We start from the raw sequence: 57,671 nt of genomic DNA, 5'->3' as shown, positions 1-57,671 counted from the left end.
ACGACTTGATTAATTTCTTTTACCCGTTCGATATCATCAGTAATATTATTACCAATTTTTATTTTTAAAATATCAAAGCCATTATCAATCGCCAGCAAAGAATCGCTGATCATTTTATCGATATTATCAACGCTAATTGTGATATCTGTACGCAGCGTATTAGAACCACCACCGAGTAACTTATACAAGGGCGCCTTATACATTTTGCCCCAAAGATCATATACCGCTATTTCTAAAGCCGCTTTTGCACTGGAATTATTAACCATGCTAGTTTGAATTACATGAATGATCTCATTTAAGTTATCTATTTCCATACCGCAAAGCTTAGGTTTAAAAACTAAGTCAATGGCGGCAATGATTGATCCATGAGTATCACCCGTTATTACCGGTGTTGCAGGAGCAGAACCATAACCAATTTGCCCTGAATCCGTTTCTATTATCACTACTAAATCTTCAATATTTTCAACTGTTCTCATTGATGTTTTAAACGGCGTGATCAAAGGAACAATAAGTTTTGCAAAGCGGATGTTAGTAATTTTCATGTTTTTTCCTCAACAGGCAAAAAGAACCTTTAGCGTATTGTTTAATTTCTAATTCGCTTAATATTGTAAATTCTATCAAGGTAACTTGTAGATTTAGAAAGTTGTAACGGCAATAAAGGCGTAACGGAAACACCATTTAATGTGCCACGATAATATTGGTTATTTGCATCAAAGTATGCCAAACCTTTCACGTCATGAATCACATAAGGTTTACCCTGCTCATACCCTAGAAACATAACTACATGACCAGGAATGTATATTAAATCACCAACTTCCAATTGACTAAGCGCCGCTAGTTTTTCTGCATTGGATGATGATTTGTCAAAGTCTTTATTAAACCCATAACGACCTTTGCCCTGCTGTCCTGAATTTCTTGGCATTAGTATGCCAAAGGTTTTATATATCTCTCCAACAAAGCCTGTACAATCACGCGCATTATAATCATGCCCCCAACCATAGCGCTCTCCTAAAAACTTAAAAGCTTGTTTGATTATATTCTCTTTAGTAAAAGCTAAATAGCCAATATTCACATCCTGACTTCTAGCAATAAGTGCTAAAGAAAAAGTTAACTGACCTTGTTTATTTCGAATGGGAAGTTTAACCACATGTGATGCGAAAGGGTTTTGGCCATATAATTGCCCCTTTAAATCCGCATGAGACATCAAAGGTAACTTGACCCCCATATCTAATTGCACTTCAGATATGTCATTGTTATTAGGTACATAATTAGTAAAAACTTTATCGCCAGTAACCACAATAAATTGCTTTTGTTGAACAAATTCAGAGATTTCTTGTTTAGAACCAACAGCAATAGCGTGCTTTGGTACCCAAGCCAGATAATTGTAATTTCTTACTAATAACCATTGCTTATCTGCACTTTCGTGAATTATCGCAACCGCTTCGCCAGGAAATACGCCGGTTTCTTGAAAACGATCGAGATCTGTATCCATACCACTGTTAAACACACGATCCGTTGTTGGGAATGTTCTTAAAGAACTACGCTTTACGACAAGCCCCCATTGAGTAGTGTAATTTTCTTTAACGTTAGCTTTGTTTAAATTAGCTAAATACACATCAAAATGATTCTGCTGTAATTGTGTTCCATCACGGTAATATCGTTTACTACTTGGTACAGCGCTGATTTGATCAATTAAACTTAGCACTAGTTGTTTAGGTAGATTGTCATCCATTGATAACGGATCTATAACTAAAGAGGAGTTATTGAAGAGTTGTCGATTAAATTGACTGATGGCTTCTTCATTCATTATCACTTTGCTATGACCAGTGCGGCCTTGCCAATATGAAGGATGTAAATGTGCTTCAGTTATACCAACAACATCTGAAACTTGCGCAGTATTAGAAACATGATTTACCTCAGCGTGCTTTACAGTATTAACACTGCTACACGCTGATATATGTATTACAGCAATAAAAATAAATGCTAAGTTAAATAAGCGATTACTCATCATTAATCCTAATTAAATCCTAATTCGTTTGGGTTATATCGAGATTGGCAAAACGCCCTTTGCTACTCTTTGTCCGGTAATTATTTGCGCTAAGCTGTGATAAACAGCCCCCGTTTCTTCTTTAGAGCCAACCATTTGATAAGTTTTACCATCGAAGCTCGCTAACACCCAATCAGCTACTTGCTGAAACTTAGCTAAGTTATATGGCGCTTGAAGTGAGATAAAGACACTATTGAGCCTTTTTTCTTTGGCATACTTTAAAACAGTAAGTGTTAAATCTGCATTATTCATGTCACGGCTTACATGCCCTGCAACTATGTCTACGGCTTGACCTAATTCTACGGCGGTTTCTTGGTTATCACTTGCTACAATAATCAAATCACTATTATCAATTTCTTTGAAAGTGGTTGATAAATTTATCTCTTCTAAGCTTGATGTTGTTATTAACCAAGATTCATTCCCTAATTGCGCTGAAATATTATTAAGGGCGCTCGACATTGCATTAGCTTGCGCTTGCTTTGGAAAAACTAAATGAATTTTTTGCGCAGTCTGTAGTTGTTTAGGTATCTCTTGATTAGGCTTAATTTCTACAATAGATTCTTGCGCCAATAATTGTTCTTGTAGTCGATGTTCTTTAGTGGCTAGGGTTGCACTAGCATGTGCTTCTTTAGTTTCAAGATCATCTTTAGAAAGGTTTATACTTGTTTCTTTTAAAGCAATAATACGTTCAGCTGAAGCCGATACTTGTTCTAACGATAATTCGCCCGAAATAACTTTATCAACCAATAGATCAAGTAATGCTTTAAATTTAGGAATATCTGAAGGCTGTCTAATACTCATTGGCATCATGGCAATATCAGCTCCTGCATTAAAGGTATGAACCACAGCTTCCTCTTGTGTAAAGAAATCCGAAATGCCTGCCATGTTTAATGCATCGGTGATCACAACCCCCTTAAACCCCATGCGTTTTCTTAACAAGTCAGTTAAAATCTCTTTCGACAAGGTCGCTGGTTTAATCATACTTTCACCATGACGATTCATTAACAAAGAATCATCAAGCGCTGGATATTGAATATGTGCGGTCATTATCATTTTGACATCGCTATGATCAATTGCATATTGAAAAGGTAATAAATCAACCGCATCAACCACCTCAAAGGAGTGATTCACTTGAGGTAAGCCAGTATGACTATCAACATTAGTGTCGCCATGACCGGGGAAGTGTTTGAGCGTTCCTATAACCCCCTTAGATTGAAGTCCTTCAAGCATAGCGCTACCGAGTTTTGCTACTACTTCTGGGTTTTCGCCAAATGAACGAACGTTGATAACAGGGTTATTTGGATTAATATTTACATCAACATCTGGTGAATGATTCACATTAATGCCTAATGCTGAAAGTTCTGCGCCAAGCACCTCTCCCACCACAGTTGCATAGTGAATACCATGATTTTCATAGGTAGCACCAACAGCCATATTACCGCTAAAAGAGGTAGCAATAGCCCGAGGTAATCTAACAACGCGTCCGCCTTCTTGATCAACAGAAATTAACAAGGGCTTGCCATTTTTAGCAGATAATGCAGCTTGCTGTAGATCTTCAGTTAATTTAAGTGTTTGTTTTATATCAGTGAAATTTTCAGCAAATAAAATAATTGAGCCTAACGAAGTATCACTAATCAAGTTTTTTAAGTCATCATGTAAAGCAGTAACTGGCGTAATACATTTTTTTTCATCTTTAAAATCTACAAGTTCACTTGTATCTGCACAATAATAACGAATATCTAGCATGATTTTTTGCGCTATTTTTTCTGCAATATCATTTCTTTCTAATTGCCCTTTGAACCAGATAATTAGTATTACCAATAGACCTAACATTACGGCTAAAATGATCTTGCCATTAAAACGATTTAACATATTTCCTCGCGAATATTGTAGATTTTATAAAGCTATTTTATGAGTTAAAGCAACATTAATTAATTGGCTATACGAGTGAAATTTAAATCATCGTAATCAAAGCTTGCGTCTGTATCATCGTTAAGAGGTTCCATCAGCAATCCAATAACCTTGTTATTTTCATCGGTAGTAAATCGTGCAATTGCATCACCTTCTAGACTTCTATCGTCATACCAAACAATAAAGTCATGAGCTTCTCGCTCTATCATTTCTCCAATTAATTTCTTTGATTTCAATGATTGAAAGTGTAATTGCTTATTTTTGATAGAGACTTTGATTTGACCAAACCAAGGATCTTGATAAATACCAACATAGGATGCTAATGGTAAAAGTACACTTGCTCTTGCTGGCTTCTTGTTGCGCTCTAGTTGAGATGCGGCATTAGCAGCATTTAATCTCGCAATTTTCTTTTGCTGTCTATCAAGTTGAATAGCTAACCAATCTTTTTGTTCAACATCCATAAACATTTGCAAAATACTACTCATAATAGTGCCACGCGCGTAATACGAGTTTTGATTAATTAATACGATCACTCCTAAATCTAGTTCAGGGATCAAAGTGATGTAAGCGAGGTTTCCTGATAGGGTTCCGGTATGAGATACACGTTTATAGCCATGCATATCAGCCAAGCCCCAACCTAACCCATAAGATTTAAAGTTGGTATTGTCATATTTTTTTTCATTTTTAGAAACAGATAATATGGTATGCGGCTTCCACATGGTACGGCTTTGCTCTTCACTGAAAAGCTCAAAACCTTCCGCAGTAGTACCTCGATTTAATTGCACATCTACCCAAGTCAGTAAGTCTTGAACACTGCATTTAATACCACCAGCAGCAGCCATAACACTATCTTTATGGTAAGTTTGATTACGTTTAATGATCTCAATTTTTTCGTTTATCAAGCCATGAGGTTGAGCAATATTATGCATGTCTTTTTGAGGAACAGGGCCTGCAAAACAACGTTTCATACCTAAAGGCGACATAATGTTTTTTTCAACAAACTCTTCCCACGACATGCCGGTGATTTTAGCGACAATTTCACCAGCAACGATGTAAAGCAAATTGTCATAGGCATATTCGCTTCTAAAGCCAGATGCAGGTTTTAAAAACTTTAAATTATTGATAATTTCATCACGACTAAATCCAGCGGGTTCCGGCCACAACATTAAGTCGCCAGCAAATCTAGCTAAACCACTTCGATGCGTGAGTAAATCAGCGATAGTAAACTCTTTTGTTACCCATTCATCATAAAGAGCAAAATTGGGGAGTATATCAACAACTTTACTATCCCAACTGAGTTTGTTTTGATCAATTAGTATGGCTAAAGCTGCACTGTTAAAGGCTTTTGTCGTTGAAGCAATTTTAAATAATGTATGTTGGTTAACAAGATCACTCTTGTTAATATCTTGCACCCCATAACCTTTACTTAATAAGACTTCTCCATCTTTAATCACTCCAACGGCAGCACCTGGTACTTTAAAAGTCGAAAGTGTTTGTTGTATCAAAGTATCAATTTTTTCTTCATTAAATTGGTTTACTTGTGCATATACCGACTGCGAAAAAGACAGTAATGTCGTCGATATTAACAAAGGAATAATTTTCATAATCTAGTACCTGTAAAGTTACTTATTCTGATAAAACGCTCAATAAAAGTAATCAACACTTACAAAAAAGCAATGCCATAAAGTGTATAAAGAATTAATGTTAACGCCCCACCAAATAACGCGTAAGGTAGTTGCGTTTTAACATGCTCTAACAGTTCGCATCCTGATGCGATAGCTGAGACCGCTGTTGTATCTGAGATTGGTGAACAATGATCACCAAATACACCACCGCCAAGAATAGCGGCAATAATAAACGAAGGTGGTAAACCTAACTCTTGTATTAAAGGCACACCAATTGGGATTAATATTGCAAATGTTCCCCAAGACGTGCCGGTTGAAAAGGCAATAAAAGCGCCGGCTAAAAATAACATTGGTGCAATTAAGAAAATAGGTAAAGAGTCTCCAACTATTTGAGCAACGTAAACCCCTGTGCCTAATATTTTTAAACTTGCGCCTAATGTTAACGATAAAAGCACAATAGTCACTAATGGGAGTAATTCACCCATACCATTAAAACCAATTTTAACCAGTTGATGATGCGTAAATCTTTTTGAAGAAAGCATCATTATATAAGCAACTAAACACGCGGATACGGTTGCGTATAACACAGATTTAGATCCACTGCCCGCAGATAGCGTCCCGTCACCGGTCCAAAACATAAAACCAACCATACCAACTACCATGGTAATTAAAGGCACGAACATAAACCTTGCCTTGGTAGGTTCGAATTCATGCTTTTGTTCTATCTCTTTAACGGCTGAAGATTGCGAGCGAGCCAATGGGCCATGTAAATTACCGGTGAAAGCGGTATACCACACCATCATCAATGCAATAATCGGGTAAAAATTTAATAATATAGTGCCCCACATTACCTCTGCGGCACTTTGTTCAAATTCATAGTTACTTAATAAGCCTAAAACGAAAGCTCCCCAACCATTTAATAAAACTAAAATACAAATAGGCGCCGCGCTGCTATCTATAATATACGCGAGTGTTGCTCGGCTCATTTTATAACGATCGAACAAGCCTCTTGAAACAATACCTGCCGTTAACACTGACAAATTACTTTCTATAAAAATAGCCATACCTGTAAAGTTAGCCATAAATGCAACTTGGCGTTTATTTTTTCCTAACCCTTTTGAAATAACGTATTCAACCATAGCGGTAACGCCGCCAGAGTGGCGCATATAAGCTAATACGGCACCAATGATCAAACTAAACATAAGGATCCGGGTATTACCTGGCGAGCCGAAAATATCAACAATGCGTTCAAAAGTGCCGATAGCACCATGAAAAATCATTCCTCCGCCAAATTCAGATAATAAAAGCTCTGAGGTAAAAATAGCCAATAGCAATGCTAAAATAACTTCTTTTTTCCATAACACAATGACTACAGCAACAATTGGAGGTAATAACGAGTACCATTCCATATTTAACCCTCAAGACAAATTTTTTAACCTAGGACATACTTACAAATATTAATAGATTATTCAACAATTAAAAATAAATAGTAATTTTTTATTACAAACTTAGCGCTTTGCGAACTATGCGTACTTTATTTAGGCAAATGTTTCCTGATAAGCGAAAACACCTTGACTCCCACCTGTATGGATAAAAAGTATATTGCTATCTTGCATAAACTTATTTTGCCGGCATAAATCAATTAACCCAGCCATGCCTTTCCCTGTATACACAGGATCTAATATAAGCCCTTCGTTTTGCGCACAAAGATTTACCGCCTCGATCATTTCTTTATTAGGAATTCCATAACCTTTGCCGTAATAATCACCATTTGCAAATACGCGCTTTTTAGCTAAGTTTTTATCCAATCCAAGTAAAGTTAATGTTTTTTCTAATAATTCAGTGACCAATGTAACTTGCTCTGATGCTGAACGACTAACACAAATTCCTAAAACAGGAATATCAATATCAGCTAAGATTAATCCTGCGAGTAAACCTGCTTGTGTGCCAGCACTTCCGCTAGCAAGCACGATGTGATCAAGTGTGATTGATTGCGTTTGTATCTGAGTTATAATTTCGCCTGCACATTGCACATAACCTAAACTACCAATCTCATTAGAGCCACCTACCGGAATTAAGTAAGGCGTTTTACCTTGCTCGCTCAGTTCGCTCATTAACGCCTTGGTATAATCAATACTCTTAAGGTCATCAGGAACTGTATGAATATTGGCGCCTAATAAATGGTTTAATAATACATTGCCATTTTTATAATAATCAGTTTTTGGTGTGCCCTGCACATCTTCTAAAACTAACTCACAATTTAAACCAAACTTTGCTGCGGCCGCCGCCGTTTGTCTTGCGTGATTTGATTGTATACCACCAACAGTTACTAGCGTGTCTGCATTATTGGCTAATGCATCAGCAACCAAATACTCTAACTTTCTTGTTTTATTGCCACCTCCAGCTAAACCAGTACAATCATCCCTTTTAACATAGAGATTTCGATTAAGTAACGCTGACATTTGAGGCATGTACTCTAACGCAGTAGGAGCATGTGTTATGGTGACTCTAGAAATAGTGTTTAGTATTGTCATTAATTGTTAACCTTACCTATTAAAAGATAAATTATAAATACATGAGCATTGTTAATCATGTAATAAAAAAATACTATAAAATTCTAAATTTACGAAAAAATAGTAATAATATTGCTTTGCTGCAGGTTGCTATTTTGTTATGTTAAAAGAAAAATAGGAATAATTATGATTGATAGACGCGCCTTTGTTAAAGCAATGATAACTTCTGCTATTGCCACCAGCTTTTTACCTAATATAGTAAATGCTGAAGTAAATAGCAGTGTAAACCCAAACGCTATAATTAAACCAAAACGTTTAAAAGCAGGTGATACGATCGGCTTAATCGCTCCAAGTAGTAATACATGGGAAGATCAAGAAATCCATTTTGCTATCGATGTGTTAAAATCCTTTGGTTTTAAAGTAAAGCAAGGCAAATACATATTCCAACGTAATGGTTACCTTGCAGGAAATGATCAACAGCGAGCTTGGGATATTAATGACATGTTCCAAGATAAAAGTGTTGATGGCATTTTTTGTTTACGTGGCGGTTATGGTTCACCTCGAATACTCCCTTATTTAAATTATGACGTAATTGCTAAAAACCCTAAGGTGTTTATCGGTTATAGTGATATTACAGCCTTATTAAACGCTATTTATACCAAAACAGGTTTAGTCACCTTTCATGGCCCCATTGCTAAGCAAAACTTTAGTGAATATACCTTGCAAGGTTTTAAAGACGTTTTATTTACACCTAAAGCTAACCTAGATCTTGGTACACCACCTTTATTTGAACCCAAAGAAGGTCAAGCAGAACAAAAAAATAGGCTGACATTAGTCACCAAAGGCAAAGCAAAAGGCAGGCTAATAGGTGGTAATCTATCGTTAATGGTAAAACTTGTAGGTACACCTTTTGAACCCGATTATACCGGTAAAATTCTATTCCTCGAAGATGTTGAAGAAGCGCCCTATCGTGTCGATGGCATGCTAACGCATTTAAAAATAGCAGGCCGACTAGATAAACTTGCGGGTATTGCTTTTGGTAAATGTACAGACTGTACCGCACGTGGTGATTCACTCAGTATTGAAGAAGTCATTAAAGATAGATTGGGTGATTTAAATATTCCTGTTTTAAAAGGTGTAATGATTGGCCATATTAAAGATATGTCTACGATTCCTGTCGGTGCAATGGCAATGCTCGATGCTACCAATAAACGATTAGTATTAACCGAAACAGCGGTTAGTTAGGAGTCATTATTGTGCACACGTTACTTTTTGCTTTATCAAGTGCTTTAACCTTTCCTCAACAGCCAAATATCTATTTAGAAGTTGTTGGCGATAATAATTCATCACAAGATTGGGCTTTTTTTGCACCACATGAAACAGAGTTTGTTGCTAATAAATATGTAGCTGAACAAATCGTTAAAAAAGGGGGCGTTTTTGTCGTTTTAAGACAAGAAGGTAAACGCCTTGTTACATTTGATATTGACCATCAAAAAATCAAAATTGACCCCAATAGAATGTTTACTAAGATTGGTAGACTTGCTAGCCTCAAAAAATCAAATCCTAAACACCGTAAAAATGTATCGTTAATCAACAAAGCCGAAAAACGTGCAGAAGCGTTAAGCCAATTTGTGTTAGATGCATTAAGTGGTGAAAAACCACCGTCGACAATTGTCGCTATGCATAACAATAGCAATGGCTTTGAAGGCGATGGCAAAAATGGTATCGGTAACGTGTCTATTATTCGGTATCAGACCAAGTTAGCATCTGGTGCCCAGTATTTGATTGATACGGCTAGTGGCACTGATGATGAAGACGATTTGTATTTTGTGACAGATAAAACTGATTTTAATAGCATGAAACAAAACGGTTGGAATGCCGTATTGCAAAATCCGAACGTAGCAACGGATCCTAATGAAGATGATGGTTCTTTATCTGTCTATTCAGAAATGAAAGGTTATCGATATATTAATATTGAAGCTGAACGGGTTACTCATGGTTTTGGAGAAGATCATTTATCTAAACAAATTGAGATGGTCGATTATACCTTTTCATTATTAGAAAAGGAGCAATAAAACTCCCCTTGATAGTATTTATGCTGATTTTAGCTTAATTCAAATGCTAGAGCATTTATAATAGCCTTATAACCTAGGTTTCAATTTACCCACTGACCTAATCCTTAACAGATTAGGTCATAATTTACATAATAGTACATTCGCTTTATTTACCTAATATGTTTAATAACAAAAAGCGTCGCTTACAATTATGCTTATTATGCTGCTCTTGTAATAAAGCGATAACCTTTAGCTTTTACAAGTCAACAACACGTATTCCATTGTATTACCCCAAATACCTAAAAATTCGAAGAGATATTAAATTTTAAAAAATTCAATATCCTCATTCAATTTTACTGATAAGTTTTGTAAATGACTTGCTTGCTCAACATTCGCTTGTAAAGACTCAGTCGTTTCTTTAGACATATCATCTAACGCTCTAACAGAGTCTTTTATACCATCAATGGTTGATTGTTGCTTACTTGTTAAGTTAACTACTTCTAAAACATTTTCCATTGAGCTATTTGCTTGTTGCTGAATTTGATCTAATAACTCACTTGCTTGTCTAGTTAACACTAAACCTCGTTCAACTTTTGGCACCGTTGTTTCCATTGCACTAACAGATGCTTCAGTGTTGGTTTGCACTTGAGAAATCATAGTTTCAATTTCGCCAGTTGCATCACCCGTACGTTGCGCTAACTGCCTAACTTCATCCGCAACAACTGCAAAGCCTCGTCCTGCTTCACCTGCCCTCGCCGCTTCAATCGCCGCATTTAAGGCAAGTAAATTAGTTTGATCAGAAATAGAGCGAATGACATTTAAAATGGTACCAATTTCTTTTGCCGTGTCATCCAGTAGATTAACTTGTTGGACAGTATTGGCTACAGTAGTAGAGATATCTTCAATTTCATTCGCAACTTTTAATACAGACTCCCTTCCAGACATTGATAACTCAACGGTTTCTCTAGAATTATTTTCGGTTTGATGAACAAGATTTACTATTGATTTAACCCGATCACCCATTTGTTGTAATGACGTAACAACAAATGAAGTATGCTTTATTTGCTTTTCGGCTAAATCTAATGAACTAATTGACGATTGCGTTACTGTTTCAGCGCGGTCTAATAGCTCAGAAGATGAGTGAGTAATATTATTAACAATTTTTTTCAATATGCTCTGCATACTAACAATTGAGCCCATAATACTGTGTTCAAACTTGGTTAATATTGAACCAGTTAAATCTCCTTGGGCTATATTTGATATGAAAGATTGCGCTACTATAGGTTCTCCACCTACAGACTGTTCAATACGTTTTAAAATAAAATAGGCTAAACCACCACCAAGGACGAGTGCCGCTAAAGTTAAAATAATCATCCAATTTTGAAATCCACTCGCCACTTTTCGAGCTTCAGCGGTAGCAACTTTATTTAAACGTTCTTGATAATCAATAAATTCATTAATGGTATTTAACCAATCAACAAAGGCTGGACGGGCTTTTTTTAATAGTATGTCCATTGCCATAGTTTGATTATTCTGCTGAGTATATTTGATCACATCTTCTAACAGTCCAACAGCATTGGACTCTATCGTTTTAATACGATTATAAATTTCAACTTCTGTTTGATTCATTGACATATCAGCTGAAAATTCATGTTCAAGCGCTTGGGCTGATTGTTGATAAAAGTTATCAAGCTGATTAATTAAACTTAATATCTCGTTCAATTCATTTTGATTTTGAACAAGTACCACATCCCTTAAGGCAATAGCTCTATCGTGAACACTTCCCCTAAAATTAATGGCATAACGTTGTTTTTTAGAATTAACATCTGTTATCTGAGTCAAGGTATCATCTATGGTATTAACTCGAAAAATCCCCATTGAGGTTAATAACGACATCATTAACAATAACGATCCAAAACCAAATAACAATCGTGTGCTCATTTTCATCTATAAGGCTCTCATAACTTCTATTTATAAAAACATCATGTATATGATGTCGCGACTTTTTATATTACTCTATGGAACTTGTTAACTTTGAAAGTAAATAAGGGTTAATGTTAGTAGACCTTACAAACAAAAAATTTATTTCATTGATTTATTTATGATTAACTCTAAATTAAAAGCACTACCAACCTTGAATAAGGTAACAAAATTAAGGTGTTGCCGTTATTTGTTCTGTAATGAAGTTTAGATAAAAAATTACAGTGTAGTGCTTGCTATTATTTGCGAGTGCCTTGCAACAGCCTATCTTATTATCAAAACTCAGTAATTGCGTATTTTTTACAACCCAAGAATACTCTGTTCAAAATATTAGAGATTTAACAATAAATGCCTTGCATTCACTTTGTCGCGTGCGATTAATTGAACTTTAAAATCAAACACTTACATAAGGTGTTATTGCTTCAATTCAGGTACTTTTTTAAGATTCAAGTCAGTTAACGAGGCACGGATATTAGTCATAAACGTTTCACCAGGATCTGTTTTCACCGTTAAATAATTAGGGTTCACTTCTTTCCATAAGGGATGCTTTGAAAAGTTACGGTATTCATGATGACCAATGACATATTCTATCGGATACGCTTTACTCAATTGCTTAATCAATTCGATATTAGCTGTTAATTGCTCAGCCGTTAAAGGTAAATTGCTACCATTACCAACATTTTCTATTCCGATTGCACTATGATTTAAGCCAATAACATGACGAGCAAAAGTGGTGTTTGGCAGTAATTGATAAATAGTGCCGTCGCGGTCAATTAGATAATGTGCCGATACATTTAATTGACTTGCACTGCTAATTTTACTTCTAAAGCTCGGTAACATTGGCTTGTAAAAGGCATTAAAGGATGCTTCTAAAGTAGGTATAGCGGTCCAGTGAACCACCACCATTTTTGGGGTTATCTGAGCTTTATCCATTTTCATATTATAGCGGGTACTTAAATACTCAAGGGAGAGCTCTTCCCTTTTAGCGTCGTAAATAATAGGTTTTTGTATAATATTAAGTTGACTACTGACTTTAGGAGCTTCTTTAACTGGCGAGTTGCACGCCATTAACACTAACAATAACGTTATCATCAAAATGTATTTAAAAATGACCACAATATAATTTCCTTAATCTTACGATGAATTAAAACTAAAGCCTGGTAAATGTTAAACCTGTTGAGCTTAATATTAGCAATATTGCCTATTAGCAACGAATAAAACTTGAATGTGATGAGAAATAAAAATATATTATTCCTAAAGACATAAAACATAGTAATTATTTAGTAATGAAAATACAACCTCATATCTCTTATAAAGACAATACCATGCACATGGAACAAGTATCCATTACAGCAATTGCGAAAGTCATACCAACCCCCTTCTATTGTTATTCTGCTTCAGCTATTAAAGACTGTTATTTAGACTATAAAAATGCCTTTAGCCAACAAGACACTTTAATATGTTATGCCGTAAAAGCTAATTCTAATCAGGCTATATTAGCATTACTTGCTAATTTAGGTGCTGGTGCAGATGTTGTTTCAGAAGGTGAAATTAGACGTGCATTAAAAGCAGGGATCTCTGCAGATAAAATTGTATTTTCTGGGGTTGCTAAAAAAGAAAGTGAAATTATCTTTGCCTTAAATAACAATATTCTTCAATTTAATGTTGAATCTGAACCTGAGCTAACATTAATCAGTGAAATAGCAAGCAAGTTAAATAAAGTAGCGGCTATTTCTATCAGAGTTAACCCAAACGTCTGCGCAAATACCCATGCAAAAATTACCACTGGTAAGTCAGAAAACAAGTTTGGTATTCCAATAGCAAAAGCTAGAGAAGTTTATAAATATGCAGCATCATTATCCGGCATTAAAGTACAAGGTGTTGATGTTCATATTGGCTCGCAATTAACGGATTTACAGCCATTTGAGCAAGCATTTGCTAAAGTAGCTGAATTTACCACTTTGTTAAAGTCCGATGGACACGATATCTCAGTAATTGATGTGGGTGGCGGATTAGGCATAGACTATGATGAAAATGAAACACCGCCAAACAAAGATGCCTATGCGGCGCTAGTTAATAAGCAATTGGGGCACTTAAATTGCAAAATAATTGTAGAGCCCGGCCGGTCAATTGTTGGAAATTCAGGTGTACTCGTTTCCACTGTGGTATACGTTAAAAAAGGCGAAGAACGCCAATTTCTCATTATTGATGCGGGAATGAATGATTTAATTAGGCCCAGTATGTATGACGCCTACCATCAAATAAAACCCATTAACCACACTAATGATAAAACCGAATGTTATGACGTTGTTGGTCCGGTTTGTGAAACTGGTGATACATTCACCAAAAATAGAGCTTTGCCGACAACACAAGCCGGTGACTTAGTTGGTATTCTAAGTTGTGGTGCCTATGGTAGCGTTATGGCTTCAAGTTATAATACCCGATTAGCTGCGCCAGAAGTTATGGTACAAGACGACCACTTTTCAGTCATTAGAGCTCGGCCAACCTACGACGATATCATCAATCAAGATACAATCCCCGAGTGGCTTTAGCACAATAAGATAATAGCTTAATGCTATCGCTATTTAGTTCAGCGATAGCATTATTATTTAAAGTAAATACCAATTCGTATAAACAATTAAGAACGTCCTTATTTGAATTGATATAAAGCGTTTGCTTTTATAAATGCTTCAGTGCCTTTAAACTCATTTTTAATACTTTTTCTTCAATTGCATCAAGCGGTATTTTACTTTCTGGTTTAGCAGGATCATCTCCTACCCCTGTAATTAATGCAATAAATCCATCTCCCGTTAATGGATCAAACCAAAACTGTCCTAATAAACCATACGCAGATCCTAAATGGCCATAAAAGAGATGTTCTTCATTAGATAATCCCCATTTTTGCAGATCGATGATATGAGTAGATAATCCATAAGCCGTTTTCATCCCCATGGTAGACAAATCATCTAATGGGCTTTCACCACCAGTATGCCCATTTTTTTGGCTGTTATCATACTGCCAAACAGGGTCTAACATCAGGGACAAGACTTCTTTTGATACTACTTGATTATTGTTTTTATTAATAAATAGTTGCATTAATTTGGCAAGATCTTTAGCCGATGCTCTTAAACCACCTTGTGGAGAAAACAATGTTGGATTACTACCTAACTCATAGTTAGACAAATGAGATAAATTTGGACGTTGAGAACGCTTGTATTTTTCTCCGCCATAAAAGCACATTATTTCATTGCCATCGACCTGAGGGATCCAAGGGCCATTTTTATCCCAATAATCCCCCCCCTTTCCTCTTCGAAAAAGAGTGGCAAGTTGCGTGTATTCATCTTGAAATAGATCACAAGCATTAAAACTCACCTCTAAATTCAATGGTTCAAATAATGCCTGTTTAGCAAATACATCCATTCTTAAACCACTAACATTTTCAATAACCCCTGCAATCAAACCAAAGTTTAAGTTTGCATAGGTAAAATACTCTCCAGGGCCTTGATTTTCTTTATCAGCAAAATGTCCATTATGATTAGTATGCTCAAAGAACACTTGATAATTTTTACCATAAGGTAAGAAGTACTGACCATTATCACGTATTGACGAAACATGAGCTAAAACGTGTTTGATGGTTATTTTTCGATTGGGAAAGTTTGGGTTACGTAGCGTAAAACCTAGATATTGAGAAATATCTTCATCTAAATCAATTAAACCATCATCGACTAATGTCATTAATGACATAGTTAATACAAACTTTGAAATAGACGCTATGCGTACTTTATGATCAATACTTAATGGTTGTTTATCACCCGAAGATGTTATTGACGCAAAACCTTCTGCATGTTCAAAAACAATATTTCCATTTTTAACAAGTACTAATTGTAAACCCGATATTTCAGTTGGTGCTTTATCAATATTAACCAGATCAAACATTTGTTGTTTAACTATCTGATAGTCATCAACCTTGTTATCTATAGCCGAACAAGCTGATAATAAGCAAAAAAGTAGTAAGTAATTAAAGACTTTCATAAACTAAACTATTCCCATTTTATAAAACACAATCAGACCTTAAATATAATTTGTTTTTGATAAAGCTTATAAAAGACTAGATAGCAAATACAACAAAAACTAAAAGCGAACAAAAATGACCCAAAGGTTGGTGATATTATCTGGCTAAAATACTGATGATATAAGTGCCCCTTAAGACTAGTATTTCCTACAGGGATCATTAACAGAATACGTGCAAGTACACCTGAAAATACGAAAAAACCTATCGCATTGACGCCAAAAACAACAAAGGGCGCACTCCACTTTTTATAGCCCTTTATATCAAGTAACCATATTAAGCCCGCTAACATAATACACGCCCAAGCAGAAGTCACTAGAACAAAAGAAGATGTCCACAATTGTTTGTTAATAGGCACAATAACACTCATTAAATACCCTATGAACAACATTCCTACACCATAGGTAGCAAGAGTTTTCACTTTATTTAACTTTTCTAACTTAGCATTATTTAATACATTGGCAACAAGTATCCCTGTGATCGCAGATGCGACAGCAGGTATAGTACTTAATAAACCTTCGGGGTCGAAAGCAAATGGCTGCGCATTTTTATAATATAAGTGTTGACTGCCTATCACTATATTATCTAACCAAGCTGGTAAACTATTGCCAAACGCTAACTCGCCAACGAACTTATTACCAGCACCATCGTAATAAGGCACAAAGGCATTAATAGCCCAATAACCTATTAATATACCGATTAAAATTATCTTTTGCGCTTTTAGGTTTGTATAAAAGGCAATGTAATACGTAATAATGTAAACAAGTGCTAAACGCTGCAGAACGCCCATAAACCTTATTTTATATAATCTATCCTCTAACCAGCTAAACTCAGCCTGTTGAAAGTTAATATAAAAAAGAAATAAAAATAAACCTAAGCCAAATAATTTAAGGGTACGTACCCAAATTTTTGTATGTTGAATAGGAAATGATTTAGCTCGTTGGATTACGATACCAATTGAAATCCCCATCATAAAAACAAAAAAAGGAAATATTAAATCAGTAGGGGTAAGTCCATGCCATTGGGCATGTTTTAAAGGCGCATAAATATGTGACCAACTTCCAGGGTTATTCACTAACACCATTGCGGTAATTGTTATACCTCTTAACACATCAAGCGCTAATAAACGATTTTCATTACAGCGTGATAAAACTTTTTCTGTATGGTGAGTAAAAAACGCCATTAAGCTGATTCCTTTGTGTTTATTAAACTATTGTTACTGTTAAGAGAAATTATATCGTCTATTTTCGTGAAGGAATTTTTTACAACTTAATGTGCTGCTTAAATATTGGCAAAAATTCATCTTTACGGTGGCTCACTAATAGCATAGTGCTATGTTTTTGCTCTGCTAATAACTCTAAAAAGTTAAGTAGTCTATGACGATTAAGTTCATCTAGCCCTTGAGTAGGTTCGTCTAATATTAATAAGTAGGGAGACTTAACCAACGCTCTAGCAATTAAGGCTAAGCGTTGCTCGCCATAACTCAAACTTTTAAAGAGTGTACGTTGTTGCCCTAACAAACCTATTTTATCTAACCAATGTTTAGCTATTGTTATTGTCTGTTGTTCCGGTTGTTGATACAGGCCTATAGAATCATAAAACCCAGAAAGAACAACCGTTAATAAATCACAATTTACGCGATATTGTCGATGTAATTCCGCACTTACAATGCCCATATCTTTCTTCAATTCCCATATGCTTTCACCTGAACCTCTTTTGTGACCAAGCACATGGATATCATTACTGTAACACTGAGTGCAATCTCCAGTAATAAGTTGCATCAACGTTGATTTTCCGCTGCCGTTTGCACCAGTAATCAGCGTATGTTGTAAAGGCTTAATGCATACATCGAGATCTTCAAATACATTCACCCCATTGTAATGCACTCGCCCTTTATTGAGTTTAACTAAATAAGGATGCTTGTAATCATCAAGGTGCTGAATATTCGTTGGCCAACTAACATCATCTGATGGTGGCGCTAATAAGGCATCAAGTTGACGTTTAGTTTCTTCACTTTCAATATCGCCAAGCACATTAAATTGCCCTCGCTCAATAAAAGCTACATTAGTACACCACTGTTGAATATCTTGACGATTATTCAACATCAACAACACAGAAATACCAGTTTCAGATATGCCTTTTAATGCGGCTGACAAAGCAATACAAGAGTCTTCATCTAAACTATCAAATGGGTTATCACAAATTAACAGCTCAACTCCCTGAAATATCGCCTGTAAGATTAAAAGCTTTCTCCCCTCTCCTGTACTTAATTGTCTATACCCAGTATTTAAACGATGTCGTAAACCGAATTGTTCAATAAGGTTACTATCTAGCTTACTTTCAGGAAGAAAATCTTTCGCTAACGTACCAATACCATCTGGCGCTAATAATAACTCTTGCTCATAAATTTTTTGCTGGCTTTCAAAAGACACTACTGAAATTTTATCAACACTTGGTATGATAAAATTCCCTACGGTTGTTGGTTGGATCTTCCCCGTGATAAGTTGAATTAACTGCTGCTTACCCGCACCATTTTTACCTAAAACACACCAGCTTTCACTTTTCCCCAAGTACCAGCTCTTTACTAATAATTTTTCATGTTCAAAGTGTGTAATATTTATCATTAAAATAAACCATAAGGGGTTAGCGCTAAATCATCTTATGAAAAAAATAATATCACTAAAACAACCGCATTATATTTTCATTCATTAAAATATGTTCTGCAAAATTAAAACAAACATTTTTATTAAAGAGTTTTATATTCAACTATCTATGCTTAAAAGCACTCACTTTAGCATTATAAACTGCATAAGACGTGGCTAGAAGTAAACAAATTGCTGCTGGTACAAATAAAGCATAAATATGATAAAGGCTAAATAAATATGCTCCGCAGGTGCCACCTACAATAAAACCGATGATAATCAGCAGCAATAATATAGCTTTACGTTGATCAAAGGTTTCTCCTCTAAACTTTGCCCCAATCATAATACCTAAATCAGTAAAAACGCCGGTTACATGAGTTGTACGTATAATAGCCCCACTATAAGTGGTTGCTAGGGCATTTTGTAAGCCACACGCAGCCGACGCTAAATAATGCCCGTTTAAAGAGTCTTGAGTAAGAAAGTAAATAGCAGTGACTAACAAAGCAGCCTCTAAGTAAAGTAGCGCGCTATAATTACGTCCTAACTTTAAGGCTTCACTACGTAAAAAATAACCTGAAATAGCAGATCCAATTAAAAAGCTGAATAGAATAATCAATAAATGAAGGGCATCAATAAAGGTTGAATTGAGCATACCGGTACCCAGTAAAGTAGCAATACCTGATAAATGTGAGATTGATTGATGTTGAAAACCCAGTAAGCCGATTGAGTTAACTATTCCAGCCACCAATGCTAGTATAAATGCCCCATACTCTACCCATCGAGGTAACTTTGATATCATTGATTTCCTTAAAAAGTTATATACAGCCAATCATTAAATTATGGAGTTAGTATATAATTTATTCATCAAATATTATATGGCTAGATCATTGATATTAAATCATAAGGGTGAAAAATTAGATGATGGCTTAATTGTGTTACCTAAACACTTAATTTTTAAATTAAGTGAATGCAAAGAAAGTTATCAAGAAATAAATACAGAGAATTGCGACCTATTTTAACAATAGATCGCTGTAGTAACCAGTCACTAAATTAAAGTGTATCAGGACCAACACGAACAATCACTTTACCGAAATTTTTCCCTTCGAGTAAGCCGATAAAACCGTCGACAGCATTTTCTATCCCCTCAACGATATGCTCCTTATCTTTAATTTTGCCTTCATTAAGCCATTGAGACATTTGCGAGCTAAATTCACCATAACAATGACCGTAATCATCAAACACAATAAACCCCTGCATTTTGGCTCGTTTAATTAATAACATGCCCATTAATGATGCTAGACGATCAGGGCCTTCCGGTAGTTCAGTCGCATTATATTGTGATATCAAACCACATAATGGAATACGCGCACAACTATTAAGTAAAGGCATAACTGCATCAAAAACTTTACCTCCTACATTTTCGAAATAAACATCAATACCTGATGTAGCCGTTGATGCTAATTGCATAGAAAAATCGTCAGCGTAATGATCTAAACAATAATCAAAGCCTAATACATCCACTGCGTAAGCACACTTTTCTTGCCCTCCCGCAATGCCTATAACGTTACAGCCTTTAATTTTTGCAATTTGGCCAACTAAACTACCAACAGCTCCAGTTGCAGCAGCCACTACGATTGTTTCGCCAGCTTTAGGTTGGCCAATATCAAGTAAGCCCATATAAGCAGTTAACCCCGGCATACCTAAAACACCTAAAGCCTTTGATGGTTTTGGCATATTCTCAGGTAACTTAAGTAAGTTTTCGCCATTCGAAATAGCGTAATCTTGCCAACCAGTATATGCAACGACCCAGTCTCCTTTGCGATAATCATCATTAAGAGATTCTTCAACACGACAAACAGCACCGCCAACCATAACATCACCTAGTTCCACAGGGTCAGCATAAGATTTTGCGTCATTCATACGCCCCCGCATGTACGGGTCAAGGGAAAGGTAGACTGTTCGTAATAAAAGTTCTCCTACTTTTGGTGACGGCTTTTCACTATATATTAATGAAAAATTGCTCTGAACAGGAGCACCAAATGGACGCGATGCCAATAATACTTGGCGATTTGAGTTACTTGATTGTGTCATTTTGATTCCTAAATTTAATCAACATTAATTACAGTGCCTGCATTAAAATTTTTCTGCTAATTTCTAAATTAACATCACCATGTTCACCTAGTGCTGTCATACCATGTTGCTCTAACTTACTGATTAAACCTTCAATATGGCTTTCATCAAGCTCGACATGCGATAAACGTGTTGGCACTTGCATAGACGTAAAAAATTGCTCCGTTAATTTTATTGCTTGATCAATTCGAGTTTCTTCTTCACCTTCAGTTATATTCCAAACTCGCTCTGCATATTGTAATAATTTTTCACGTTTATTTTCGCGACAAACTTTCATAACTGAGGGCAAAACGATTGATAACGTGCGTGCATGATCAATCCCGTAAGCGCCCGTTAATTCGTGTCCTATCATATGTGTTGACCAGTCTTGCGGTACACCAGCACCAATTAAGCCATTTAACGCCATAGTAGCTGACCACATAATATTCGCACGAATATCTAGATCCGATTTTGAGCCTTCAGCTAACGCTTTAGGACCTTCTTCGATAAGTGTTAATAATAGACCTTCCGAAAAACGATCTTGCACTTTACCATTGACGCTATAATTTAAATATTGCTCCATAATATGAACAAAAGCATCAACTACTCCATTACTTATTTGTCTATCTGATAGAGAAAGCGTAACACTAGGATCTAAGACAGCAAAAACTGGACGCACCTTTGGGCTTGAAAAAGCAAGTTTATCGCCGTCTCGTGTCACCACTGAATTACCATTACTTTCAGAGCCCGTAGCAGGTAACGTTAATATAGCGCCAAGCGGAAGCGCTTGTTTTACTGGTTGCTGTTTTAACAAAATATCCCAAGGATCAGTTCCTTCATATAGTGCAGCGGCCGCAATAAATTTAGCACCATCAACGACAGAACCTCCACCAACGGCTAATAGATAATTGATATTTTCTTTTTTAATAATATCTTGCGCTTTCATCAAGGTGTCGTATGTAGGATTTGGCTCAATACCTGAAAATTCAAACCATGTATGGTTGTTCAACGCATCTTTTACTTGCTCATATACCCCATTACTTTTAATAGAGCCGCCACCATAAATGACCAATACTTTGGCTGTTGATGGGATTTCTTTAGTCACCTTTTTAATTTGTTGATCGCCAAAGTGTATTGTCGTTGGGTTTTGAAAACTAAAATTTAGCATGTGTTATTTACCTTAATTTATTAATATATGTCAGTAATTTCTCAGCAGCTATTGCTGAACTTGCTGGATTTTGACCAGAAATAATTAAACCATCTTGTATTGCAAATGGATGCCAATCAGCGGCCTTTTGATAATCACCACCCCGCTTAATTAATTCATTTTCAAGTAAAAAAGGCACAATATCAGTTAACTGAACAGCTTCTTCTTCACTATTACTAAAACCTGTCACGGCTTTACCTTTAATAATATAATCACCTAAACTATCTTTTACATTGAGTAATACTGTGCTGGAATGGCAAACTGTCGCTACCGGTTTTTTATTGGCTAAAACTTTGGCAATTAAAGTGATAGAGTGCTGATTTTCAGTTAAATCCCATAACGGACCATGCCCTCCAGGATAAAAAACACCATCAAAATCATCACTATTTATATCTGAGAGTTTAAGGGTAGATGACACTTTTGCTTTTGTTTCTTTATCATTATTGAAACGTTTAGTGGCTAACGTTTGAAAATCTTCCAACTCACTTTTAGGATCAATAGGCGCTTGTCCCCCTTTAGGTGACGCTAACGTTACTTCAACGCCTGCATCAACAAAAATATAATAAGGGGCGGCAAACTCTTCAATCCAAAAACCGGTTTTTTCACCTGAATCTCCTAACTGATCATGTGATGTGAGTACCATTAATATCTTCTGTGTCATAACTTTACTTCAATTGGTTGAGCTGTATGACAAGTATATGTCTAGCCTGATATGTTAACAATGCAGATAAATTCAACTACATTAGTCAAATTATTGATACAATAAAGCTCATACTAATCATTTTATATATGTGCCCTATGAATATTTCTTTTGAACAGCTCAAAAGTATGGTTGTTTTTGCTCAAGTTGTGGAGCAAGGCAGTTTAAGTGCTGCTGCACGACATATTGGTCTTTCACGCGCAGTAGTAAGCTACCACCTTAAAAAATTGGAAGAACAGCTTAAAGTTAAATTACTTAATAGAACCACGCGTTCAATCAATCTTACTGAGGCCGGAGAGTCATATTACCTTCACTGTAAAACTATTTATGAGCAAGCTAATGCTGCCAATCAAGAAATAGAGAGTATTAAAAATGATCCAGAAGGCTTACTAAAAATAACCTGCCCTGTTAATGTTGGACTGCAGATGGTTGTTCCTGCACTTAACGAGTTTAAAAAGCTTTATCCTAAAATAACATTAGATGTCATGCTAACTGATGAAGTTGTTAATATTATGAAGGAAGGGATAGACCTAGCTATTCGCGGCGCACCATTAGCAGATTCAGGATTACAAGCAGCTAAATTAGCCACATTACCTACTTGCTTATGTGGTTCTCCTGCATACTTCCAACAATATGGCTATCCCAAATCACCATCAGAATTAAGCGAACATCAATGGGTTATATACAAGTTAACATCAGGAATAGTAACACTTAAACAAGGCAGCCGAACTTTTTCGGTTGCCACAAAAGGCTCTATTACTACAAATAATGCCGCTGCCCGTACGGCCTTTGTTGAAGCAGGACATGGCATTGGTCGAATACCCCAATATGATGCTTGGCCAAAAATAAAAGCGGGGACCTTAGAGGTTGCCTTAAGCGACTACAGTCTCAGCGATATCAATGTTTACGGTGTTTACCCTCCCGGTACTTCTAGTAATAAAAAGTTAAGGTTGTTGCTCAATTTTCTACAAGAATTTTTCAATCAACAACTAGGGCATATTGATCTTTCATTGAAATAAATTGTTTTTGTTTATTTTATCCACTGCAAATACATTGGAGTCTTGTTATATTACGCATCAATAATTATTACTTGCTATAAGGCTGTCTGTTGAACCATTTTATTTGGAATATTGACCCTACACTCATTGCAATTGGCCCACTGACTATTCAATGGTATGGAGCCCTTTTCGCCTGCGCTATATTTGCTGGTTTACAATTTATGAAGTGGATTTTCATACAAGAGAAACAACCGGTTGAAGCCCTTGATAATTTACTTATGTATGCTGTTATAGGCATTATTGTTGGTGCGCGTTTAGGCCATTGTCTTTTTTATGATCCGAGTTACTACCTTTCCAATCCTATGAAAATCCTTGCTATTTGGGAAGGTGGATTAGCCAGTCATGGCGGTGGTTTAGGTGTTATTATAGCCGTTTATTTCTACTGTAAGCGTAATGATCAAGATTTTTTATGGTTGCTTGACCGCTTAGCGGTTGCTACCGCTTTATTTGGCATTTTTGTGCGAAGTGCTAATTTTGTTAATTCAGAAATCATTGGCAAAGTAAGCGATGCTCCTTGGGCGATAGTGTTTCAACGTATTGATAATTTACCGCGCCACCCTGCGCAGTTATATGAAGCCTTCGCCTACCTTTGCATATTTATAACCCTTACGTTAATTTATCGTTCAACTTCAGCAAAAGCTCATCGCGGTATGCTATTAGGTTTATTCTTAATAATGACGTTTACTGCTCGATTTATTGTAGAGTTCTTTAAGCAACAACAAGCCGCTTATTCAATAGACGTGTCATTAAATACCGGTCAAATGCTGAGTATTCCATTTTTTATCATTGGTTTATTTTTAGTATTCTCATCGTTAAAACGTACTAGCAGTAAATAAAGTAAAGGATTAAAAGATGGCTAAAAAATACTATGTAATCTGGAAAGGTAAAGAAACAGGTATTTTCGATAATTGGGGGACAGTACAAGCCCTAACAGCTGGTCGCTCTGACGCACAATTTATGGGTTTTCCTTCTAAAAAAGAGGCTGAAGCAGCATTTAAAGAGAGTTACACTAAAGCGTTAATGAACCGTTCAAAGAGCAATAACAGTTCATCAACCACAAGTCGAGCTACAGCAAGTACTAGTTTATCTCCTGCTATTAAAGCCGACATTCAAATTTATTGTGACGGTGCTTGTTCACCCAACCCAGGAAAGTCAGGTACAGGTGTTGCTGTTTACCAACATCAAAAACTGACTGAATTGTGGTACGGTTTATATAATGAAAATGGTACAAATAACACCGCAGAGCTAAATGGTATGCTTGCTGCGTTTAAGTTGGCAAAGCAATATTTATCAACCCATGAAAGTGTGCAAGTTTTATCAGATTCAAAATATTCAATCGATAGTATCACCAAGTGGGCAGCCGGTTGGAAAAATAAAGGTTGGAAAAAAGCTAACGGTGAGGCAATTAAAAACCCAGAATTAGTACAAGCATGTTTTGCCCTATATCAAGAATTAAAAAATAAGATAACAATTAGTCATGTTAAAGGCCATGCCAACAATGAAGGCAATGAATTATCAGACCGTATGGCGGTATATGCGCGTATGCAGAAAGAAGTGGAGTTAGTACGCTTTACAGAAACCCTTGATATTAAAACAATACTTGCGATGGAGTCAGGCTAAATGAGTTGATTGTCTAATAAGCAATTATAAAACCTTAAATTGCGCGTAAACCTGTTCATCAACCGCTAATGTCAATTTATCTAACGACATTAGTGATATTTCAGCCAAAATTAACTGTTCATTTAAAGTCAATGTAATTAACGCATGACTGGAAAAACGTTCAATTTTCGCAACCTTCACCTCTAACAAATTAACAATGCTTGTCATACTAGGTTTTGTTTTAGATAAGCTAACTTTATTTGCATTCAGCGACAAAAGCACAGAATTTGAAGGTGCTATTTCTGACATATGTTTATCCGCATGAACCGTAACGGTTTGTTCCGTTTCACCATCAAGTAAAACATTTAATAATTGGTACTTTTCAAGGCGCTCAACCACTTTTCCTCGTAGAGCCGTTACTGCTTGCTGTCCATTTTCGCCGCCATGCTCAGTGCTAAAGCGTGTGATAATTTCGTTACTAAGGCCTTGCTTTAACACTTTTCCTTGCTTTAATAACACAACATAACTGGCGACTAGGCTAAGCTCACGCAATGAATGGCTAACGATTATAAATTCAATAGCGTAATGCGAATTTAACCATGGGATCATGCGCAACATCTTTTCTCGAGCTTGCCAATCTAAAGCTGAAAATGGTTCATCTAATAAAATAAGTGATTTACCCGATAATAAGCTTCGCGCAAACGCAATGCGCTGTATTTCTCCACCTGACAAGGTGGATACATTTTGTTCAAGTAAAGTAGAGAGGTTACACCAATTAACTACTTCATCGAATGAAAAAGGTATGGCTGAACTAAAATTTCCATGAGTTAATATTAACAGTAAATTTTCTTTTACCGTTAAATGTGGAAATAAAAAGCCCTGCTGATTCTGGTAACAACAAGGTGAATTTTCAGGTAGTAGTGCAGTGATATCATCATTGTTATAGTGTATTTTTTTTTGTTTGGCTTGCCCTATTCCCGCAATATGCTTAAGTAACGACGATTTACCTGCACCAGATTCACCAAAAACCCCGACAACATGGCTATTCACAGGTAAACTTACTTCAACGTCAAGCATAAACCCTTGTTGCGTTTTATTTTCTATTATATGAGAAAGTTTTATCGTTAAGCTCATATTAACTCTCGAACATTGACGGACGATTAAACTTATAAAGCATAATTAAACTAATAAACGAGCTCACTAACAGAATAAGGGCTAAAATATGTGCTTTATCATAGTCGAGCACTTCGACATGATTATAAAGTGCGATAGACATTACTTGTGTTTCGCCAGGCAGATTTCCACCGATCATTAACACTAAACCAAACTCTCCTAATGTATGCGCAAAACCTAGAGTAGCCGCGGTAATAATAGCAGGCTTTATCATAGGTAAAACAATATATAACAATCGCTTAGTAGCATTTATACCTAAACTCGCAGCAACACTTTCATATTGGCGACCTAACTGACAAAAACCTGAATAAAGGGGTTGAACTACAAAAGGTAAAGAATAAATAAGTGAGCCGAGTAAAATTCCGCTAAAGCTAAACACTAACTGTTGCCCGGTTATCGATACCCATAAACTACCAAACCAAGATTGGGGAGAGAAAAAAATTAGTAAATAAAACCCTAATACCGTTGGTGGTAGCACTAACGGCATAGCAATAAGTGCCTGAATTACAGACTTACCTCGGCCATGATAACGCGATAACCACCAAGCTAATGGCAAACCAATAAGTAATAAAATAATTACCGTAAATAATGCAAGTTTAACCGTTAACCACAGTGCAAGCGCATCAGATTGCCAGCTATCCATTAACCATCACCTAACACAGTATTTTTAATATGATGATGAATACTACCATACCCCATATCGGTTAATAGTTTTTGAATTGGGGGAGATAAGATGTAATCCAGAAATTTTTTGGCAACAACTGGTTTTTTGGCGTTAGTCAATACAACAACCTGTTGTTCGATAACTTCATGATGATTTTGTGGAATGAGCCAATAATCAGTGTCTGCTACAGGCTTAGCTTTCAATAATGAATAAGCTACAAAGCCTGCTTTAGCATTGCCAGAGTCGATAAACTGATACGTTTGGTTAATATTGTTACCTAACACAAAATTAGTAGTAGACTTGGCATTAAATTTTTCACTTAATCCCATATATGCAAGTGTTTGCTTTGCCGCTTTTCCATAGGGTGCAAGGCGAGGATTTGCAATGGCGAGCCGTTGCTCATAAGTCGCTAAAAAATGTTCATTTACTATTGATTGATGCTTAAGCTGCTTTTGTTTAGATAAAGCTTGTTGAGGAGCCCATAGTGCTAATCGACCATAAACATAGTTTTCTCGTACGCTTGTTAAACCTTTTTGTTCAAGCAATTTAGGACGCTCAACATCAGCAGAGAAAAATAAATCAAAGGGGGCTCCCCGAATAATTTGAGCATAAAGCAAGCCACTAGCACCTGAAGACAGCCTGACCTTTGTGCCTGTTTCTTGTTCAAATTTTTGAGAGATAACCGATAGTGCATGATAAAAATTACTCGCTACCGCAACAGTTAATTCTTGAGATAAAACCGTTCGAGGCATTAAACAAATACTAGCCACTGCACTTAGCAAGTACATTCTCATCGTAATTTTTTTCACTTTACTTTTGCCAACGTTGCATAGCCTTTTGGTCTTTATCATTAAACTCAACCCAGCTTTCACCTTTTTCTGTAGACTCTTTTTTCCAAAATGGTGCTTGGTTTTTTAAATAATCCATAATAAATTGGCATGCTAAAAAAGCTGATTCACGATGACGACTAGTCACACCAACAAAAACGATTTGATCGCTGAGCTTTAACTTACCGACACGATGAATAACGCGCACTTTACCAAGAGGCCAACGTTGCTTGGCTTGCTGAACAATAGACTTTAATGACTTTTCTGTCATTCCTGGATAATGTTCCAACGTTAAGCCTTTAACACTATTGCCTTGATTAATATCCCTAACAAGCCCAACAAAGGTAACCACTGCCCCTTCTGAGTACGCATCTTGAATTAACGCATGATATTCATCACCTATATTAAAGTCTTGTTGTTGTACTGATATCATTATTAGCCACCGGTTACTGGTGGAAAAAATGCAATTTCATCACCCGCATTAATGTCTGTTTCGTCAGAGGCCATCGTTTGATTAACGGCTGATAACACATTACCTTGTGCTAATAACTGTTGCCAAAGTTCACCACGTTGTTGTAGCTGAAGTTTTACCTCTGCAACTGAACTGGGATATTCCAATTCTACTTGCGTATTAGCACAACCTATTCGTTCTTTTAATTGACCAAAAAAAAGTATTTTATTCATTTAATTCACATTCATTTCGTTGCCAATGACCGGTTTTACCACCTTGTTTATCTATCACTTTAATACCAGAGATTTCCATCAATGGGTCGCTCGCCTTGCACATATCAAATAAGGTTAACAACGCGACACTTACGGCAGTTAAGGCTTCCATTTCAACACCAGTCTTGCCAGTCAATTTACACATAGCTGAAACATCAATTTTTTGATTTTCCTCATCAATCTCAAAATCAAGCGCTATTTTAGTGAGTGCTAATGGATGGCATAAAGGTATTAAGTCTGAGCATTTTTTTGCCGCTTGAATACCCGCTATGCGCGCAGTTGCAATAACGTCACCTTTTTTATTACTATTATCTTTTATCGCAGCTAAAGTTTTGCTGTTCATTGAAATTTCGCCATGAGCAATAGCAATACGTACAGTGTTACTTTTGTCGGTAACATCTACCATATTCGCTTGCCCTTGTTCATTTACATGCGTAAGCATTGAACTATCCTCGAGTGTCACAAGCAGTTTCAGAACAGCTTAAATGTGGTACAAAGTTACAAGGCTTATGACTGGCATCAAGTTGACTTTCAATAATCTGTTGCCATGCTGTTTTACACGCCCCCGTAGAGCCCGGCATACAAAAAATAACGGTGCCATTAGCAAGTCCAGCAATAGCGCGCGACTGTATGGTTGAAGCGGAAATTTCATTATAAGAGAGTTGTCTAAAGAGTTCACCAAACCCCTCTACGGTTTTATCAAATAAAGGAGTTAATGCTTCCGGTGTTGAATCACGCTCTGTAAACCCTGTACCACCAGTGACTAGTATCACTTGAATATTGTCGTTAGCAACCCAATTTGAAACAACCGCACGCATCTGATAAATATCATCTTTAACAATAACTTTATCCGCTAAGGTATGACCCGCGGCTTGTAAAGCATTAACTAAATACTCTCCTGAAGTGTCAGTAGACTCATCACGAGTATCAGAAACAGTTAATACAGCAATTTGTAAAGCTTGAAAAGTTAAGGCTGTGTGAGCCATGTAAAATATCCTTAAGAATACATTGGAAGAATAGCTATAGTAACGTAAGCACTTTATAGATGAAATAACAGGAAACTGTTAATAAAAATAAAATTGTCTTAAATCAATATTAATTTTATTAAACTCAGCACCTTAAAGGCTGAGAATGTCATCTTCAATCATTGCGTCAATGGCTAGCTCACTTTGCAAACGAGCTTGCCATTGCTGCGCTATTGTTCTTAACTGACCAGAGACCTTTAATCTATTATAAGCATTTTGCCATTGAGTTAAAATTTGAGGTGCTGTTTGTCCTGATAAAACTAAATACACTTCAGATTGCTTAATGGTTATTAGCGGAATAAATTGTGAAGAATCTAATGCAAGCTTTTTACTTTCATAAGCAAGTCCAGTTTGATCGTAGACAATAACTGGTACACGTTGAGCAATAAGACGTTTAACATTTTGAATATGATGTGTCACTGAATGCAAATTTTTAAACTCTGCGTTAATTAACCACTCTTCCCTGACATCACCACGTACAACGCCAATACTTGATAATGCTTTTAACTCGTCAACGTTATTTAATACAAGTTCTGTATCTTGTAATGCATATACTTGCCACCTTTTCATTAAGACGGGCGCAACCCAATGGTATAACTTTTCCCTAAAGGCAGTTCGAGATAAGCTGAAAACTAAAACATTATCCTTTTCTAAAGAGATATTTATTGCTCTTGCTTCAGGCACAAACTCAATTGGGTTTTTATTATCAATGATGCGTTGTAATGCCTGAACTATTTCAACAACATAGCCAACGGGTAATAGAGTTTCAGAGAGATAACTTGCAGGAGGTTCAACTACCGTTACAAGGCGAGTATTTTTCGCACTTGCAACACAATAAAAGCTAACGAAAACTAAAATATAAAGAAGTTTATGCATAGCAACCAATCCTTTGATTTTGTTTATGTCAATTATAGACTATAAAATAAAACTAGCACTAAAATTAATTAAACTTCATTGTTATAAATGCTAGTATCAATTTAACATTTTGATCGTAATAATAGCTACAATCGGTTTAAGTATTTATCAATAGCAGTTGAGTCATTCCATTTTACGTAACTTTTTTCTAGCAAATATCATTTTAGTTGTGAGTAATAGTATTAACCTAGCTTTGGCTAATGACAAAATACAAGTCGTGACTGAGAATTGGTATCCCTATAATTACACTAATAAAAATGGAAGTATCGTTGGTAAATCTACAGCGGTAGTCAAAAAGATCTTAGCACAATCTACTCTCGATTATTCAATTGAAGCTTTCCCTTGGACAAGAGCCTTTAACCTTTCAACTACACAACCTAATGTTTTAATCTATTCAATTTTAAGAACTCCCAACAGAGAAAAGTTATTTCATTGGTTTTGTCCTATTAGTACGCAAGAACCTCATCGTATTTACAAATTAACCAATAGAAATGACATCACTGTTAATACGGAGAAGGATATAAAAAACTATACAATCAGTGCGACACGAGGAACTTTCTTACACCAATATATGGTAGGTTTAGGTTTTATTGATGAGGTGAATTTACAAGTAACCTCTGATGATGAAGTAGCTACAACATTATTTTTAGCCGGTAGGGTTGATTTGTTAGCCGATTTTGAAAGTTCAATTGAGCGTTCATTAAAAGAGCGAAGATTAGATAAATCAATGGTCACTCAATTATTTATTATTCCTGCAGAGAATTATCCTGCTAATTGCATGGCCTTAAGTAAACAAACTTCAACTGATGTTGTAAATAAAATTCGCAAAGCTCACCAAGACGTTATGTCTCAAGGTTAATGTTGCGCTTTCCCAATAAAATTTCTTAAAATTATATATAAAAAAGCCCAAGTAATCACTTAGGCTTCGGGTAATGGGTTTCATATAAATTCAACATCAACAATGTCATATCAAAACGATTTAACCTATTGATGGGTGATAAGTTTTTTTAAAACGGCATTTTCATGCCTGGAGGCATTTGCATACCACCAGTTAAAGCACCCATTTTTTCTTTATTCTGTTCTTCAACACGACGTACTGCATCATTAAATGCAGCAGCGACAAGGTCTTCTACCATTTCTTTGTCGTCTTCCATCAAACTATCATCAATTTCCACACGACGAACATTATGGTTACCAGTCATGGTTACTTTAACCATACCAGCACCCGCCTCGCCGGTAACTTCCATTTTAGCAATTTCTTCTTGTGCTTTAGCCATTTTAGCTTGCATTTGTTGGGCTTGCTTCATCAAGTTGCCCATGCCACCTTTCATCATAATACTTCACTCCAAAATTCAATTGTGGGAACAATAGTGCTTATCACTGGAAATTTCAAGTATTCCTCATTGGAATAATTAACGTGCTGCTATAGACTCTTGTGAAATTGTTGCCTGAAACGTATCTTCCATAGCTTTTACCATGGTATCGCTGTGAATTAACTCTTTTGCATACTCTAAACGCTTATCATTGATCTGACTTTGGATCTGAAAAGGATCGTCTTTAGTTTCCTCAACTAAATCAAGTACAATTGTTATTTTTTGATTCAACAATGCCGACAAATTTTCTTCAAGTTGCTTGTGAGCTGTTTCACTTTTTAAATGTTTAACCGACTGATTAAGTTTAAAAACCCAAGTATCATCAGTAGAAGAGTCACAAATTGTAGAATTACCCGCTAATACCTTTAATCGACCACCAAGTTCCATGGTATCAATCATGTTTGCCCATCTATCTACCTGATTAGCAAATTTTATTTCTGCAGGATTAATCACATCAGGTGTAAAGCCTTGCTCTGGTAATGCATCAATATCAGGTACATTCGTTGGCTTTTCTTTAACTGGGATTGTAGTATTTTGACGCTTAGTCGCGCCATCAGACTTTTTTCCTTCATTCTCCAATGCTTTTTTACGGCTACGAAGCATATTTCTTGTTGCTAATGCCGATTCTATCGGTGATTTTATGACTGAAGCGGTATTTAAATCTAAGGATGAATCAAGCTGGTGGGCATTAATATCAGGAGTATGCTCACTTTGACCACTTACTGCTGACATTGTATTTATCTGCTCACGCTCAAATACTTCTGTTGTAGTCGTTATATCAATTTCAGGATTCGTCACATCAAGTTTCATTTCAGAACTATGTCTAGTTTCAGGCATTGAAACTGCTTGATTTTGCTCAACATCCAAAAACATATCAGAAATAGCTAGTTCATCATCAGCATAATTAGCTGTATTGTCATCATGACAGGGGGCTGAACGATTAAAATTACTTATTGGTTCCTTTTCTAACACATTCACAGTTTCTAACTGGTCAATGCCATGATTTTCCTTGAATTCATCCGTTAATGATACAGTTTGTTCTTGAGCCGTCTGTTCAATTTCAAGCATTTCACTCGCCAATTTACTTTCTTGACTATCTGATGCCGTAAATTGAGACGGTTTTACTTGAGGTTGAGATACAGAGGTTTCAGGTAATAATGTTTCTTCAAAATTAACAGCTGAAGTTATATTAGAAGCTAGAGAACTTGTACTTGTTGTTGCCACTTCTATTTGCGGTTTAAATGCTAATAAACGCAATAAAACCATCTCAAATGCAGTTTTTTCGTCAGCACAATACGGTAGATCTTTTCGACCATTTAACGCAATTTGATAATATAGTTGAACATCATCAGGTGACATTGCTTCAGCAAATTTAATGAGTAATTGAGCTTGCTCGTCAGGTAAATCAAAATGAGTTTTAACTACTTGATACAAAGCTATTTGATGTAATAATTGAATTAATTCCGCAAGTAAACGACTATAATTAGGTGCATATGTTGCAATTTCTTGCGATAAACTCATTAAAGACTGGCTATCATTCTTAATAAGTTGAATTAGAATTTTAAAGACCCAATTATCATCGACACCACCTAACATCTGACGAACATTTGCCAGTGTAATATGTCCCTGCCCTTGGGCTATTGCTTGGTCAGTTAAACTTAATGAATCACGAATACTTCCGCGGGCAGCCTTAGCTAATAATAAGACAGCTGATGGCTCAAAAGTAATGTTTTCAGCCGTTAATATAGTATTTAAATGGCTATTAATTTGATCAACCATTAATGCTTTCAGATGAAACTGTAAACAACGAGATAAAACGGTTATTGGAAGCTTTTGTGGATCGGTCGTCGCTAATATAAACTTAACATGTTCAGGAGGCTCCTCAAGGGTCTTTAACAAAGCATTAAAACTACTACGTGATAACATATGCACTTCATCAATTAAGTAAACCTTATACCGCCCCCTTGTTGGCGCATATTGCACGTTGTCTAATATTTCCCTTGTGTCATCAACTTTTGTTCTAGAAGCAGCGTCAATTTCCAATAAGTCAACAAAGCGTCCTAAATCAATATCTTGACACACATCACACTTTCCACAAGGAGTAGCACTCACTCCTTCTAAACAGTTCAAGCTTTTAGCAAAAATACGAGCAATAGTGGTTTTACCCACACCACGGGTGCCAGTGAATAAATAAGCATGATGCAAACGTTGTTGTGACAAAGCATTACTCAGTACAGTAACAACGTGCTCTTGACCCATTAATTCTTGAAAGTTTTTAGGTCGCCATTTTCTTGCTAAAACTTGATAACTCATTAAAATTCCAACTTAAATCCTAATCACCCGCATACTGCAATAAGGAAAATACATTTAGTTTACATTGAGCCAATTTCTCTTCACCACCTAAGTCAGGTAAAGAAATAACAAAAGCCGCATCAGTAGCTTTAGCTCCTATTTTATCAATAAGCTTTATCGTTGCTTCGATAGTACCTCCTGTTGCAAGTAAATCATCAACAATCAAAACTTTATCATCTACACTTAATGCATCTTGATGAATTTCTAGAGTATCTGTTCCATATTCTAATTGATAGTCTTGTGCGAAAGTAGGTCGTGGCAATTTACCGGGCTTTCTTACTAAAACAAAGCCTATGTTTAAAGCGTAAGCTAATGGTGCACCAAATAAAAATCCACGAGCTTCAGTACCAACAATTTTTGTAAAGCCTTTATCTTTGAACTTTTCTTTAAGTAGCTCAATGGTTAAAGCAAAAGCTTCACCATTATCGAGTATACCTGTAACATCTCTAAATAATATTCCAGGTTTAGGGTAATCAGGTATCGTGTGAATGGCTTGTTTTAGTATAGATAATTGTGTTTCAGTCATTTTATAACAAAAAGTAATTTTACATGCGCTACAGAATAATGGAAAACGACAAAGAATTATAGTGACTGACGAAGACTATTTTTAGGTAAAAGTTGATTTATCAATGTATAAAAATCATTTGACTCAATTGGCTTGTGCATTACAGCAGTAAATAAGGAAAACTCAGGTAATTGTTCAACACTACTAAGTTCTTGTGTCGTCATAAAAAGAATGGGAACATCTGCAGTAGCTGGCCTAGACTTTAAGCTTTTAACTAACTGAAGTCCGTCCATAATTGGCATAAGGTGATCAACAATATACAAATCAAAAGTTCCCTTCATTGCTTTTTCATAGCCATCAAGACCATTAGTAGCTAGTTCAACAGTGATATTAAGTTCACCAAGTAAACTTTCTATTAACTGCAGAATATTCTTTTTATCATCAACGACTAATATATGCATATTGTTAATCTAATACCTGTATTAATAAACTAGTTTAAAACAGTCAACCACCCCATCAACATTGGTAACAAGGGCATACAAATGAATACCGTTAGCGCTGTAAACAAGTGGCGAAACGATGTACTGTCTTTAAAATTATCATCATGCGACATTAATAAAACTTCCTAATCAATAATCTAACGGTGCATATTCTACATTAAAAACCGATTTTTAGGTAGCCTTAGTTGATCTAGATCAAATTTATAACAAGTAAAAAATAGATATAAAAAAACCAGCATAAAGCTGGTTTTTTTAATCTTTATTTAAGCAAACTAAATAGACTTACCTTTACGTTGAGCGGTGTCCTTAGTATGGTTTACCCATACTCGACCATACTTTCTCGTTTTAGGATCTTTAGCTGCTTGTTGAAATGCTTTATAAGCTTCTTTGTAGTTTTCTAAATAAAAGTGTGCTTCACCAATACTCATGTAAACACTACCTTTATTATCTACACCAAGATCAATCGCTTTATTAAGAGCAACAATCGCAGGTTTAAATTGCTCATCTTGCTTTAACAAACTACCTTGTTTACTGTAATGCTTTCCTTCATTAGTCATTTTGGCTAATTCACCAAAATACTTAGCCGCTTTATCAATATGTTGAGAAGCATGCCAAGCGTTTGCTAATGATGCTAGGTTGTTATCATCACGTTTGATTTCACCTGAGCCAATATGCTTTTCTAATAAAAGAGCCGCAGTATGAGGAATATCACTTTGCTGATATAAGCTTGCTAATAACTTAAGTTCGGATTCTTTTTCTAAATAACCTTGCTTATATGCTAAATCAAGGGTCGCTAATGCTTTTGGATAATCTTCAACTAGCGCATAAAATTGCCCCAATTGTGTCCAAAACATTTTTTTATCAGGAAAAAGTTGAACAACCGTTTCTAATACTTTAACAGCATCCTTAAACATTTTACGTTCATAAAATGAAGTCACTTTTAAAATATATGGATTTTGGTTTTGTTTGTCACCATAAGCAGCAATAGCTTTATCTGCAGGCATGATAATTTTATCAAGCTTTTTATCTGCATAATAAGCATTCGCTATTTTAGTCCAAACATCACCATCTTCTTTACCGGTAAAGTCCATCCAAGCATAATAATTTTTAACTGCATCATTATAAGCTTTTTCTTGCATTTGCAAGTCACCTAAAAGCTTTAACGAATTCCCATGATCAGCCTCATTTAGAATATCCGGAGCAACAGCTGCTTTCAAATATTCTATTGCTTTAATTGAGTCGCCTTTCATGGCATACATTTGCCCCGTAAAGAATGATACAAATGCTTTATCATAGTCTTTACTGGCATCGATTTCGTTTAAAATTGCTATAGCACCATCAACATCATCTGCTGAATAAGCTTCAAATGCTTTAGCGACTTTCTTACCAGCACTAGGTCCTGGAAGGTAGACTTTACGTTTAGGTTTTTCTTCTGCTCCAACACCTGCAGCTTCAACTTGTAAAGATAAAGGAAGTTGAATGGCTACAATTGATGCACAAAGCATAAAAGACGTTAGTATCTTTTTCATATATCCTCCATTAATCCTGATTCATCTTAAAGTCTAACTGTACGGTCAAACCAGTTTGTCTTTGCGGCTTACCGTCAACAACTTTTGGTTTATATTTCCATTTACGAAGCGCTCTTCTTGCTTCTTTATCGAAAACTCGTTTTGGATCAGCGTCGATTACCTCAACATCAGTAACACCACCAATTTCATCAATAGTAAATGAAAGTTTTACCCAACCCTCTTTACCATCTCTAGCTGCTTGCATTGGGTACTTAGGCTCAATACGAACAATCGGAGTTGCGTCACCATCGCGACCAAACGCGCCCGGTGCTGAAATACTTGTTGAAGCACCACCTAAATTAACATTTGGAAGGCTAAATGAAACGCCACCAGTGTTAGTATTAGTCTCAGGCTCTGGAGCTTGAGGCTTAGGTGGAGTTTTGGGCGGCGGCGGCGGCGGCGGTGGCACACGACGGCGCTGCTCAGCTGCTGATTTAGGTGGAGTTGTATTAACTTCTACTACAATATTTTCTAATTTTTCTTCTTTGTTTCTATCTCCGCTAGAAACAAGGAAAGCCATAAAAGAAAATAATCCAAATGTTATTGCAATACCTAATAATATTGATGCTAAAAAGCGAACCATATAGTTTACCCCTTAGCTGCAGCGATAGAAATTCGGTCTATGCCCGCTTCTTTAATTGCATCCATCACTTTAACAACAATACCATGTTTGGCATCTTTGTCAGCTTGGACAATTACAACTTCAGTCGGTTGCTCTGCTAATAATTTTTCAATATTAGCCGCAACACGTTCGATGTCAACTCGACGTTTATCTAACCAAATTTCACCAGTATCTCTAACAGCAATAAAAATATTAGCTGATTTTTGCTTTGTTTGATTCGCCGCTTTTGGTTTATTTACTTCGATACCAGCCTCTTTAACAAAGGAGGTCGTTACGATGAAGAAAATCAGCATGATAAACACGATATCGAGCATCGGTGTCATATCTATTGCAGCCTCTTCTTCTTCACGAATACGTTTACGTGCCATTACAATATCTCTCTAGTGATGAGGTAAACTGTCGATCAGTTTAGCCTTGGCTAGTTTAACTTTTGCGTCTAAACGACTACTAAAAAACACACCTGATAATGCAGCAACCATGCCCGCCATTGTTGGGATTGTTGCCATTGAAATACCAGCAGCCATTAGACGCGGATTACCTGTACCTTGTTGAGCCATTGTTTCAAAAACAGATATCATACCTGTTACTGTACCTAATAACCCTATTAATGGACACATTGCCACTAAGGTTTTAATGGTAATCATGTTACGTTCGAGTAATTCTGTCGCTTGGGAGATCCATGTATCTCTGATTCGATGTGCATACCAAGACGTTGTGTCTTCTCTAGCTTCCCAACGTCCGATAATATCATCACGCATTTTTGGGTAGTTAGCCGATAAGAACCAATAACGTTCTATCATCAATATCCACATCAATAAGAGTGCAATGGCGACAAAGTACAATACGTTCCCGCCAGTTGCAACAAAACTCCTGACAGATTCTATAAGCTCTATCAGGAATAACATTAGTTAGACTCCTTCTCTGCAATTGCAGCAATCAAACCAGCGCTTTGCTCGTCTAATTTATGAAGTACAGATTTACTACGTCCAGCTACAATGCTGTGTACTAGAATTAATGGTAATGCAGCTATTAAACCTAAAGCCGTTGTAACTAACGCTAATGAGATGTTACCCGCCATAATTTTCGGGTCACCTGTACCAAATAATGTAATTGTTTGGAAGGTCATGATCATACCGATAACCGTACCTAATAGACCCATTAATGGAGCAATAGCGGCAAACATTTTGATTAAGTTAATGCCACGATCAACTTTTGGAGTTTCTCTTAAAATAGCTTCATCAAGTTTAAGCTCTAACGTTTCAGCGTCAGCATCTTTATTTTCATGATAAACTTTTAATAAACGACCTAGCGGGTTATTCTCGTTAGGTTGATTAAGGTTTTTCTCTTGAGACTTCATTTTAGCGCTAACAGCACCTAAAACTACCATACGTTCAAGAGCAATTAACATACCGATTACTAATAAAATTGTAATACCGTAACCGACTTCAGCACCTTCATGGTAAAATTCCATTAATGTTTTCTTACGTGTTTCTAATGCTAAAATTGCACCACGCGATGGATCTACATATAAAGGAGAATAACCAGAAGTTTCATCAAAAAAGCTTGATGCTGTTGCAGAAATATAACCAGCTGGTTGTTTTGCTAATGGTTGTACTTGCCCTACTTCATCATTGTAGTTTAAGTAACCATTTTCAGACACTAAGTTAAACGTACCAATACGTGTAACTGTTTCTGTAGATTTACTACCATCTAAGTTGGTTACTTCTACAGAAAACTGTGAGATTTGACCTGATTGCGTCATTTCAGTTTGTAATGCAATCCAAAGTTCTTCTAACTGCTCTAGCTTTGGAATTTCTTTAGCATTAGCAATTTGATTAAGTACTTCACCACGACCAGGAAACTCAGCACTTACAATTGAAGTAGCGATTTGACCATAAGCATTAGCTGCAGCTGCACGGCTAACACCGAACATTTCACCTAAAGTACCTTGAGCATTGTCTAATTCAACTGATTTTTGAGCTAAAGTGATTTCATTATCAGCATATTCTTTAGTAAGACGCTTATTTCGGTCTTGTTGAGCTTTTAATTCAGCTTTAGCTTTGTTTAATAAGGCTTGCTTATCTGCACGAGCAGATGTGAATTCAGCTTCACGTTTACTATCAAGCTTAGCTTGAGAAATACGATCATTTTTAACTTGTTGTAATAATTTATCTAATTCATTAGCGTTAGCTACTGTAGAAAAACCTACAGACATAGATGCTGCAAATAATACAAAATTAATAGCTTTCTTCATTATTTTGCTCCTGCTGCAAATACTGGTAATTTAGTTAAATCCATTGGCAATTGTTTACGTGCCATACGAATAGCATCGGTCACTGGTTTTAAATATTCATCGCCTAATTCATCCCATGAACGTGTGCTATTGTTCCACACCCATGCATTTTTCATATCAAGTGATTGCGCAATTAATGCAATTCGTCCCATATGAACGAAATCAGCAGTTAGTACTTGGCCACCTAAATCTAATTCACCTTGGTAAGCGTCAAAAACGGTACCGTAGTTAGATTCGATTTCATAGGCTTCTAGCACTAAACGGAACTGCTCTGATACTGCAACGTTTGAATCATCCATTACATCACGTAATGTTTGAATACGCTCTTTACGCGCATCTATATTCATTGGAACATCTAGATCAACAAATTTCTCTAAGGTATCAATCATTTTATACATTAATGGAACAACACCTTGCTTAGTTTTATCTATACCAGCAATTTGTTCTTCTAATGATTTAATATTTGCTTTTTGATCATCAACCATACGTTGAACGTGATCGTTATAGCCTTTTAATACTTCAGCTTCATCAACAGTATTTCGATATTCACCGAGCATATCGATAGTTTGCTCATAAATACTGTTAATTTTATTTTGTGACTTTACTGAATTACTAAAAATACGAGCTTCTTCTTTTTGTAAATCTGAAAGTTTATCAGCTGCAGCAAAGTTGCTCACTGATAATGTTAAGGCGCCGATAATCGTTGAAGCGATAAGGCTTTTTTTGCTTAATTTGGACATAGTTCCCAACCAATTGCTATTGAATTTAGATAACAAATAATTTTGTTAACGCAAATTTAATAATCTGCCATTTATAAAAGTTTTTATTTCTCTAGAATAAAACCATGCAATATTCCCAGACGACAGCCATGCTGTCAACTAAGACCCGTTAAAAAGATTGTTTATTTACTTCTGCTTAAATAATTATTCAAACCGATTACATTATGTCTTTCTTCTACACCCACCTTATAGAAACATATAAGAGTAAAATATAGACGACAAATTAATAATTAAACAATCTTCTTTAAAGATATGAATAAATGCTACGTACTGTTTTACTAATTCTTTCGTACTAAGTCAAATATAATTTATTATACAATGATAAATACAAAGTAAATTAACATTTACTTTTAAGAGTTTGAATATATATTCAAGTATTCTCTTTTCTTTTCTTTTAACTATTTGTATCAACGTATCAAACTACTCATTGGCTTAGTGAATATATAATGACATAAAGCATCATTGATATAAACTTAACAATGTTATAAAGCTAATCATCCATATGCCATTATATTTAACCCAAAATAGCTGGTTAAATGCTATCTAACTCTTTTAATAACGGGGTAAGAAAAGTTTCATACTTCTTCCATATACCAATTGAGCTATTGTATATAGGTTGTCTTACTTGAAAAGCACTAGCTGTTGTAACTATTGCCTCTGATTTATGGAATTTCAAACACTCTTCCTGCCAATCTAAATTACATATATTGATTAATTTTTTAATTTCATTTTCAGGATCGCTAATTAGTGATTCATACTCAATGTCATAAATCGAATCAGGAAATACAGAGTGCCAATGAGCCATTAATTCTGAATATAAATGGTGAAACTGCCCTAATGTAGTTAGGTTGTAGGCAAATCTATAGTTATCAGTAGTGAAATTTTTCTTGAATATAGATAAATAATTATCTTTAGGGTCACGTACACAATGAATTATTTTGGCATTTGGCAGTGCTACTTTAATTAAGCCGATTAACAACATGTTAAATGGTAATTTATCTGTAACATATTTTGCTTTATGATTAAGTAAATTTAATTTTTCAATATAAGAATTGCCCATTTGTTGGAATAACTCATTAGCATAATTATTTAATGGCGAAAACAGATAATTTGAATTTTCAGACAATAGTGCTGATGTTCCTAACTGAAAAAAGTAATCTAGCTCTCCGGCACCATGCACTTCAGTATGTGTAGATAATATTTTCTCGACTAAAGATGTACCTGAACGAGGCATCCCAACGATAAAAATTGGCGTGTTGGAACTATTACTTTTAATGCTTAACGCATTTATAGCATCTTTGTTGAAGACTTCTATAATATTTTTAATAAAGGTTTGATCTGAGGATATATCATAATTATATCGTTCAAAACGCAACTGGTTACCTGTTGTTAAATATTGAAATGATTTACTATATTCTTGAATATCTTCATAAGCTTTAGCTAATGCAAAAGAAAGCTGAATTTTATTTTCTTCAGTATTTTTATTATTACTATATTGTGTAAGCATTAACTGAATATGAGGATCGTTCTTATCCAAGTATTTATGGATTGTTGAATAGGTAAAATGAGCTTGTGTATATTCAGGGTTAATTAAGAATATCTTTTGATAGCACGATTTAGCCTGATCAAAATCCCCTTTAGATTTAAGTAAGTTTCCTAGCGAATAAAGTGCTTTAACATTATTCGGCTCTTCAGAAATCAATTGATTAAGGACTTTATTAGCTTGTTCAAAATCACCTTTAATGACTAGTAGTTCACCTAGAAACTCTTTTGCTTGTTTATAATTAGGGGATATTGTTATCGCTTTTTTACAAGCTGTTTCACTTTCGCTAAACTTCCCTAACTGCTTTAAACAGTAACTAATATTTAAAAATGACAATGCATGCTTTTTATTCAACAACGTCACTTTTTGATAATAATTAATCGCATTAGTATAGTTTTTTTCAAACTTACAAATATCACCCAAACCTAGTAATGCACCAATAAATTGAGGATGAATTTCTAAAACATAGCTCCATAAACTTCGAGCTTCATCGATTCGATTTGTCATTGCACAAATTAATGCTAATTGACTATATGGTTCTGGTAAGCTGATGTTTTCTTTTATTAATGACCTATAAATAGATTCAGCTTTTTGTAAGTCTCTTTGTCCAAAAGCTTGCTCAGCTAATAACAATTGTTGTTTTTCTTGCAACGAAAAATTCGGTGTCGATGAGGTATTGATAGTATTATTCATAGTTACTTTTAAGAGTTAATAGTTAATTTTGAGCTTAATGAGACTTAATTATTTAACGGCAATACAGTATTTATAAACTTCTTATAATTCTTCCATCTTCCTGAAGAGCTACTGTATAAAGGTTGTCTTACCTGCCAAACACTCGCTGTTTTAACTTGATTCTCATATCGATGAAAGTTGAGGCAGTTATCTTCCCACGGCAAGCCTATAAATGAAAGTAAGCGTTCGGTTTCTTCTTTAGGTGAAGCAATTAAGTGATCATAATTGAATGGTAAAATATCTTCTGAAAACAATGACTGCCAATGCTCCATTAAGCGTTCTTGTTGTTGATAAAAGTGAATGCTATTTTTTAGCTCAGTAGCATACGACATAGAAGCGCCTAAACGCAAAAAATAAACAGATAAACAGTTATCTAGCATATTACGTTTAGTCCAAATAACTTTAGCATTAGGCATAAGCAATTTAATTACACCTAAATATAAAAAATTATCTGGTCGCTTGTCTGTTAATTGCTCGCCTCTTTTTTTAAAACGATTTATTTCATTTAAATATTCTGATAATAATTTTTCTTTTTTTTGACCTATTTGGGTGTCTTTCATTACATTTAAAGGAAATTCAGGGTAGTTATTAGCTACTAAACGGTGAAAAAATTCTTGCTCTCCTCCAATACTAATACCTGAATGAGCCGCGAGAATTTGTTCACACAGTGTTGAACCAGATCGAAACATTCCACAAATAAAAACAGGCGAAGCAGAAGCACTAAGTGCATTTTTTTTATCTAAATCATCAAACCACTGTTTGTTAAAAATAGAAATTATACTGTCGACTAAACATTCCATTTTTTGGCTATTGTAGGGAGGGAGTGTTTGTGTATCCAATTCATTAGCTTGTTGATAATAATTAAAAGCGAGATCGTATGCTTTACAATCATCAAAAGCTTTTCCTAATGCATAGCCAATATTAATTTTATCTGATTGGCTTATCGTAACGTTTGAAAACGCACACTTCATTTGTTCAATAAGTGGTTCATTAACACTTTCAATGGTAAATATATCAGCTTGCCTAGCCAGTGCAGTGTAGTTATTAGCGTTCATCGAGTAAGCTAATTGAAAATAATGCATTGCTTTATTTTTATTACCTAATTGCTCGTATAAGTTGGCTAAGTTATAAAATAGAGAATCCTGCTTGGGATGTTTTTTGATTGCTGTGGTCAGAATATCAAGGGCTTTATCAGGTAATGACAAGTGTTCACTATAAATCGTAGCTAGATTTAAAGAGACTTCATAATCATCATCAATGCCAATTTCTAGTGATTTATTATAAAAAGTAATAGCTTGTTCAAAATCCCCCGCAAGTTTCAAATAATAAGCACAGTTAAAAAAGGCAGTAGCATTAGCTGTTTGTTTTTGTGATAAATCTAAATACAAACTTGCAAGTTCTTTCCAACGTTGCTGATGTTGATATAAATCACATAACATATTAAAGAAAACTTCAGATAATGGCTTTAATGCTAACAATTTAATCAGATGTTTCTCAGCTAACTGAAAATTTTTTTTTGAAAAAGCCAACTTAACTAGTAGTTGATGAACTTGTAAATTATCAGGTGCTGTCAATAACATCTTTTGAAGTACGCTTTGCCCTTCATCCAAATGATTTGTATTAAGGAGTTGTATCGCATTTTCGATTGTTAATTCAGATTTCATAGTTTAATAATCAAAGTAGTTATTACTTACCACTGCATACTCATGTATTAAAAATTAACAAAAAAGCGGTTCACTTTTCAGCTCACCGCTTTTTGTTATTTTATGTTACTAACTTAATTAAACTTTACGTAATTAAACTAAAAATAGCTTAATTACAGCTAAGTTAATTTAGAAAGCAAACGAAACCGAACCATGGATATAACGGCCTAATTGGTCATAAAATGCACCAGGAGCCATTGTATTACCCGTCATTGCTGGTTCTTTATCAAAGATATTGTTAATACCTAAACGTGTAGTAACATTTTCATTGATAGTATAACGAGCACTAAGGTCAAGGTAAGTTTGAGCACTAATAGCACTACCAACTATGTAATCATCTTTAGTTGCATCACCTAGATAATCACCATTTTCAACTTCACCCATGTAACGGATTTTAGCATTGAAGCCTAAATCACCCATGTCGTAGTTTACATTAACAACATGTCTCCACTCTGGTTGAGGGAAACATTTAGCACTGATAGTACCAGAACAATCATAGATTGCTTCAGGTGTACCTGGAAGAGGCTCATACTCTTTAGTCATCATATAAGTGCTCATTGAAGTAACACTAAGTGGGTGACCACCTACTTCAGTATTATAAGCAGCACTAATATCTACACCTTCCCATTTACGGCTTGCAAGGTTAAGGTTAGTTGCAACAATATAACCTTGTGTACCAGTCCAAAGACTACCACCAGCATTACGGTTAATGTTATCACAGAATGCCGCATTACCAGTTTCAGCACATTGTGAAATTGTAACATCTTCACTAACAGTACCAATTACTTCTTCAATTGAAATTGTCCAGTAATCGATTGAGAAATCAATTTCATCAGTAATTTGACCAACTAAACCTAAAGTATAAGTATCAGCAATTTCAGGTTCTAAGTCAGGGTTACCACCAAAGAATCCATTATATTGACCTGCAGGACTAGGTAAAACGTTACCATATTGTGCAGCAGTAACACCTGTATTAGCACATTGTGAAGCACTGTAGCTTGGATCTGAACCGGCACATGGATCATCACCAGACCATAAACCTAACGCTTGGCTTGCATATAATTCACCAATGTTTGGCGCACGAACTGCACGGTTATAGCTTGCGCGAACTTTCCAATCATCAACTGGAGTCCAATCCACTGCAGCTTTATAAGTTGAGTGACCACCGATGCTGTCATAATCAGAGTAACGGTAACCTAATTCAACAACAAGCATTTCAGCAAATTCTTTACCTTCAAGTAATGGAATACTAAACTCAGTGTATAATTCTTTAACACTGTATCCACCAATTAAACCTTTAGTTGGACCACCTTGACCTAGTAATAAGCCTTTGTCATAAACTTCATCAACAATACGCTCATATTCTTCTTTTCTGTACTCAGTACCAAATACAGCAGCAACTGGCGTGTCCGCACCTGGCATAGAGAAGTCAAACTCACCAGTAACAAACGCACTAAAAATAAACTGATCAGAAAGTTCTACCATTGAAGCTGTACCAGTTAATGGCTTAGCTTGTTCTGGAGTTATTCCTTGATAAGTAAATACTTCGTAAGGAATACAATCAGCTATAGCAGAACAGTCTTGTCCGCTTGCACTTAATGCTTCAGTGATACGTGGACCATAGAAGTCATTAATGTAAACATTATCTACCGTAGTAGAACCAAATTGCATACTTGTATCATATGACCAAGTATCGTTAATTTCACCTTCTGTACCAACAACAATACGGAACGAATCATGTTGAATAATACTAGCACGTGCGCCACCTTCAACGTTACGTTTACCAATATAAGTAGCAAATTGATCACCCGAACCTAAACCAAAGGTATCAGTTAAATAGCCACGTTGGCCATCTGTAAGTAATGGGCTATCGTAGTCGATAAGGTAGTTTTCGTTGAAGAATGTACCCGATTCTGCAATTTGACCTTTAGTTTGATCGCGCATATACATGAATTCCATGTATGGACGTGCGTGATCATTAATTTCGTAATCTACAAATGAACCAATTGCGATTTTTTCATCTGGACGCATGAAATGGTTTACAGGGTTGTAGTTATAAACATTATCAGGATCAGCTATGAAGTTACTATTACTATCTAATGTAACATAATCATAATTTCCCCAATCGAAACCACCAGCAGCATCAGGAGCTGAAATATAAAAGTTAGGGTTTACCGCATTACCAGAACCACCACATGATGAAGCTGTTGCATTTAAAGCACAAGAGGTATAATCACGTGCAGCAAACTTCAATTCATTATTACGCTTCCATGTAGCATAAGCAACCGCATGACCTTTACCATCAGCAAAGTCGCCACCAATAGTTAATTCTAAACCAAAGTTTTCACCGTCAAGGCCTGAAGATCCTGATGGATAATCAAAACCAGCTTCATCCATTAAACCTTGGATATAACCATTGTTATTATTATGTTGGTATGCACCAGCATTTACATCTAATTTGAAACCTTCAAAATCATCATTCATAATGAAGTTAACAACACCAGCAACAGCATCAGCACCATATACTGAAGCACCACCACCAGTCATAACTTCCACTCGTTGTACAAGAGCAGCTGGAATACTGTTTACATCAGCAGCACCTGAAGAACCACCACCAGGTTGCATACGACGGCCATTGATAAGAACAAGTGTTCTTTGTTGACCTAAACCACGTAAATCTAAACCACCACGGCCTGTTGCACCGTTAGCTTCAAACACAGTAGAAGATGCTTCAATTTGAGGTAAGGTGTTAAGCATATCTTCAACACGGGTAAAACCTGATACTTTAATCTCTTCAGCGCTAGTTACTTGAATTGGGCTTGAAGTTTCCATATCAGCACGTTTGATACGAGAACCTGTAACTTGGATTTTTTCAATTTTTTCTGCACTTTCTTCAGCTTCAGCAGCAAATGAGGTTGAACTCACTGCAGCTGTTGCGCCAGCACCGAACATTACGGCCAAACGAACAGCTTTAGCTATTTTATTATTGCTATACATATTTTCTCCCTGAACCACTACTGTGGTTACTTACAGTGTTTAAAATGAGGCCTAAGCCCTAATATTATTCCGCTCTAACGGCAGAAATTAACGCTAAAATACTAATACTTACAACTTCATAAGGCAACACTATTTGTAACATTTAAACTTTAAAGCATATGCTATTCCAATATCTTATTAAAAAACAACTTTTAAAACAACAGGTTAAAACAAACCATGACTTTTCCCACCTTTTGATACAACCAAAAAAACAGTATAAAAACCAAACACCAAAATAAAATAAACCTTATAAATCAGTGTGATAGGGTTTTATAGTAATAGACAGTAGTCAATGCATACAAAGAACACTGTAAAGAAATGTGTTAAAAATAAAAAATAATCATTAAAAAACAATAAATTAAAAAACACAAAAAGCTTGAAATATGTTTTAAATACAAAATAAAAACTATCAAAAAGTATAAAAAAAGAACAACTGATTTTTTTTAACTTATTAAATAAAACAAATTATTACGCATTAATTATGCAAGTTTACAAAGCTCAACGTGATATAAAGGTTGCAATAATGTAAACAAAATGTCTGCAATTAAATTTATAACGTCTGATTCAGTTATAAAAATAAAGTTAATTCTCTTGCTTTCTACATCGACTTCCCTTGAATTTGCATAAAGTATTACTAAATTATCTCAATAATATTGAAGCAGATTATGCTAAACTCAACTCGATTTTAACATTTATAGATGAGTAACTTTGATGGATCCGATAATGGATTTGAATTTATGGATCACATTATGTAGTGTCGGATTTCTGGCAGGACTGATAGATGCCATAGCAGGCGGCGGCGGTATGTTAACTGTGCCCACATTGCTTACCTCAGGATTACCTCCCCATATAGCTCTTGGTACTAATAAGCTTGCTGCGACTTTCGGTTCATTAACGGCTTCAATTACTTTTTATAAGAAAAAACTATTTGATCCTACGTTTTGGCGCTTATCAATGTTGTTTACAGCATTAGGCGCAATTATAGGTACTTTAATAGTTAGTTCTTTATCTGTTAGCTTTCTAGAAAAAGCACTACCGGTGCTTATCATTATTACCGCTATATATACCTTAATTGCAAAAAATGTAGTGTGTAATGAAGAAGGTTTACCTGATCCCACCCCTACGTTAAAAATAACACAATCAATTCAAGGGTTTGTTTTAGGACTTTATGATGGTGTTGCTGGACCAGGTACAGGTGCATTTTGGACAGCGTCCTCTAGCGCACTTTATAAAATAAATATTTTACTAAGTTGTGGTTTAGCAAGATCAGGTAACTTTGTCAGTAATTTTTGTAGCTTATTAACCTTTATTTATTTAGGAAGTGTCAATGCATTACTTGGCATTTCAATGGGGGTGTTTATTATGGCTGGCTCATGGGTAGGTGCTCATAGTGCAATTAAGTTTGGAAGTCGTTTCATACGCCCCTTTTTTATTATTATTGTAGTAATCATGTCATGTAACCTCGCTTACCAAGCATGGACACAATAATCTGATGTTAACCTCACACGCTATTAGAAAGATAGAAACAGTACTCGCAGGGCTATTAATTCAAGCTGAACAAATCGATCAAAAGAACAAATCAAATAAAGCTTTTAAATTACGTAAAGATAGTCACTTATTTGCTGAGACCTTATTTATCACTAACAGTGAGTTTTTAGTGCCTTATGTACAAGAAATACAGAAAAAGTGTAATGAGTTGCAACGATTGCTTCAAGAGAATAAAAGTGAATTATCTCAGCATAGGCTGACTTTAATAGAACAACAAATCTCCTCAATTATAACAACAATTGAAGCAAACAGCAGTATTAACAAAACCGATAATATAACGCTTAATGCTAATAAACAGCGTAACTATAAAAAAGCAGCGCAATCATTATTCAAGCCCATTCAAAGCTTATATAGTAAATTATCTGAAACGATAGAGTTTGAACGCAGACTTTTAGTGATGTTAGCTGAAAAACAAGAATGTTTAAAAGTAGCATCACCAACTAAACATGCACAAGCAACAAATGATGTATTAATTGTACATCAACGATTAGGCCGCTGCCGACAAGCTATTTCAAAGATAGAACGTCAAATTGAAATGCAAGAAAAGCGTTAGAGTGCAACAATAAGTGCAAGATTCAATAAGAGAACGATAAACAAAAATTTTCATAAAAACATTAGCTTTTTCACTAATCTAGCATTACTCTTAAATGAAATTTATGTATAAAAGTGGTAGAGAAACATTTATGAAAATATCTGATGATATCCATAATTATTATGAAAAATTAGTTGTTCAACATTTTGCTGCTCTCAAACTAGAAGAAAAGCATGATAGCGATTTTATCGCCGATTTAACTTGCGTAGTACTCAACCAATTGCCTACACGTTATATTCGTCACGAAGTAGATATGGCTTTTTATCTGCCGGCATCTGAGCGCTTCGAAATGGAAAATAAAGTACAAGTGTCAGTCAGTAAAGCTTTAGAGTTTATGAAAACCATTAACAGCTAATAATTAAATATTACTGGTGTCGATAAATAAGTTCTCAAGTAAAGCCGCAACTTGTTTATCGCCATCAAAAAACTGAATACCAACGCTTACTTTCCCTTTATCGTTTCGAGAGTTACAAACTTTTGCTGGAATTTTAATCAGGTCGTCATTGGCATACTTCACTAATACCACAACATCTCTTTTATTAACTTCGACAGTTTCATTTGGGGCTTTAAAAGTAAAGCCACAACCTTTTAATGAAATATCGACAATCATCCCTTGAATTTGGTTAGTCGTATCGTCAACCTCAGTTATAGATATTGCTGCGGGTAAATGCGTCATAACTCGTTGATGCATACGTAGTTGTCTATTTTCAATACGTTCAGGGTAATTTAAAATTAAGAATTTATCGGGCCGTTTAGTGACACTACGAATAGTCGCTCTAAAAGCAAAACACTTTCCTTGGTCTCCTTCGAGCAAGTAACGAACTATGGCAACATTCCCCTCTTTTAAGACATCTTCGTAATCGGTGTCTTTTACCACTGGGGGGTACTTTAAAATAATATATTGTCCCATTACATAACCAATTAATGGTATTTTTAACCTTACAGGGACGGGGTGGTTAAGTTGAACGTCTAATACTTTACCCGGCAATAATTCAAAAACATCGGTAATTTCTATTTGAGTTCTTAAGGATCCTGTCATACTCGATTTACTGTCCATCTTCTACATTATTAGAATATAACGAATATCAATAACTTAAACAACGGTTAACCTATATTATTTAAGAGTGATTATACTAATGTACTATAACTGTATATTAATTTGATAATAAAAGAAGGTTTTGCTTATTTTAAAAAGAAATTTAAGTTCCTACAACATGAGTCGATAACAATAATATGAAATATGAAGAAAGTAGTTAAAACAGATGGATAACGTTACTTTATCTCCGAACTCACTAAACCGTCTTTATCTTAACGTTAAAGACAAATCCCTAGTGCAATCCAATAATGTATTACAAGAGACAAATATAAGTAACGACTCGGCTGTTACTGTCACTATTTCATCATCAGCAAGAGATAAACTCGCAGAAGAAAAAGTTTCGATTGGTCAGAAAATAGTAGAAAATTTTACGGCAAAAAAACAAGTAGACACACAAAAGGTTGAAGAAAGTTCAACAGAGTCACTTGATGCCATGATAGAACAAATTGAAGAACAAATTACTGAAATTAATGAAAAGTTAAACAAACTTAATAATGATAAAACTGAAGATGCAGCTAAAGAGCGTGATGCATTAACTGCCCAATTAATGAATTTACAAGGCACATTAATAAGTTTAATCGGAAAGAAATTAGATACAGTAGAAGCTGAAGCTAGCGCTTAAGTTTTATTTTTAACTGCATTAGCTAAAATATCTCCCCCATTTTCTGTCATAAATTGTTGAAATGCCTTCGCCAGTAAACTTTGGTTTTGAGAAGCTCTTTGTACTAAACGCCATTTATTTTTGATTGGGAAGTGTTCTACCTCTAATATTTTAAGCCCTGGAGTAAGCCCAAAATCTAAACTATGTCGACTTAAAATAGCCAAACCAAGTCCAGCGGAAACGGCCTGTTTAATAGCTTCACTGCTAGCAATAGTCATTTTTTCACGCAATTCATAACCATATTTGTTGAATAAACTAATAACCGTTTCTCTCGTACCAGATCCTTGTTCCCGAAGAATAAAAGGATAATGACTCAATCGAGCTAAACTAATTTTTGACTGTAAAGCTAATTCATGCCTCTCAGGCGCAACAACAACAACCTCATTCGTTAAAAAAGGCGTTTCTATGACTTCTATTCCCTCGGGAATTTGACTAAATAAATAAAAGTCATCACTGTTATCACGCAATCTTGAATACACCATTTCTCGATTTCCAATCTCTAATTTCACATCGACATTCGGGTGGTTTTTATTAAACGCGGCTAATAATAACGGTAAAAAGTATTGTGCTGTGGTTACAACAGAAATAGACAATGTACCTGTAACCACCCCTTGAAGATTACCAATATCAGTTTTTAAATTATCTAAAGTTTGAAATATTTGATTGGCACTACGTAAAACTGCTTTACCAGCATCAGTTAACTCGAGTTTTCGTCCATGTGCTTGATAAACAGGCAAGCCAATTAACTCACTTAGGTTTTTCAATTGTATAGACACAGAAGGTTGAGAAATAAAGAGTTTTTCAGCAACCACCGACAAACTCTGATAACGAGCAAGCGCTTGAACTAATTGAAGCTGTCTAATAGTCGGTTGTTTAATATTCATTAAATACAATTTTACTGTCAAAACACTTTATATAGACTTTTATCTATAATTGAAATAGTTATTATATATTAGACTCTATTACCTTTAACTTCTAGTATAAAGTTATCCCTTAAATAATAATATTTAAAATAGGAAACGTTGATGTTAGAGACCATTTCGCAGAATATACGCTCACTAGGTGCTGTTTTAGGGCAAGCTATTGCAAATGACACTGATCAGGCGTGGTTAGACAATATTGAGCATGTACGTTTATTAGCAAAAGATGGTATCGCCAATGAAACGTATGCTATTGAAGAATTAAAAACCATATTTGAATCTTGCGATGAAAAAAAGCTACTAATTTATGCGCGAGCCTTTAGTCAATTTTTAAACCTTGCTAATGTTGCAGAGCAACAACATACCATTAGTGAGCAAGGTTTGGCTGAACTAGATTTACCTCATCCATTAGAGTCATTAAAAGATGAACTTGGCGAGGTAACCCCAGATGTTTTTTTCAGTGCGATTAATAAATTACATATTGAATTAGTGTTAACCGCTCATCCGACTGAAGTTAATCGTCGTACTTTTATTCATAAATACCATGAAATAGCTGAACAGCTTGACACTACTGGTCCTCAATTAAATACCCGCATTGAAGAATTAATTGAACAAGCATGGAGTACTAATGAAATAAGAGGCCAACGCCCTACTCCTTTAGATGAATCTCGTTGGGGCTTAAATGCAATTAGTGATAGCTTATGGACGGCTGTACCAAAATTTGTTCGTGAATTAGACGAACTATGTCAACAAATTTCCAAACAAGCATTACCATTAGATGCAACACCCATTACCATGGCAAGTTGGATGGCGGGAGATCGTGATGGAAACCCTTTTGTTACAGCAGAATTAAGTAAACAAGCGATTATTCAAGCACGCTTACTTGCTGCAGAATTATATTTAGTTGATTTTCAAAATTTGTATTTAGAACTCTCTATGCACAAAGCAAGTGAGGCATTAATTATTGAAGATACTCAAAATATTGGTCCTTATCGTCACTTACTCAAGCAAACCATCGCTAAACTAGAAAAAAGTATCGCGCTTCTTAAAGTAAATAAAACTCAAGGCGTTATTGCCAGCCCTGAAGAGCTATTATCTCCCTTACTTATTTGTCGGGAAAACTTACTTGCAGCAGGTTTAACGAAAAGCGCCAATTCATTATTACTTGATGTTATACGTAAAGTGCATTGTTTTGGTATTTCACTGGTGAAATTAGATGTACGCCAGCATAGTGAATTTCATGATCAAACCATTGCTGAAATTGTTGAGGCACTTAATTTAGGTGACTATTTATCTTGGGATGAACAACAACGTTGTAAATTTCTTCAGCAAGAAATTAATAATACTCGCCCTTTATTACCAAACGTTACTTGGTCAGTTCAAACACAAGAAGTACTAGATACCTTTAAATTTATTGCTGAGCAGCCCAAAGAAGTTCTTGGTATTTATGTTATTTCAATGGCAAGTCACCAAAGTGATGTACTAGCGGTAAATCTTTTAATGAAGGCCACTGGCATTACTTGGGATATGCCTATTGCCCCGCTTTTTGAAACACTTGATGACTTGAATAATGCAGCACAAGTAATTGACGCATTACTTAGCAATAAAAATTACGTAAAACGCACGAAAGGTGATCAACATGTAATGATAGGCTATAGTGATTCAGCTAAAGATGCCGGTGTACTTGCCGCGGCATGGGCACAATATCAAGCCCAAGAAGCGTTAGTTGCTGCAGCTAAATGCCATAACATTACCTTAAAATTATTTCATGGTCGAGGTGGCACTATTGGTAGAGGAGGCGGTCCTGCTCATGCTGCTATAGCTTCGCAACCTCCGGGTACCCTTGAAGGTGGCTTACGAGTAACAGAACAAGGAGAAACCATACGCTTTAAATTTGGTTTACCTAACTTAGCCGTGCGTAGTTTACATTTATATGCCAGTGCAATATTAGCAAGCTTAGTTAAACCGCAACCGTCGCCGAAACCCTCTTGGCGTAAATTAATGGACGAGATGGCTTCACGCAGTTGCGATATCTATCGTGATTATGTGTGCAAACAAAATGACTTTGTTACCTACTTCAGACAAGCAACGCCAGAACAAGAACTTTCTTCATTACCATTAGGTTCTCGTCCTAGCAAGCGTAAATCAGACGGCGGCATTGAATCACTTCGTGCAATACCTTGGATATTCGCGTGGAGTCAAAATCGTTTAGTTGTTCCTAGCTGGTTAGGTTTTGGCCAGGCAATTTCAGAAATAGCAGATAAACAAAGTAGTACTATTGAAGATATGTTGGATAACTGGCCGTATTTTAGAGCGCGTATATCATTAACTGAGATGGTCTATTTAAAATCAGACAGTCAAATTTCTAAAATGTATGATGAAAGCTTAGTTGAACCAAGGTTACATTCATTAGGTGATGGTTTAAGAGCACAACTAGCTGCCGATAAAGGCACAATACTTAAACTATTAAAACAAACAGAATCATTAGAAAGTGATCAATGGAACTTAACTTCGTTTCAATTACGCCAGCCGTATTTATTGCCCCTACATTTATTGCAAATTGAAGCGCTTAAACGCTTAAGAAAGCAACCTGAGCACCCATTATGTGAACAATTACTCATGGTGAGTATGACAGGTATCGCAACAGGTATGCGTAATACTGGATAGCTATGTTCTGTAAATACAAGTAAACAGCTAACAAGGATGTTAGCTCCCCCCATATTTAACATTGTCGATTGTTAAAATAAGGTATCTTCGGTATACCTTTTTATTAACTGATACGTTAGTATAAATAAAAATTGATAATATATTTAAGTATATACCTAATGTACTTAAGAAAATTGATGACAATAATTCGCTCTTTACCCTTAATTCATACACTATTTTTCTTATGCTTGTGCTTAATTAATAGCTCAGTATATGCAGCAACCCCCATTCAAATTACAAACGATAGCGAAATAAAACTAGAGCAATTTGAAATGGCGTATTTTGTTGATAAATCAGAAAATATGCCTTTTGAACAAGTACAGGGGCAAAATTTTACTAAATCATCGAATCGTCTTTCTCTCGGCACCAAGTCCAAAACCACTTGGATTAAAATACAGCTTCATAATGTAGATAAAAACACTCAAAAACTTTATCTTCATCACCCTTATGCTTACCACAATAGTAAAGTAGAACTATATGAAGTAGAACAAGGGGTTCTGTCCAATGTACGCGTTCTAGATATGGATAAAAAAGAAACTCAACAGTGGATGTATCGTGGTAGTGCTGTTTTTGATTTCACACTACAACCCAATCAACAGAAAACCTTATTTGTTAAAAGCCTCTCTTTTTCACATCAATGGTTTGCACTTAATATATACGATGAAAATCAATCAAAAAGAGCTCTATTAGGACAATTTACTAATATTGCATTAGTCGTCGGTATGTTACTTGCTCTTATTATCTACAACTTTTTATTGTTTTTTTCTTCGCGATTAAAAGAACACTTCTACTATGCCTGTTACCTCGTTTCAGGTGGCTTTTGGATTGCTTTATCTTATGGACTATTCGCAGATCTTTTTAATATATTTGGTTCCGTTACAATAATATGGCATTTATCTTTAGTGACTATGCCTTTTTTCTTATTGCTGTTCATGATCAATATCTTCGAAACGAAAAAGAAGTATCCTATTGAACATTGGGCACTAGTTGCTGTACTCATTTTATTAGTAATAAACTTTATTCATGGCTTGTTCGATATTGTCGCTGCACTAGATTATTCAAGTACATTAGCAGCCATAATGATGCTAGCAAGCTTATCTGTAAGTCTTTCAATGCTTATTCGAAGACACCCAATGGCCTTATTTTTTTTGATTGGACATGGCCTATTTGTGGCGTTTAGTACATTAGCCGTTTTATTTTATAAAGGAATAGCAGAGTTTAATTACGTCAATAGTCATGGCGTTGGTATTGGTATCGCATTGGAAGCCCTTGTCTTATCATTGATTATTGCATATCGAATTCGCACGTTAGAAAAGTTAAAATCGACCCAGGCAGATTTACAATTATTAGCATCTACTGACCCGTTAACAAAGCTATTTAATCGTCGCCATTTTAACAGTGCCGCGGTTCAGCACTTAGACTTAGCAGAACAAACAAAACAAACGTCTTCTATTGCTCTTATCGATATAGATCATTTTAAAAGTATCAATGACACTTATGGGCACACCTTAGGAGATAAATCTATCAAGTGTGTCGCAAATATTATAAAAAATCAGTCACGTCAAGAGGATATATTAGCGCGATACGGCGGAGAAGAATTTATTATTTTAATGCCAAATACTAATTTAGACGATGCATTTATATTAATAGAAAGAATTAGAAAAAAATTAGAAAGTACCACAATAGAAATTGATACAAACCAATCTATACAATTGACAATTAGCGCAGGAATAGCAGAAGTAAACACACAAGATTTAAACCTACAAGAAGCTATTAATCAAGCAGATAAAGCCCTGTATAAATCTAAAAACAATGGTAGAAATCAATCTCAATTATTCAAAGAGTAAAAGCTTTAGCTTTACCTTATTGTAAAGCTAATATTCACTACTAATAACGTATTAGTTTTTATATCAAAGCTAGGATAATTATTTGTATGTTTTTATCTTAGCCTGACAATACTGATCACCATAGTAATTATCTGCATAATTACACTCTAAGGATTGCTCTTTGTTTTTAATTTTTGTACTGAAAGCTATTTTTACTTGGCTAACCGTTTGTTTAATTAATTTTTTCATTTGATTCATCCTTCTTTTTGAATATGAATCTATTATGATCAACAAACTGTATTAAGTATAATTAATTAAATTCACAATATCGTTCGATAAAATTGAACAAAAACACTTATCGTATTAATCACGAAATACTTTGTTTAAGTTGCTCATTAAAAAGACGTTTTAATAATCCGATTTCATCTGTTCTCACATAATTAGGACGAACGATTAATGCAATTTTTCTGTGTGG

Annotated in this window: 53 protein-coding genes (2 of these 53 cut by a window edge); 13 read left to right on the top strand and 40 right to left on the bottom strand. The window is 35.4% G+C overall.

What is annotated here, in order from left to right:
* From IE155_RS15130 to IE155_RS15105, 6 genes are all read right to left on the bottom strand, one after another.
* A protein-coding gene (locus IE155_RS15130; protein WP_189379089.1) for a dipeptide epimerase crosses the window boundary here: on the bottom strand, positions 1 to 542 show its 5' portion. Its footprint begins 550 nt before the window's first position; only the first 542 of its 1,092 coding nucleotides appear in the window; the start codon lies at positions 540 to 542; its stop codon lies beyond the left edge, outside the window.
* Between the two features lie 41 nt (positions 543 to 583).
* Entirely contained in the window at positions 584 to 2,008 is a 1,425-nt protein-coding gene (locus IE155_RS15125; protein WP_189379088.1) for a C40 family peptidase, read from the bottom strand.
* A 33-nt stretch (positions 2,009 to 2,041) separates the two neighbouring features.
* Positions 2,042 to 3,919: a glycoside hydrolase family 3 N-terminal domain-containing protein gene (locus IE155_RS15120; protein ID WP_189379087.1), complete on the bottom strand. Its 1,878-nt coding sequence runs from the start codon at positions 3,917 to 3,919 to the stop codon at positions 2,042 to 2,044.
* Positions 3,920 to 3,978: 59 nt separating this feature from the next.
* On the bottom strand, positions 3,979 to 5,562 hold the full coding sequence (locus IE155_RS15115; RefSeq protein ID WP_189379086.1) for a serine hydrolase: 1,584 nt from the start codon (positions 5,560 to 5,562) through the stop codon (positions 3,979 to 3,981).
* 59 nt (positions 5,563 to 5,621) lie between these two features.
* Positions 5,622 to 6,992 carry a Na+/H+ antiporter NhaC family protein gene (locus IE155_RS15110; protein ID WP_189379085.1) on the bottom strand — a complete coding sequence of 457 codons (1,371 nt, stop codon included), beginning with the start codon at positions 6,990 to 6,992 and terminating at the stop codon, positions 5,622 to 5,624.
* A gap of 129 nt (positions 6,993 to 7,121) precedes the next feature.
* Positions 7,122 to 8,117 carry a D-cysteine desulfhydrase family protein gene (locus IE155_RS15105; RefSeq protein WP_189379084.1) on the bottom strand — a complete coding sequence of 332 codons (996 nt, stop codon included), beginning with the start codon at positions 8,115 to 8,117 and terminating at the stop codon, positions 7,122 to 7,124.
* 165 nt (positions 8,118 to 8,282) lie between these two features.
* Here IE155_RS15105 and IE155_RS15100 point away from each other — a divergent pair, with 165 nt between their 5' ends.
* The gene (locus IE155_RS15100) at positions 8,283 to 9,341 is read left to right on the top strand and encodes a S66 peptidase family protein (protein WP_189379083.1); all 1,059 of its coding nucleotides are present in this window, start codon (positions 8,283 to 8,285) and stop codon (positions 9,339 to 9,341) included.
* Positions 9,342 to 9,352: 11 nt separating this feature from the next.
* Entirely contained in the window at positions 9,353 to 10,171 is an 819-nt protein-coding gene (locus tag IE155_RS15095) for a hypothetical protein (RefSeq protein WP_189379082.1), read from the top strand.
* A 297-nt stretch (positions 10,172 to 10,468) separates the two neighbouring features.
* Here IE155_RS15095 and IE155_RS15090 read toward each other — a convergent pair whose 3' ends face one another.
* Both IE155_RS15090 and IE155_RS15085 read right to left on the bottom strand, forming a co-directional pair.
* Positions 10,469 to 12,097 (bottom strand): methyl-accepting chemotaxis protein, encoded by a 1,629-nt coding sequence (locus IE155_RS15090; RefSeq protein WP_189379081.1) that lies wholly within the window; start codon positions 12,095 to 12,097, stop codon positions 10,469 to 10,471.
* 447 nt (positions 12,098 to 12,544) lie between these two features.
* Positions 12,545 to 13,246, bottom strand: a complete 702-nt coding sequence (locus IE155_RS15085; protein ID WP_229817358.1) for an N-acetylmuramoyl-L-alanine amidase — start codon at positions 13,244 to 13,246, stop codon at positions 12,545 to 12,547.
* A gap of 170 nt (positions 13,247 to 13,416) precedes the next feature.
* On the opposite strand from IE155_RS15085, the gene lysA reads away from it, so the two are divergent.
* Entirely contained in the window at positions 13,417 to 14,682 is a 1,266-nt protein-coding gene (gene lysA, locus IE155_RS15080; protein WP_189379080.1) for a diaminopimelate decarboxylase, read from the top strand.
* Between the two features lie 127 nt (positions 14,683 to 14,809).
* Here the strand turns inward: lysA and IE155_RS15075 are convergent, their stop codons facing one another.
* The 7 genes from IE155_RS15075 to IE155_RS15045 form a co-directional block, all read right to left on the bottom strand.
* Positions 14,810 to 16,162, bottom strand: coding sequence for a serine hydrolase domain-containing protein (locus IE155_RS15075; protein WP_189379079.1), 1,353 nt, complete (start codon positions 16,160 to 16,162; stop codon positions 14,810 to 14,812).
* A 32-nt stretch (positions 16,163 to 16,194) separates the two neighbouring features.
* Positions 16,195 to 17,382 carry an acyltransferase family protein gene (locus IE155_RS15070; RefSeq protein ID WP_189379078.1) on the bottom strand — a complete coding sequence of 396 codons (1,188 nt, stop codon included), beginning with the start codon at positions 17,380 to 17,382 and terminating at the stop codon, positions 16,195 to 16,197.
* A 79-nt stretch (positions 17,383 to 17,461) separates the two neighbouring features.
* Positions 17,462 to 18,823, bottom strand: a complete 1,362-nt coding sequence (locus IE155_RS15065; protein WP_189379077.1) for an ATP-binding cassette domain-containing protein — start codon at positions 18,821 to 18,823, stop codon at positions 17,462 to 17,464.
* Between the two features lie 142 nt (positions 18,824 to 18,965).
* Entirely contained in the window at positions 18,966 to 19,640 is a 675-nt protein-coding gene (locus tag IE155_RS15060) for a YoaK family protein (protein WP_189379076.1), read from the bottom strand.
* 251 nt (positions 19,641 to 19,891) lie between these two features.
* On the bottom strand, positions 19,892 to 20,932 hold the full coding sequence (curA, locus tag IE155_RS15055) for an NADPH-dependent curcumin/dihydrocurcumin reductase (RefSeq protein ID WP_189379075.1): 1,041 nt from the start codon (positions 20,930 to 20,932) through the stop codon (positions 19,892 to 19,894).
* Between the two features lie 28 nt (positions 20,933 to 20,960).
* Positions 20,961 to 22,118: an iron-containing alcohol dehydrogenase gene (locus IE155_RS15050; protein WP_189379074.1), complete on the bottom strand. Its 1,158-nt coding sequence runs from the start codon at positions 22,116 to 22,118 to the stop codon at positions 20,961 to 20,963.
* A 7-nt stretch (positions 22,119 to 22,125) separates the two neighbouring features.
* Complete coding sequence (locus IE155_RS15045; RefSeq protein ID WP_189379073.1) at positions 22,126 to 22,818, bottom strand: type 1 glutamine amidotransferase domain-containing protein; 693 nt, start codon at positions 22,816 to 22,818, stop codon at positions 22,126 to 22,128.
* A 137-nt stretch (positions 22,819 to 22,955) separates the two neighbouring features.
* Here IE155_RS15045 and IE155_RS15040 point away from each other — a divergent pair, with 137 nt between their 5' ends.
* The 3 genes from IE155_RS15040 (at position 22,956) to IE155_RS15030 (ending at position 25,535) form a co-directional block, all read left to right on the top strand.
* A complete protein-coding gene (locus IE155_RS15040) occupies positions 22,956 to 23,876 on the top strand; it encodes a LysR family transcriptional regulator (RefSeq protein ID WP_189379072.1) in 921 nt (306 codons plus the stop codon).
* 89 nt (positions 23,877 to 23,965) lie between these two features.
* Positions 23,966 to 24,751 (top strand): prolipoprotein diacylglyceryl transferase, encoded by a 786-nt coding sequence (lgt, locus tag IE155_RS15035; protein WP_189379071.1) that lies wholly within the window; start codon positions 23,966 to 23,968, stop codon positions 24,749 to 24,751.
* Between the two features lie 16 nt (positions 24,752 to 24,767).
* Complete coding sequence (locus tag IE155_RS15030; RefSeq protein ID WP_189379070.1) at positions 24,768 to 25,535, top strand: ribonuclease H family protein; 768 nt, start codon at positions 24,768 to 24,770, stop codon at positions 25,533 to 25,535.
* Between the two features lie 24 nt (positions 25,536 to 25,559).
* Here the strand turns inward: IE155_RS15030 and IE155_RS15025 are convergent, their stop codons facing one another.
* The 8 genes from IE155_RS15025 to IE155_RS14990 form a co-directional block, all read right to left on the bottom strand.
* Positions 25,560 to 26,648 (bottom strand): ATP-binding cassette domain-containing protein, encoded by a 1,089-nt coding sequence (locus IE155_RS15025; protein WP_189379069.1) that lies wholly within the window; start codon positions 26,646 to 26,648, stop codon positions 25,560 to 25,562.
* A gap of 1 nt (position 26,649) precedes the next feature.
* Positions 26,650 to 27,330, bottom strand: a complete 681-nt coding sequence (gene modB, locus IE155_RS15020; protein ID WP_189379068.1) for a molybdate ABC transporter permease subunit — start codon at positions 27,328 to 27,330, stop codon at positions 26,650 to 26,652.
* Entirely contained in the window at positions 27,330 to 28,160 is an 831-nt protein-coding gene (gene modA / locus IE155_RS15015) for a molybdate ABC transporter substrate-binding protein (RefSeq protein ID WP_229817357.1), read from the bottom strand. Before modA ends, modB begins: the two co-directional genes overlap by 1 nt.
* A 1-nt stretch (position 28,161) precedes the next feature.
* Positions 28,162 to 28,611 (bottom strand): molybdopterin synthase catalytic subunit MoaE, encoded by a 450-nt coding sequence (gene moaE, locus IE155_RS15010; RefSeq protein WP_189379067.1) that lies wholly within the window; start codon positions 28,609 to 28,611, stop codon positions 28,162 to 28,164.
* 2 nt (positions 28,612 to 28,613) lie between these two features.
* Positions 28,614 to 28,862 carry a molybdopterin converting factor subunit 1 gene (gene moaD / locus IE155_RS15005; protein ID WP_189379066.1) on the bottom strand — a complete coding sequence of 83 codons (249 nt, stop codon included), beginning with the start codon at positions 28,860 to 28,862 and terminating at the stop codon, positions 28,614 to 28,616.
* Positions 28,855 to 29,343, bottom strand: coding sequence for a cyclic pyranopterin monophosphate synthase MoaC (moaC, locus tag IE155_RS15000; RefSeq protein ID WP_189379065.1), 489 nt, complete (start codon positions 29,341 to 29,343; stop codon positions 28,855 to 28,857). The genes moaD and moaC overlap by 8 nt, the downstream gene beginning before the upstream one ends.
* A gap of 4 nt (positions 29,344 to 29,347) precedes the next feature.
* A complete protein-coding gene (gene moaB / locus IE155_RS14995) occupies positions 29,348 to 29,887 on the bottom strand; it encodes a molybdenum cofactor biosynthesis protein B (RefSeq protein WP_189379064.1) in 540 nt (179 codons plus the stop codon).
* Positions 29,888 to 30,019: 132 nt separating this feature from the next.
* Entirely contained in the window at positions 30,020 to 30,802 is a 783-nt protein-coding gene (locus IE155_RS14990) for a substrate-binding periplasmic protein (protein ID WP_189379063.1), read from the bottom strand.
* A gap of 157 nt (positions 30,803 to 30,959) precedes the next feature.
* On the opposite strand from IE155_RS14990, the gene IE155_RS14985 reads away from it, so the two are divergent.
* Positions 30,960 to 31,700, top strand: a complete 741-nt coding sequence (locus tag IE155_RS14985) for a substrate-binding periplasmic protein (RefSeq protein ID WP_229817355.1) — start codon at positions 30,960 to 30,962, stop codon at positions 31,698 to 31,700.
* 148 nt (positions 31,701 to 31,848) lie between these two features.
* Here IE155_RS14985 and IE155_RS14980 read toward each other — a convergent pair whose 3' ends face one another.
* From IE155_RS14980 to IE155_RS14920, 13 genes are all read right to left on the bottom strand, one after another.
* Positions 31,849 to 32,178: a YbaB/EbfC family nucleoid-associated protein gene (locus tag IE155_RS14980; protein WP_189379117.1), complete on the bottom strand. Its 330-nt coding sequence runs from the start codon at positions 32,176 to 32,178 to the stop codon at positions 31,849 to 31,851.
* A gap of 75 nt (positions 32,179 to 32,253) precedes the next feature.
* A complete protein-coding gene (gene dnaX, locus IE155_RS14975; RefSeq protein WP_189379061.1) occupies positions 32,254 to 34,527 on the bottom strand; it encodes a DNA polymerase III subunit gamma/tau in 2,274 nt (757 codons plus the stop codon).
* Positions 34,528 to 34,546: 19 nt separating this feature from the next.
* Positions 34,547 to 35,092, bottom strand: coding sequence for an adenine phosphoribosyltransferase (gene apt / locus IE155_RS14970; RefSeq protein ID WP_189379060.1), 546 nt, complete (start codon positions 35,090 to 35,092; stop codon positions 34,547 to 34,549).
* Positions 35,093 to 35,148: 56 nt separating this feature from the next.
* On the bottom strand, positions 35,149 to 35,532 hold the full coding sequence (locus tag IE155_RS14965; protein ID WP_189379059.1) for a response regulator: 384 nt from the start codon (positions 35,530 to 35,532) through the stop codon (positions 35,149 to 35,151).
* A gap of 311 nt (positions 35,533 to 35,843) precedes the next feature.
* Positions 35,844 to 37,100: a tetratricopeptide repeat protein gene (locus IE155_RS14960; RefSeq protein ID WP_189379058.1), complete on the bottom strand. Its 1,257-nt coding sequence runs from the start codon at positions 37,098 to 37,100 to the stop codon at positions 35,844 to 35,846.
* A gap of 10 nt (positions 37,101 to 37,110) precedes the next feature.
* A complete protein-coding gene (locus IE155_RS14955) occupies positions 37,111 to 37,722 on the bottom strand; it encodes an energy transducer TonB (RefSeq protein ID WP_189379057.1) in 612 nt (203 codons plus the stop codon).
* A gap of 5 nt (positions 37,723 to 37,727) precedes the next feature.
* Positions 37,728 to 38,129 (bottom strand): ExbD/TolR family protein, encoded by a 402-nt coding sequence (locus tag IE155_RS14950; protein ID WP_189379056.1) that lies wholly within the window; start codon positions 38,127 to 38,129, stop codon positions 37,728 to 37,730.
* A 12-nt stretch (positions 38,130 to 38,141) separates the two neighbouring features.
* Positions 38,142 to 38,666: a MotA/TolQ/ExbB proton channel family protein gene (locus tag IE155_RS14945; protein WP_189379055.1), complete on the bottom strand. Its 525-nt coding sequence runs from the start codon at positions 38,664 to 38,666 to the stop codon at positions 38,142 to 38,144.
* A complete protein-coding gene (locus IE155_RS14940) occupies positions 38,666 to 40,015 on the bottom strand; it encodes a MotA/TolQ/ExbB proton channel family protein (RefSeq protein ID WP_189379054.1) in 1,350 nt (449 codons plus the stop codon). The genes IE155_RS14945 and IE155_RS14940 overlap by 1 nt, the downstream gene beginning before the upstream one ends.
* Positions 40,015 to 40,794 (bottom strand): DUF3450 domain-containing protein, encoded by a 780-nt coding sequence (locus tag IE155_RS14935; protein ID WP_189379053.1) that lies wholly within the window; start codon positions 40,792 to 40,794, stop codon positions 40,015 to 40,017. The genes IE155_RS14940 and IE155_RS14935 overlap by 1 nt, the downstream gene beginning before the upstream one ends.
* Before the next feature lie 571 nt (positions 40,795 to 41,365).
* Entirely contained in the window at positions 41,366 to 43,069 is a 1,704-nt protein-coding gene (locus tag IE155_RS14930) for a tetratricopeptide repeat-containing sulfotransferase family protein (protein WP_189379052.1), read from the bottom strand.
* 44 nt (positions 43,070 to 43,113) lie between these two features.
* Positions 43,114 to 44,772: a tetratricopeptide repeat-containing sulfotransferase family protein gene (locus IE155_RS14925; RefSeq protein WP_189379051.1), complete on the bottom strand. Its 1,659-nt coding sequence runs from the start codon at positions 44,770 to 44,772 to the stop codon at positions 43,114 to 43,116.
* A gap of 168 nt (positions 44,773 to 44,940) precedes the next feature.
* Entirely contained in the window at positions 44,941 to 47,808 is a 2,868-nt protein-coding gene (locus IE155_RS14920; protein ID WP_189379050.1) for a TonB-dependent receptor domain-containing protein, read from the bottom strand.
* 747 nt (positions 47,809 to 48,555) lie between these two features.
* Here IE155_RS14920 and IE155_RS14915 point away from each other — a divergent pair.
* The 3 genes from IE155_RS14915 (at position 48,556) to IE155_RS14905 (ending at position 50,342) form a co-directional block, all read left to right on the top strand.
* The gene (locus IE155_RS14915; protein ID WP_373295376.1) at positions 48,556 to 49,335 is read left to right on the top strand and encodes a TSUP family transporter; all 780 of its coding nucleotides are present in this window, start codon (positions 48,556 to 48,558) and stop codon (positions 49,333 to 49,335) included.
* Between the two features lie 4 nt (positions 49,336 to 49,339).
* Positions 49,340 to 49,948, top strand: coding sequence for a primosomal replication protein PriC (gene priC / locus IE155_RS14910; RefSeq protein WP_189379048.1), 609 nt, complete (start codon positions 49,340 to 49,342; stop codon positions 49,946 to 49,948).
* A 130-nt stretch (positions 49,949 to 50,078) separates the two neighbouring features.
* On the top strand, positions 50,079 to 50,342 hold the full coding sequence (locus IE155_RS14905) for a late competence development ComFB family protein (protein WP_189379047.1): 264 nt from the start codon (positions 50,079 to 50,081) through the stop codon (positions 50,340 to 50,342).
* Between the two features lie 3 nt (positions 50,343 to 50,345).
* On the opposite strand, the gene IE155_RS14900 is transcribed toward IE155_RS14905, so the two are convergent.
* Positions 50,346 to 51,044: a PilZ domain-containing protein gene (locus tag IE155_RS14900; protein ID WP_229817351.1), complete on the bottom strand. Its 699-nt coding sequence runs from the start codon at positions 51,042 to 51,044 to the stop codon at positions 50,346 to 50,348.
* 205 nt (positions 51,045 to 51,249) lie between these two features.
* On the opposite strand from IE155_RS14900, the gene IE155_RS14895 reads away from it, so the two are divergent.
* Complete coding sequence (locus tag IE155_RS14895) at positions 51,250 to 51,705, top strand: hypothetical protein (protein ID WP_189379046.1); 456 nt, start codon at positions 51,250 to 51,252, stop codon at positions 51,703 to 51,705.
* On the opposite strand, the gene IE155_RS14890 is transcribed toward IE155_RS14895, so the two are convergent.
* Complete coding sequence (locus tag IE155_RS14890) at positions 51,702 to 52,628, bottom strand: LysR substrate-binding domain-containing protein (RefSeq protein WP_189379045.1); 927 nt, start codon at positions 52,626 to 52,628, stop codon at positions 51,702 to 51,704. The genes IE155_RS14895 and IE155_RS14890 overlap by 4 nt on opposite strands.
* A 141-nt stretch (positions 52,629 to 52,769) precedes the next feature.
* On the opposite strand from IE155_RS14890, the gene ppc reads away from it, so the two are divergent.
* Positions 52,770 to 55,331 carry a phosphoenolpyruvate carboxylase gene (ppc, locus tag IE155_RS14885; RefSeq protein ID WP_189379044.1) on the top strand — a complete coding sequence of 854 codons (2,562 nt, stop codon included), beginning with the start codon at positions 52,770 to 52,772 and terminating at the stop codon, positions 55,329 to 55,331.
* 176 nt (positions 55,332 to 55,507) lie between these two features.
* On the top strand, positions 55,508 to 57,217 hold the full coding sequence (locus IE155_RS14880) for a sensor domain-containing diguanylate cyclase (RefSeq protein WP_189379043.1): 1,710 nt from the start codon (positions 55,508 to 55,510) through the stop codon (positions 57,215 to 57,217).
* A gap of 78 nt (positions 57,218 to 57,295) precedes the next feature.
* Here IE155_RS14880 and IE155_RS14875 read toward each other — a convergent pair whose 3' ends face one another.
* Both IE155_RS14875 and IE155_RS14870 read right to left on the bottom strand, forming a co-directional pair.
* Positions 57,296 to 57,445, bottom strand: coding sequence for a hypothetical protein (locus IE155_RS14875; protein ID WP_189379042.1), 150 nt, complete (start codon positions 57,443 to 57,445; stop codon positions 57,296 to 57,298).
* 118 nt (positions 57,446 to 57,563) lie between these two features.
* A protein-coding gene (locus IE155_RS14870) for a hydrogen peroxide-inducible genes activator (RefSeq protein WP_189379041.1) crosses the window boundary here: on the bottom strand, positions 57,564 to 57,671 show its end. 795 nt of this gene lie beyond the right edge of the window; only the last 108 of its 903 coding nucleotides appear in the window; the start codon falls outside the window, past its right edge; the stop codon is at positions 57,564 to 57,566.

The organism is Thalassotalea profundi, from assembly GCF_014653195.1.
GTDB lineage: Bacteria > Pseudomonadota > Gammaproteobacteria > Enterobacterales > Alteromonadaceae > Thalassotalea_B > Thalassotalea_B profundi.
This window is presented reverse-complemented; position numbering and strand designations above follow the sequence as displayed.

What these genes read in the sequence shown, in the direction of transcription:
- IE155_RS15125 (WP_189379088.1), bottom strand. Translation starts at nt 2,008, where the DNA reads ATGAGTAATCGCTTATTTAACTTAGCATTTATTTTTATTGCTGTAATA.
- IE155_RS15120 (WP_189379087.1), bottom strand. Translation starts at nt 3,919, where the DNA reads ATGTTAAATCGTTTTAATGGCAAGATCATTTTAGCCGTAATGTTAGGT.
- IE155_RS15115 (WP_189379086.1), bottom strand. Translation starts at nt 5,562, where the DNA reads ATGAAAATTATTCCTTTGTTAATATCGACGACATTACTGTCTTTTTCG.
- IE155_RS15110 (WP_189379085.1), bottom strand. Translation starts at nt 6,992, where the DNA reads ATGGAATGGTACTCGTTATTACCTCCAATTGTTGCTGTAGTCATTGTG.
- IE155_RS15105 (WP_189379084.1), bottom strand. Translation starts at nt 8,117, where the DNA reads ATGACAATACTAAACACTATTTCTAGAGTCACCATAACACATGCTCCT.
- IE155_RS15100 (WP_189379083.1), top strand. Translation starts at nt 8,283, where the DNA reads ATGATTGATAGACGCGCCTTTGTTAAAGCAATGATAACTTCTGCTATT.
- IE155_RS15090 (WP_189379081.1), bottom strand. Translation starts at nt 12,097, where the DNA reads ATGAAAATGAGCACACGATTGTTATTTGGTTTTGGATCGTTATTGTTA.
- lysA (WP_189379080.1), top strand. Translation starts at nt 13,417, where the DNA reads ATGAAAATACAACCTCATATCTCTTATAAAGACAATACCATGCACATG.
- IE155_RS15075 (WP_189379079.1), bottom strand. Translation starts at nt 16,162, where the DNA reads ATGAAAGTCTTTAATTACTTACTACTTTTTTGCTTATTATCAGCTTGT.
- IE155_RS15070 (WP_189379078.1), bottom strand. Translation starts at nt 17,382, where the DNA reads ATGGCGTTTTTTACTCACCATACAGAAAAAGTTTTATCACGCTGTAAT.
- IE155_RS15065 (WP_189379077.1), bottom strand. Translation starts at nt 18,823, where the DNA reads ATGATAAATATTACACACTTTGAACATGAAAAATTATTAGTAAAGAGC.
- IE155_RS15060 (WP_189379076.1), bottom strand. Translation starts at nt 19,640, where the DNA reads ATGATATCAAAGTTACCTCGATGGGTAGAGTATGGGGCATTTATACTA.
- curA (WP_189379075.1), bottom strand. Translation starts at nt 20,932, where the DNA reads ATGACACAATCAAGTAACTCAAATCGCCAAGTATTATTGGCATCGCGT.
- IE155_RS15050 (WP_189379074.1), bottom strand. Translation starts at nt 22,118, where the DNA reads ATGCTAAATTTTAGTTTTCAAAACCCAACGACAATACACTTTGGCGAT.
- IE155_RS15045 (WP_189379073.1), bottom strand. Translation starts at nt 22,818, where the DNA reads ATGACACAGAAGATATTAATGGTACTCACATCACATGATCAGTTAGGA.
- IE155_RS15040 (WP_189379072.1), top strand. Translation starts at nt 22,956, where the DNA reads ATGAATATTTCTTTTGAACAGCTCAAAAGTATGGTTGTTTTTGCTCAA.
- IE155_RS15030 (WP_189379070.1), top strand. Translation starts at nt 24,768, where the DNA reads ATGGCTAAAAAATACTATGTAATCTGGAAAGGTAAAGAAACAGGTATT.
- IE155_RS15025 (WP_189379069.1), bottom strand. Translation starts at nt 26,648, where the DNA reads ATGAGCTTAACGATAAAACTTTCTCATATAATAGAAAATAAAACGCAA.
- modB (WP_189379068.1), bottom strand. Translation starts at nt 27,330, where the DNA reads ATGGATAGCTGGCAATCTGATGCGCTTGCACTGTGGTTAACGGTTAAA.
- moaE (WP_189379067.1), bottom strand. Translation starts at nt 28,611, where the DNA reads ATGATATCAGTACAACAACAAGACTTTAATATAGGTGATGAATATCAT.
- moaD (WP_189379066.1), bottom strand. Translation starts at nt 28,862, where the DNA reads ATGAATAAAATACTTTTTTTTGGTCAATTAAAAGAACGAATAGGTTGT.
- moaC (WP_189379065.1), bottom strand. Translation starts at nt 29,343, where the DNA reads ATGCTTACGCATGTAAATGAACAAGGGCAAGCGAATATGGTAGATGTT.
- moaB (WP_189379064.1), bottom strand. Translation starts at nt 29,887, where the DNA reads ATGGCTCACACAGCCTTAACTTTTCAAGCTTTACAAATTGCTGTATTA.
- IE155_RS14990 (WP_189379063.1), bottom strand. Translation starts at nt 30,802, where the DNA reads ATGCATAAACTTCTTTATATTTTAGTTTTCGTTAGCTTTTATTGTGTT.
- dnaX (WP_189379061.1), bottom strand. Translation starts at nt 34,527, where the DNA reads ATGAGTTATCAAGTTTTAGCAAGAAAATGGCGACCTAAAAACTTTCAA.
- apt (WP_189379060.1), bottom strand. Translation starts at nt 35,092, where the DNA reads ATGACTGAAACACAATTATCTATACTAAAACAAGCCATTCACACGATA.
- IE155_RS14965 (WP_189379059.1), bottom strand. Translation starts at nt 35,532, where the DNA reads ATGCATATATTAGTCGTTGATGATAAAAAGAATATTCTGCAGTTAATA.
- IE155_RS14960 (WP_189379058.1), bottom strand. Translation starts at nt 37,100, where the DNA reads ATGAAAAAGATACTAACGTCTTTTATGCTTTGTGCATCAATTGTAGCC.
- IE155_RS14955 (WP_189379057.1), bottom strand. Translation starts at nt 37,722, where the DNA reads ATGGTTCGCTTTTTAGCATCAATATTATTAGGTATTGCAATAACATTT.
- IE155_RS14950 (WP_189379056.1), bottom strand. Translation starts at nt 38,129, where the DNA reads ATGGCACGTAAACGTATTCGTGAAGAAGAAGAGGCTGCAATAGATATG.
- IE155_RS14945 (WP_189379055.1), bottom strand. Translation starts at nt 38,666, where the DNA reads ATGTTATTCCTGATAGAGCTTATAGAATCTGTCAGGAGTTTTGTTGCA.
- IE155_RS14940 (WP_189379054.1), bottom strand. Translation starts at nt 40,015, where the DNA reads ATGAAGAAAGCTATTAATTTTGTATTATTTGCAGCATCTATGTCTGTA.
- IE155_RS14935 (WP_189379053.1), bottom strand. Translation starts at nt 40,794, where the DNA reads ATGTCCAAATTAAGCAAAAAAAGCCTTATCGCTTCAACGATTATCGGC.
- IE155_RS14930 (WP_189379052.1), bottom strand. Translation starts at nt 43,069, where the DNA reads ATGAATAATACTATCAATACCTCATCGACACCGAATTTTTCGTTGCAA.
- IE155_RS14925 (WP_189379051.1), bottom strand. Translation starts at nt 44,772, where the DNA reads ATGAAATCTGAATTAACAATCGAAAATGCGATACAACTCCTTAATACA.
- IE155_RS14920 (WP_189379050.1), bottom strand. Translation starts at nt 47,808, where the DNA reads ATGTATAGCAATAATAAAATAGCTAAAGCTGTTCGTTTGGCCGTAATG.
- priC (WP_189379048.1), top strand. Translation starts at nt 49,340, where the DNA reads ATGTTAACCTCACACGCTATTAGAAAGATAGAAACAGTACTCGCAGGG.
- IE155_RS14905 (WP_189379047.1), top strand. Translation starts at nt 50,079, where the DNA reads ATGAAAATATCTGATGATATCCATAATTATTATGAAAAATTAGTTGTT.
- IE155_RS14900 (WP_229817351.1), bottom strand. Translation starts at nt 51,044, where the DNA reads ATGGACAGTAAATCGAGTATGACAGGATCCTTAAGAACTCAAATAGAA.
- IE155_RS14895 (WP_189379046.1), top strand. Translation starts at nt 51,250, where the DNA reads ATGGATAACGTTACTTTATCTCCGAACTCACTAAACCGTCTTTATCTT.
- IE155_RS14890 (WP_189379045.1), bottom strand. Translation starts at nt 52,628, where the DNA reads ATGAATATTAAACAACCGACTATTAGACAGCTTCAATTAGTTCAAGCG.
- ppc (WP_189379044.1), top strand. Translation starts at nt 52,770, where the DNA reads ATGTTAGAGACCATTTCGCAGAATATACGCTCACTAGGTGCTGTTTTA.
- IE155_RS14880 (WP_189379043.1), top strand. Translation starts at nt 55,508, where the DNA reads ATGACAATAATTCGCTCTTTACCCTTAATTCATACACTATTTTTCTTA.
- IE155_RS14875 (WP_189379042.1), bottom strand. Translation starts at nt 57,445, where the DNA reads ATGAAAAAATTAATTAAACAAACGGTTAGCCAAGTAAAAATAGCTTTC.